This is a genomic window from Dietzia sp. NPDC055877 (genome assembly GCF_053615975.1).
On the sequence record NZ_JBSHCV010000007.1, the window covers coordinates 1 to 57,671 of the forward strand.

At 70.3% G+C, this 57,671-nt stretch carries 46 protein-coding genes (1 of these 46 running past the window's edge); 21 read left to right on the top strand and 25 right to left on the bottom strand.

Annotation, left to right across the window (positions count from 1 at the left end; genetic code table 11):
• Window positions 1-93: 93 nt before the first annotated feature.
• From ACWGLC_RS09750 to ACWGLC_RS09760, 3 genes are read right to left on the bottom strand one after another with little or no spacing between them, the layout of a single operon-like run.
• Entirely contained in the window at window positions 94-540 is a 447-nt protein-coding gene (locus ACWGLC_RS09750; RefSeq protein WP_452099719.1) for a molybdenum cofactor biosynthesis protein MoaE, read from the bottom strand.
• Complete coding sequence (gene moaCB / locus ACWGLC_RS09755) at window positions 540-1,556, bottom strand: bifunctional molybdenum cofactor biosynthesis protein MoaC/MoaB (RefSeq protein WP_452099720.1); 1,017 nt, start codon at window positions 1,554-1,556, stop codon at window positions 540-542. Before moaCB ends, ACWGLC_RS09750 begins: the two co-directional genes overlap by 1 nt.
• A gap of 46 nt (window positions 1,557-1,602) precedes the next feature.
• Window positions 1,603-2,988 carry an MFS transporter gene (locus tag ACWGLC_RS09760; RefSeq protein ID WP_452099722.1) on the bottom strand — a complete coding sequence of 462 codons (1,386 nt, stop codon included), beginning with the start codon at window positions 2,986-2,988 and terminating at the stop codon, window positions 1,603-1,605.
• Between the two features lie 93 nt (window positions 2,989-3,081).
• Here ACWGLC_RS09760 and ACWGLC_RS09765 point away from each other — a divergent pair, with 93 nt between their 5' ends.
• The gene (locus ACWGLC_RS09765) at window positions 3,082-4,170 is read left to right on the top strand and encodes an NADH:flavin oxidoreductase/NADH oxidase (RefSeq protein ID WP_452099723.1); all 1,089 of its coding nucleotides are present in this window, start codon (window positions 3,082-3,084) and stop codon (window positions 4,168-4,170) included.
• 1 nt (window position 4,171) lies between these two features.
• On the opposite strand, the gene ACWGLC_RS09770 is transcribed toward ACWGLC_RS09765, so the two are convergent.
• Window positions 4,172-6,448 (bottom strand): fatty acid desaturase, encoded by a 2,277-nt coding sequence (locus ACWGLC_RS09770; protein ID WP_452099725.1) that lies wholly within the window; start codon window positions 6,446-6,448, stop codon window positions 4,172-4,174.
• A gap of 118 nt (window positions 6,449-6,566) precedes the next feature.
• On the opposite strand from ACWGLC_RS09770, the gene ACWGLC_RS09775 reads away from it, so the two are divergent.
• The 3 genes from ACWGLC_RS09775 to ACWGLC_RS09785 are packed head-to-tail and all read left to right on the top strand — an operon-like array spanning window position 6,567 to window position 8,899.
• On the top strand, window positions 6,567-7,613 hold the full coding sequence (locus tag ACWGLC_RS09775; protein ID WP_452099726.1) for an AraC family transcriptional regulator ligand-binding domain-containing protein: 1,047 nt from the start codon (window positions 6,567-6,569) through the stop codon (window positions 7,611-7,613).
• The gene (locus ACWGLC_RS09780; protein WP_452099727.1) at window positions 7,610-8,215 is read left to right on the top strand and encodes a class I SAM-dependent methyltransferase; all 606 of its coding nucleotides are present in this window, start codon (window positions 7,610-7,612) and stop codon (window positions 8,213-8,215) included. The genes ACWGLC_RS09775 and ACWGLC_RS09780 overlap by 4 nt, the downstream gene beginning before the upstream one ends.
• Window positions 8,216-8,227: 12 nt before the next feature.
• Window positions 8,228-8,899 (top strand): TenA family protein, encoded by a 672-nt coding sequence (locus ACWGLC_RS09785; protein WP_452099729.1) that lies wholly within the window; start codon window positions 8,228-8,230, stop codon window positions 8,897-8,899.
• Window positions 8,900-9,002: 103 nt separating this feature from the next.
• Here the strand turns inward: ACWGLC_RS09785 and poxB are convergent, their stop codons facing one another.
• From poxB to ACWGLC_RS09805, 4 genes are all read right to left on the bottom strand, one after another.
• Window positions 9,003-10,721 (bottom strand): ubiquinone-dependent pyruvate dehydrogenase, encoded by a 1,719-nt coding sequence (poxB, locus tag ACWGLC_RS09790; RefSeq protein WP_452099730.1) that lies wholly within the window; start codon window positions 10,719-10,721, stop codon window positions 9,003-9,005.
• A 54-nt stretch (window positions 10,722-10,775) separates the two neighbouring features.
• Window positions 10,776-12,491 (bottom strand): MDR family MFS transporter, encoded by a 1,716-nt coding sequence (locus ACWGLC_RS09795; RefSeq protein ID WP_452099731.1) that lies wholly within the window; start codon window positions 12,489-12,491, stop codon window positions 10,776-10,778.
• On the bottom strand, window positions 12,488-13,144 hold the full coding sequence (locus ACWGLC_RS09800) for a TetR/AcrR family transcriptional regulator (RefSeq protein ID WP_452099732.1): 657 nt from the start codon (window positions 13,142-13,144) through the stop codon (window positions 12,488-12,490). The genes ACWGLC_RS09795 and ACWGLC_RS09800 overlap by 4 nt, the downstream gene beginning before the upstream one ends.
• Window positions 13,145-13,501: 357 nt before the next feature.
• A complete protein-coding gene (locus ACWGLC_RS09805) occupies window positions 13,502-14,755 on the bottom strand; it encodes a molybdopterin molybdotransferase MoeA (protein ID WP_452099734.1) in 1,254 nt (417 codons plus the stop codon).
• Window positions 14,756-14,961: 206 nt separating this feature from the next.
• Between ACWGLC_RS09805 and ACWGLC_RS09810 the strand changes: the two genes are divergently transcribed.
• The 7 genes from ACWGLC_RS09810 (at window position 14,962) to ACWGLC_RS09840 (ending at window position 23,219) form a co-directional block, all read left to right on the top strand.
• Entirely contained in the window at window positions 14,962-16,323 is a 1,362-nt protein-coding gene (locus ACWGLC_RS09810; RefSeq protein ID WP_452099824.1) for a uracil-xanthine permease family protein, read from the top strand.
• Between the two features lie 35 nt (window positions 16,324-16,358).
• Complete coding sequence (gene moaA / locus ACWGLC_RS09815; RefSeq protein WP_452099735.1) at window positions 16,359-17,405, top strand: GTP 3',8-cyclase MoaA; 1,047 nt, start codon at window positions 16,359-16,361, stop codon at window positions 17,403-17,405.
• Between the two features lie 31 nt (window positions 17,406-17,436).
• Window positions 17,437-17,700 carry a MoaD/ThiS family protein gene (locus ACWGLC_RS09820; protein WP_344992743.1) on the top strand — a complete coding sequence of 88 codons (264 nt, stop codon included), beginning with the start codon at window positions 17,437-17,439 and terminating at the stop codon, window positions 17,698-17,700.
• Window positions 17,701-17,703: 3 nt separating this feature from the next.
• Window positions 17,704-18,510, top strand: coding sequence for a molybdate ABC transporter substrate-binding protein (locus ACWGLC_RS09825; RefSeq protein ID WP_452099736.1), 807 nt, complete (start codon window positions 17,704-17,706; stop codon window positions 18,508-18,510).
• A 33-nt stretch (window positions 18,511-18,543) separates the two neighbouring features.
• The gene (locus ACWGLC_RS09830) at window positions 18,544-21,237 is read left to right on the top strand and encodes a multicopper oxidase domain-containing protein (RefSeq protein ID WP_452099737.1); all 2,694 of its coding nucleotides are present in this window, start codon (window positions 18,544-18,546) and stop codon (window positions 21,235-21,237) included.
• Window positions 21,238-21,445: 208 nt separating this feature from the next.
• On the top strand, window positions 21,446-22,351 hold the full coding sequence (locus ACWGLC_RS09835) for a VOC family protein (RefSeq protein ID WP_452099738.1): 906 nt from the start codon (window positions 21,446-21,448) through the stop codon (window positions 22,349-22,351).
• 127 nt (window positions 22,352-22,478) lie between these two features.
• Window positions 22,479-23,219, top strand: a complete 741-nt coding sequence (locus tag ACWGLC_RS09840) for a hypothetical protein (protein WP_452099739.1) — start codon at window positions 22,479-22,481, stop codon at window positions 23,217-23,219.
• Window positions 23,220-23,250: 31 nt separating this feature from the next.
• On the opposite strand, the gene ACWGLC_RS09845 is transcribed toward ACWGLC_RS09840, so the two are convergent.
• From ACWGLC_RS09845 to ACWGLC_RS09890, 10 genes are all read right to left on the bottom strand, one after another.
• Window positions 23,251-24,297, bottom strand: coding sequence for a tellurite resistance/C4-dicarboxylate transporter family protein (locus ACWGLC_RS09845; protein ID WP_452099740.1), 1,047 nt, complete (start codon window positions 24,295-24,297; stop codon window positions 23,251-23,253).
• Window positions 24,281-25,102 (bottom strand): respiratory nitrate reductase subunit gamma, encoded by an 822-nt coding sequence (gene narI / locus ACWGLC_RS09850; RefSeq protein WP_230930907.1) that lies wholly within the window; start codon window positions 25,100-25,102, stop codon window positions 24,281-24,283. The genes ACWGLC_RS09845 and narI overlap by 17 nt, the downstream gene beginning before the upstream one ends.
• Window positions 25,099-25,821: a nitrate reductase molybdenum cofactor assembly chaperone gene (gene narJ, locus ACWGLC_RS09855; RefSeq protein ID WP_452099741.1), complete on the bottom strand. Its 723-nt coding sequence runs from the start codon at window positions 25,819-25,821 to the stop codon at window positions 25,099-25,101. Before narJ ends, narI begins: the two co-directional genes overlap by 4 nt.
• A 3-nt stretch (window positions 25,822-25,824) precedes the next feature.
• Entirely contained in the window at window positions 25,825-27,480 is a 1,656-nt protein-coding gene (narH, locus tag ACWGLC_RS09860) for a nitrate reductase subunit beta (protein WP_452099742.1), read from the bottom strand.
• Window positions 27,480-31,223: a nitrate reductase subunit alpha gene (locus ACWGLC_RS09865; RefSeq protein WP_452099743.1), complete on the bottom strand. Its 3,744-nt coding sequence runs from the start codon at window positions 31,221-31,223 to the stop codon at window positions 27,480-27,482. Before ACWGLC_RS09865 ends, narH begins: the two co-directional genes overlap by 1 nt.
• Window positions 31,220-32,497 (bottom strand): MFS transporter, encoded by a 1,278-nt coding sequence (locus ACWGLC_RS09870; RefSeq protein WP_452099744.1) that lies wholly within the window; start codon window positions 32,495-32,497, stop codon window positions 31,220-31,222. The genes ACWGLC_RS09865 and ACWGLC_RS09870 overlap by 4 nt, the downstream gene beginning before the upstream one ends.
• Before the next feature lie 178 nt (window positions 32,498-32,675).
• Window positions 32,676-33,938, bottom strand: a complete 1,263-nt coding sequence (locus ACWGLC_RS09875; RefSeq protein WP_452099745.1) for a globin domain-containing protein — start codon at window positions 33,936-33,938, stop codon at window positions 32,676-32,678.
• Between the two features lie 156 nt (window positions 33,939-34,094).
• A complete protein-coding gene (locus ACWGLC_RS09880) occupies window positions 34,095-34,559 on the bottom strand; it encodes an RrF2 family transcriptional regulator (protein ID WP_452099746.1) in 465 nt (154 codons plus the stop codon).
• 48 nt (window positions 34,560-34,607) lie between these two features.
• Window positions 34,608-36,362: an NTP transferase domain-containing protein gene (locus ACWGLC_RS09885; RefSeq protein WP_452099747.1), complete on the bottom strand. Its 1,755-nt coding sequence runs from the start codon at window positions 36,360-36,362 to the stop codon at window positions 34,608-34,610.
• Window positions 36,359-36,970 (bottom strand): TetR/AcrR family transcriptional regulator, encoded by a 612-nt coding sequence (locus ACWGLC_RS09890; RefSeq protein WP_452099748.1) that lies wholly within the window; start codon window positions 36,968-36,970, stop codon window positions 36,359-36,361. The genes ACWGLC_RS09885 and ACWGLC_RS09890 overlap by 4 nt, the downstream gene beginning before the upstream one ends.
• Window positions 36,971-37,055: 85 nt before the next feature.
• Here ACWGLC_RS09890 and ACWGLC_RS09895 point away from each other — a divergent pair, with 85 nt between their 5' ends.
• Entirely contained in the window at window positions 37,056-38,633 is a 1,578-nt protein-coding gene (locus ACWGLC_RS09895; RefSeq protein WP_452099749.1) for an MFS transporter, read from the top strand.
• Here ACWGLC_RS09895 and ACWGLC_RS09900 read toward each other — a convergent pair.
• Window positions 38,624-39,847, bottom strand: a complete 1,224-nt coding sequence (locus ACWGLC_RS09900) for an oxygenase MpaB family protein (protein WP_452099750.1) — start codon at window positions 39,845-39,847, stop codon at window positions 38,624-38,626. The genes ACWGLC_RS09895 and ACWGLC_RS09900 overlap by 10 nt on opposite strands.
• A gap of 163 nt (window positions 39,848-40,010) precedes the next feature.
• On the opposite strand from ACWGLC_RS09900, the gene ACWGLC_RS09905 reads away from it, so the two are divergent.
• Window positions 40,011-40,616, top strand: a complete 606-nt coding sequence (locus ACWGLC_RS09905; protein ID WP_452099751.1) for a TetR/AcrR family transcriptional regulator — start codon at window positions 40,011-40,013, stop codon at window positions 40,614-40,616.
• On the opposite strand, the gene ACWGLC_RS09910 is transcribed toward ACWGLC_RS09905, so the two are convergent.
• The 5 genes from ACWGLC_RS09910 to cysK all read right to left on the bottom strand — a co-directional run bounded on the left by ACWGLC_RS09910 (window position 40,601) and on the right by cysK (window position 45,163).
• Complete coding sequence (locus tag ACWGLC_RS09910; protein WP_452099752.1) at window positions 40,601-41,266, bottom strand: nucleotidyltransferase domain-containing protein; 666 nt, start codon at window positions 41,264-41,266, stop codon at window positions 40,601-40,603. The genes ACWGLC_RS09905 and ACWGLC_RS09910 overlap by 16 nt on opposite strands.
• 82 nt (window positions 41,267-41,348) lie before the next feature.
• Window positions 41,349-42,170, bottom strand: a complete 822-nt coding sequence (gene fdhD / locus ACWGLC_RS09915) for a formate dehydrogenase accessory sulfurtransferase FdhD (protein WP_452099753.1) — start codon at window positions 42,168-42,170, stop codon at window positions 41,349-41,351.
• Entirely contained in the window at window positions 42,118-43,440 is a 1,323-nt protein-coding gene (locus tag ACWGLC_RS09920; protein WP_452099754.1) for a glycosyltransferase 87 family protein, read from the bottom strand. Before ACWGLC_RS09920 ends, fdhD begins: the two co-directional genes overlap by 53 nt.
• A 179-nt stretch (window positions 43,441-43,619) precedes the next feature.
• The gene (gene epsC / locus ACWGLC_RS09925) at window positions 43,620-44,228 is read right to left on the bottom strand and encodes a serine O-acetyltransferase EpsC (RefSeq protein WP_452099755.1); all 609 of its coding nucleotides are present in this window, start codon (window positions 44,226-44,228) and stop codon (window positions 43,620-43,622) included.
• The gene (gene cysK / locus ACWGLC_RS09930; protein ID WP_230930894.1) at window positions 44,228-45,163 is read right to left on the bottom strand and encodes a cysteine synthase A; all 936 of its coding nucleotides are present in this window, start codon (window positions 45,161-45,163) and stop codon (window positions 44,228-44,230) included. Before cysK ends, epsC begins: the two co-directional genes overlap by 1 nt.
• Window positions 45,164-45,337: 174 nt before the next feature.
• On the opposite strand from cysK, the gene ACWGLC_RS09935 reads away from it, so the two are divergent.
• Window positions 45,338-47,146, top strand: coding sequence for an AMP-dependent synthetase/ligase (locus ACWGLC_RS09935; RefSeq protein WP_452099756.1), 1,809 nt, complete (start codon window positions 45,338-45,340; stop codon window positions 47,144-47,146).
• 63 nt (window positions 47,147-47,209) lie between these two features.
• Here ACWGLC_RS09935 and ACWGLC_RS09940 read toward each other — a convergent pair whose 3' ends face one another.
• Window positions 47,210-48,997, bottom strand: coding sequence for an AMP-dependent synthetase/ligase (locus ACWGLC_RS09940; protein ID WP_452099757.1), 1,788 nt, complete (start codon window positions 48,995-48,997; stop codon window positions 47,210-47,212).
• 137 nt (window positions 48,998-49,134) lie between these two features.
• Between ACWGLC_RS09940 and ACWGLC_RS09945 the strand changes: the two genes are divergently transcribed.
• The 7 genes from ACWGLC_RS09945 to ACWGLC_RS09975 all read left to right on the top strand — a co-directional run.
• The gene (locus ACWGLC_RS09945) at window positions 49,135-50,316 is read left to right on the top strand and encodes a GAF domain-containing protein (protein WP_452099758.1); all 1,182 of its coding nucleotides are present in this window, start codon (window positions 49,135-49,137) and stop codon (window positions 50,314-50,316) included.
• 216 nt (window positions 50,317-50,532) lie between these two features.
• Window positions 50,533-51,804 (top strand): NDMA-dependent methanol dehydrogenase, encoded by a 1,272-nt coding sequence (gene mdo / locus ACWGLC_RS09950; RefSeq protein ID WP_452099759.1) that lies wholly within the window; start codon window positions 50,533-50,535, stop codon window positions 51,802-51,804.
• A gap of 127 nt (window positions 51,805-51,931) precedes the next feature.
• The gene (locus tag ACWGLC_RS09955; protein ID WP_452099760.1) at window positions 51,932-52,999 is read left to right on the top strand and encodes a MadB family AAA-type ATPase; all 1,068 of its coding nucleotides are present in this window, start codon (window positions 51,932-51,934) and stop codon (window positions 52,997-52,999) included.
• Window positions 52,999-54,519 (top strand): VWA domain-containing protein, encoded by a 1,521-nt coding sequence (locus ACWGLC_RS09960; RefSeq protein ID WP_452099825.1) that lies wholly within the window; start codon window positions 52,999-53,001, stop codon window positions 54,517-54,519. Before ACWGLC_RS09955 ends, ACWGLC_RS09960 begins: the two co-directional genes overlap by 1 nt.
• 26 nt (window positions 54,520-54,545) lie before the next feature.
• A complete protein-coding gene (locus ACWGLC_RS09965) occupies window positions 54,546-55,709 on the top strand; it encodes an iron-containing alcohol dehydrogenase (protein WP_452099761.1) in 1,164 nt (387 codons plus the stop codon).
• Complete coding sequence (locus ACWGLC_RS09970; protein ID WP_452099762.1) at window positions 55,706-57,130, top strand: sensor histidine kinase; 1,425 nt, start codon at window positions 55,706-55,708, stop codon at window positions 57,128-57,130. The genes ACWGLC_RS09965 and ACWGLC_RS09970 overlap by 4 nt, the downstream gene beginning before the upstream one ends.
• A protein-coding gene (locus tag ACWGLC_RS09975; protein ID WP_452099763.1) for a MadR family response regulator transcription factor crosses the window boundary here: on the top strand, window positions 57,127-57,671 show its 5' portion. It continues 100 nt past the right edge of the window; 545 of the gene's 645 nt are visible here — the first part of the coding sequence; it begins with the start codon at window positions 57,127-57,129; the stop codon falls past the right edge of the window. Before ACWGLC_RS09970 ends, ACWGLC_RS09975 begins: the two co-directional genes overlap by 4 nt.

The window sequence follows — 57,671 nt, forward strand, 5'->3', positions numbered from 1 at the left end:
TCGAGATCATCCTCAACGACAGACTCTTCTCACCCGACGGATACCTCACCAACCCGCCCGGAACCGACAGACGCGACCGGCCCGCCTGAGGCGTCAGCAGTCGCCGACGCCCACCCATTCCGACAGCCCGTCGGAGAACAACTGCCGCTTCCAGATCGGCACCCCGTGCTTCAGCTGTTCGATCAACTCGGAGCACGCGGCGAACGCCTCCGCCCGGTGTGGCGCGACCGCCACCACGACCACCGCGACCTCGCCGACCGGCAGGACTCCCACCCGGTGCACGGCGCCCACCCGCACCCGGCCGGCCGGCCCGCTCGTCTCGGTGGCGATCTCCTCGCACAGTCGGCCGAGGATCTTCGCGGCCGTCGGGTGCGCCGAATACTCGATGTGCTGGACGTCGGAACGCCCCCCGTCGTGATCGCGCACAATCCCGGAGAACGTCACCATCGCGCCGTCGGCAGTGGTCCAGACCTCCTGCTCGACTTCACGCGGATCGATCACGGCGTCGGTGATCCGGGCCAGTGGCACAGATGTGGTCATCAGTGCCCACCTCCATTCGCATGTACCTCGAGCAGGTGCTCGAGCAGGTCGTCGAGCACGGCGAGGCCGTCGCGCACGCCTCCGGTCGAGCCGGGCAGGTTCACCACGAGCGTACGGCCGGCGAAGCCCGCCACCCCGCGACTCATCGCGGCCGTCGGCGTGGCGGCGATGCCGCGTGCCCGCATCGCCTCGGCCACACCGGGCAGCTGCAGCGTGAGGTGTGGCGCCGTGGCCTCGGGGGTGCGGTCGTCCGGGGCCACGCCGGTGCCGCCGGTGGTCAGCAGCGCAGCCGGCGAGCGGCGGACCTGCTCGGTGACGGCCACCTCGATCTCCGCGTCGGCCACCACGTGCACCTCGACCGGGGCGAAATTGCGCTCGAGCAGCCAGGACTCGATGGCGGGGCCGGTGGAGTCCTCGCGCTCACCGCGCGAGGCGGCGGTGGAGGAGACGACGACGACGGCGCTCCGGCCCTCACCGATCGCGGCGGGTTCTGCCGGGTGGTCGTTCTGGTCGGTGGCGGCGTTGTCGTCGTCGGACTCCCGGGTCCAGTCGCCGCGCTTTCCACCTGATTTGGCTGCCAGTCGGACCCCGTCCATCGTGGCGAGGGGATCCACGGCCTTGACCATGTCGTGCAACGTCAGGCCCGCCACCGAGACGGCCGTGAGCGCCTCCATCTCGACGCCCGTCCGGCCGGTGGTCTTGGCGGTGGCGGAGACGCGGATCTCGCCCGCGTCGGCGTCGAGATCGAAATGCACCTTCACCGAGTTCAGCGGGATCTGGTGGCACAACGGGATCAGCTCGGAGGTCTTCTTGGCGGCGCCGATCCCGGCCAGGCGCGCGGTGGCCAGCACGTCGGCCTTGCCCAGCGCATCGCCGTCGACCATCGTCACCACCTCGGGGCGGGTGCGGAAGACGCCCTCGGCGGTGGCGGTGCGGGTGGTCACGGCCTTGTCGCCGACGTCGACCATGCGGACGCGGCCCTCGGCGTCGAGGTGGGTGAGCTGCGGGTCTGCCATGGCCTCCACGGTAGTCGTCGCGGTGCAGGTCGGGGCGGCGTGTCGGTCAGTGGGGTGAGTCGGGCTGGAAGCGGCGGACGGCGGTCGCACCCGCGAGGAGCAGGAGGGCGGGCAGGACCAGCGTGAGGCCCATCGCGGTGGAGAAATCGGTGTGGGCGATGCCGACCTGCATGACCGCGCCTAGAGCGGCGGCGCCCACCACGGCGCCGACCTGCCGCGACGTGTTGTAGACGCCGGAGCCGGCGCCCACCAGGTCGGACGGCAGGCTGCGCATCGACACCGCCGAGTTGGCCGCCCAGCACATCGCGTTGGCCGCGCCCATCAGCACCAGGGGGACGAGCAGCCACGGGACCGGCGCCTGCCAGGTCATCATGGCGGCGAACAGCAGCATCGCGGCGATCATCGACACGAAACCGGTGGTCGAGACGACGCCCGGGGCGGTGCGGTCGGTGAGGCGGCCGACGTACGGCGCGAGGACCAGCGAGACCACGGCGGTGGGGATCATCATCAGGCCCGCGACCTCGGCGGACAGGCCCTTCGACGTCTGCAGGAACAGCATGATCGGGATGTTCATCGAGTACACGGCGAAACCGAGCGTGAACACCGAGAACGAACCGAGCGCGAAGTTGCGGTGGCCGAACAGGGCCGGCGGCACGAGGGCGTCGAGGCCCCGGCGGCCGACGTGGAACTGCCGCCGGACGAACAGCGCGGCTGCGGCGATCCCCGCGGCGACGACCGCCCAGAGCCACAGTGGCCAACCGAGGTCGGGGCCCTGCTGGAGGGTGAGCGTCACGGCGAGCACGGCCACCACGGCAAGCGCCGCGCTGACCAGGTCGATCCGGCCGACGCCGGTCGGCAGCCGCGGGACCAGCAGGGCGACCAGGACGAACGCCAGGAACCCGAACGGGATGTAGAGGGCGAAGACCCAGCGCCACCCGGCGGAGCCCACGATCAGGCCACCGAGGATGGGGCCGAACAGGCCCGCCGAGCTGGCGACCGCGCTCCACATCCCCATCGCGGCGCCCCGTCGGTCGTAGGCGAAGACCCGGTGGATGATGCTCAGCGGCTGTGGGTTGAGCAGCGAGGCGCCCACGCCCTGGACGGCGCGGGCCGCGATGAGTAGCTCGATCGTGGGGGCGAAGGCCGCAGCGGTGGCGGCGACGGTGAAGACCGCCATCCCGGCCAGGTAGACGTTGCGTTGCCCGAACCGGTCACCGAGCCGGCCGCTGACCAGGAGCGGGGCGGCGAAGGCGAGCAGGTAGACGGCCACCACCCACACGGTCTGGTTGATGCTCGCGTCCAGATCCTCGCGGATGCTCGGCAACGCCACGGCCACGAGCGCCTGATCCATGAGCGTGATGAACAGGCCCGCGCACAGAGCGGTCAACGCGAGCCAGGCCTGCCGCTCGGGGACCGGCTGGGTGGAGGACATTCACGGCAACATATGTGCTGGTCACGGCGAAGTCAAAGGGTGTGCGGACACGAGTGGGGGTGCCGTCGGCGGCGTTCAGGCGGCCGAGCGGGCATGGCGCAGCTCTTCGACCCGATCCGTATCCGTGACCTCGAGATCCGCAACCGTGCCTGGCTCTCACCCATGTGTCAGTACTCGTGCGACGCCCGGGACGGCGTGCCCACCCCGTGGCACTTCGTGCACCTCGGGGCGCGGGCGCAGGGCGGGTTCGGGCTGCTGATCGCCGAGGCGTCCGCGGTGGTGCCGGAGGGGCGCATCAGCCCCGAGGACGCCGGACTGTGGAACGACCGGCAGCGGGATGCGTGGGCGCCCATCGTGGAGTTCGTCCACTCCCAGGGCGCGGCGATGGGGATCCAACTGGCGCACGCCGGGCGCAAGGCGTCGACCTACAAGGCGTTCCCCGGCCAGCCTTCAGGATCGATGCCCGTCTCCGAGGGCGGCTGGCCCACCGTCGCGCCCTCGGCGATCCCGTTCGGCGACATGGCGACCCCCGAGGCGCTGGATGCCGCCGGGATCCGTGAGGTGGTCACCGCGTTCGCCGACGCCGCCCGGCGCGCCGACGAGGCCGGGTTCGACGTGGTGGAGATCCACGCCGCCCACGGGTACCTCCTCCACGAGTTCCTCTCGCCGCTGTCCAACGAGCGGACCGACGCCTACGGCGGCTCGCGCGACAACCGGGCCCGACTGCTGCTGGAGATCTGCGACGCCGTCCGCGAGGTGTGGCCGGGCGGCAAGCCCCTGTTCGTCCGCATCTCGGCGACGGACTGGGTCGAGGGCGGCTGGACTCCGGAGGACTCGCGCTGGCTGGCGGGCCGACTGACCGATCACGGCGTGGACCTGATCGACGTCTCCTCCGCCGCCAACACTCCCGACCGGCCGCCAGTGCCGCTCGAGCAGGGCTATCAGGTGCCGCTGACCGAGGAGGTCCGGGCGTCCGGGGCGGCGCTGGCCGGGGCGGTCGGGCTGATCAGCGACCCGGAGTACGCCGAGAGCCTGCTGGTCGACGGCCGCGCCGACGTGGTGTTCCTCGGCCGCGTCGCCCTGCGTGAGCCGGCCTGGCCGCAGCGGGCCGCCGCCGAGCTGGGCCTGGACTGGCGCGACGCCCCGTACCCTCCGCAGTACACGCGGGGGAAGTGGGACTGACCTACAGATCCAGCTCGATGTCCGAGGAGGCCAGCGAGTTGCAGACCGTGATCCGCTCCTGCTGCACGCCGGGCTGCTCGGCGCTGGTGGTGCCGGCGAGCTTGGTGGTGACGCACGCCTTGCACAGGCCCCGCTCGCAGCCGGTGGGTACCGGGATCCCGGCGCGCCCGGCCGCCTCCAGCAGGGTGGTGCCGCCGTCGATCTCTACAGACGTCCCGGTGCGGGCGAAGCGGACGGTGTAGCGGCTGCCGTCGTCGGCGGGCCGATCCAGCTCGGGCGCGGTGAACGACTCGGCGTGGAAGCGATCGGCGGGCTGCTCCAGCTCGCGCAGCCATTCGCGGGCGAGGTCGATCACCGCCGCCGGGGCGCAGACGTAGGTCTCGCGTTCGGCCAGATCCGGCACCAGTTCGGCCAGCAGCTCCGGGCCGAGTCGACCGGTGCGCAGGTCGTCGCGTGCGGCTGGGGCGTCGGTGAACAGGTGCAGCGTGATCCCGGCGTCGCGGGCCAGCTCGCGAAGCTGCGGCTCGAAGATGATCGAGTGTTCGTCGCGGTTGAAGTAGAGCAGTGTCGCGTCCGGGCCGGCGCCAGCGGGGGAGTCTGCGGCGTCGCGGGCGAGGCGGCGCAGCAGCGCGATGATCGGGGTGATGCCCACGCCGCCCGCGATGTGCAGGGATTTCGGTGTGCCGACGCCGTTATCCGCGGTCGGCAAGGCGAAGTCGCCGGAGGACTGCGGCACGCCCACGAGCGTCACGTAGGCCCCCGGCGTCAGGGTGTCGTTCAGCCGGTTGGAGACGCGGCCGTCAGCCACGCGCTTGACGCAGAACTCCAGGTCAGCCGCCGCCTCGCCGGCGACGCCGTGCCCGACCGAGTCGTGGACCAGGCTGTACTGGCGGACCAGCTCGTCGTCGTCGACCATCTGGCGCACCGACACGTACGCGCCGGCGTCCCACCGCACGTCATCCCACCCGCGCGGGCGGGCCAGGCGCACCGACAGGGCCTGCCCGTCGGCGACCGGGGTGGCCGCCACGACCCGCGCCGGCACGTTGTGGAACTGCGGCTTGTCGAGGTAGGGCGACTCGGGCAGCCGCCGGTAGCGCAGCCCGGCCGCGACGCGGCGAACGAGCGAAGCCGGGTCGCGCAGCAGGTCGCGGGGGCGAGAGAACTCGCGCTCGCCGAACGGCACCGACAGTCCGGTTAGCGTTTTGGCGATGAGCGGCACGGTCTCCAGTAGCGGCGTCTCGTGGTACGGCAGCCCGTGCCGCGCGGCGATCTCCCGGACCTCCGGCGCGATCTTGCGCTGCATCGACGGCGGCAGGTCCGGGAACAGGTGGTGCTCGACGTGCGTGTCCAGCCCGCCGTAGAAGATGCGCAGGTCGGGCCGGTTCTCGAACGGCACCTCCTCCTCGAGCAGCCGCGCGAGTGCGTCGTCCATCTGCGCGCTGGGCAGGAAGTTGCGGGTCGCGCGGATCTGGCGCTCGTAGTACTGGTCGGCGGTCTCGTCGGGGCCGGGGTCGGTGAACAGCTCGAGCTCACCGGCGTGGTGCTCGATGAACACCAGGAACAGGACCGACATGTAGCCGGTCACCCCACCGAGGTAGTTCGCGGCGAGCGTCTGCAGCGGCTTCCAGCCCGAACGGAACGGCTCGTCAACGAACCGGCGCCGGGCGTCGCGGCCGGCGATCCGGGCGGGGGAGCGCAGCATGTACGAGCTGAAGAGCCCGTGTCCCTCGACCTTCCGTGCGATGTTCGCCAGGAAGAACGGCGCTGCGATCGGGGCCATCGCGGCCAGCGCAGAGATCATCGCGACCTGGCCGAGGTGGTGGCCGTACCAGTCCTGGCCCGCGCTGCCGCGGAACAGGCTGTACCCCAGGTCGTGGTCCTTGCCGACGATGTTGGTGTTGGGGTGGTGGCCCACGTGGTGCATGGTCTTCCACTGGTCGGTGTCGACGTTGAAGTCCCAGTGGTAGCGGTCGGAGTGGTACTCGCCGCAGTCCGGCAGGTGGTCGTAGCTGCCGTGGATGATGTTGTGGCCGAGCTCGGAGAACTGCATGAGCCGGTACGCCATCTCCAGTGCGGTGGCGCGGCGGATCGCGCGGGGGCCGCCCTCGCGCAGCAGTTCGCGGCGGCGGGCGTCGATCGCCTCGCCGTAGGCGGTGACGTTGCGGATGTGCGCCAGGTCCTCGGCGCCCACGGCGGCCTTGGCGCGGATGTAGAGGGCGCCGAGCTCGGCCGCGAGCCCGGTGTCGGTGGCGGTGTCAGGGGAGCCGGCGAGAGTCATGACTGTGACCGTAGCCACGCATCCGCGTCGGCGGAATGGCGCTTCCGGTCGATAAGTTGGCACTTTCGGACACACGCACAGTCGGACAACCGGGTGGGCGGGTTGGTAGGTTCGGGCGATGACTGTGTGGCCGTCGTTGTCGTCGTCGGGGTCGCCCGTGTGGGCCGTGCCGCGCGGCACGGAGGGCGTGCGGATCATGGTGGAAGGCGCCGTGGCGCAGGGGATGACGACGACGACGTGTCTCGCCGGCACCGGAATTCAGCCGCCTGATCTCGCGGATGAGAACGCGCAGATCTGGGCACATCAGGAGTTCGCGGTGATCCGCAATCTGTTGGCCGAGCTCGGGGACCTGCCCGGGCTGGGGGCCGGCATCGGGGCGTATTCGACGATCGGACGGACCGGCGTGATCGGGTTCATGATGCTCGCCGGACCCACCGTGCGCGCGGCGCTCGAGCGGGCGATCCCCTACCTCGCGCTGTCGCCGACGCACCTGCGGTTCGCGCTGGAGGAGGGCGACGAGGTCGTGTACGCGGTCGCCGCCGACGACGAGATCCCGCCCGACGTGCGCGCCTTCGTGGTGGAACGTGACCTGGCCGGGTTGGCGGCGGCGTTTCGTGGCGCGCAGATCGACCTGCAGCTGGCCTGGATCGAGACCACGCTCGGGCCCGCGAGCGCGGCGCTGCTGGCGGAGGCGTGGCGGCTCGAGCCGGCGGCCGTGGTTCCCGGGTGTGCGACCAACCGGCTGGTGATCCCGCGCGAGCGCCTGGACGAGCGGCTGCCGCAGGCGGACGAGAACACCGCGCGGCTGTTCGAGCAGCAGTGTCGAGAGGTGCTGGACGCACGGCTGGCGCGCGTCGGGGTGGCCGGGCAGGTGCGCAGCCGGCTGCGGCACGAGCGGGGCGACTGGCCGTCCATGGCGGACGTGGCCGCCGACCTGCACGTCGACGAGCGCACGCTCCGGCGGAGGCTGACCGCGGAGGGCACGTCGTTCCGGCGGCTGGTCGACGAGGTGCGGCACGGCAGGGCGCTCGAACTGCTCGGCCAGGGCGCGGCGGTGTCCGAGGTGGCGAGCGAGCTCGGATACTCGGAGACCGCGACATTCACCAGGTCGTTCACCCGCTGGGAGGGCGTGTCTCCGAGCCGGCTCCGGGAGCGGGGCCTGTGACGAGGGAGGCGCGGGAGGCCTACGCGCGGCGGGCGGGGGAGTACATCGAACACCTCGGGGCGATCTCGACCGTCCACCCGGCCGACCTCGAGCTGGTGACCCGCTGGGCGCGTCAGGTGGGCGGCCCGGTCCTCGACGCCGGGTGCGGGCCCGGGCACTGGACGGCGCACCTGGCGGGAGCGGGAGTGGACGTCCGCGGCGTCGACGGCGTCAGCGAGTTCGTGGATCATGCCCGCGCCGCCCATCTCGGGTGTCGTTTCGAGCAGGCCGACCTGGACGCGCTGCCGCTCGGGGATGCGAGCGCATCCGGAGTCCTCGCCTGGTACTCGATCATCCACCACCAACCGGAGGGGATCGGCGTACCGCTCGCGGAATTCGCCCGGGTCCTGCGTCCGGGCGGTCAGATGCTGCTCGGGTTCTTCCACGGCGAGCTCGTCGAGCGCTTCGACCACGCGGTGGCCCCTGCATACCGCTGGTCGATCGGAGCGCTGGCCGAGCGGCTGCGGGTGGCACACTTCGAGGTGATCGAGACCTACACCAGGACAGGGCCCGGGCACCGGCCACACGGCGCGATCGTCGCCCGCCTGTCGACCGAGCACTGAAGGAGGCCCGAGTTGAGACTGTTCGAGACCCTGAAGACCCGCTGCCGCGACGAATGGGACGCCTACACCCGGCACGACTTCGTGGAGCGGCTCGGCGCCGGCACCCTGCCGCTGCCGGTCTTCCAGGACTACCTGGTCCAGGACTTCCACTTCCTCGTCCAGTTCACCCGCGCCAACGCCCTGGCCACGTACAAGAGCCGCACACTGGCCGACCTCAAGGCCGCCCACGCCGCGACCGGGGCGATCCTTGCCGAGACCGAGCTGCACCTGACGCTCACGGAGCGATGGGGCATCCCGCGCGCCGAGCTCGAGGCCGCTCCCGAGAAGCAGGCCACCGTCGCCTACACCCGCTACGTCCTGGACTCGGGGATGGCCGGGGACCTGCTCGACCTGAGCGTTGCGCTGGCCCCGTGCACGATCGGCTACGCCGAGATCGGCGCCAGGCTGCAGCCGCGGCTGGCCGAGCACGGCGGACAGGGTGGCGAGCACCCGTACCGCGAGTGGATCAGCGAGTACTCCGGCGAGGAGTTCACCGCCGCCTCCCGCGCCGCGACCGCCCAGCTCGACGCCCTGGCGGCGGGCGGACTGTCCGACCGTCGGCTGGACGAGCTCACCGAGGTGTTCCGCACGGCCACGCGCCTGGAGGCCGACTTCTGGCAGCAGGCTCTCGACAGCGCGGGGTAAGCTCCGACGCCGCGTGGTCGCAAATCACCGTGGCAGAAGGAGTCGTCCTGGGGATGTGTGAAGCGGTGAGACCACTCGGCGGCGAGGAGCCAGAGGCAAGGGCTCAGAACAGCTGCCGCAGGTTCGCCCTGGCCAGGTCCACCAGCTCGTCGCCGCGGCCGGACAGCACGGTGCGCAGCGAGTAGAGCGTGAATCCCTTGGCCTGGGCGGCGCTGATGGACGGCGGGATCGTGAGCTCCTGGCGTTCCACCTCCACGTCGAGCAGGGCGGGCCCGTCATGGGCGAGGAACTGCTTGACGGTCTTCGGTAGGTCCTTGGACTTGTCCGCCCGGAACCCCGCGAGCCCGCAGGCCTCGGCCACCTTCGAGAAGTCGGGGTTGGACAGGTCGGTACCGAAGTTCACGAAGCCGTCGGCCTTCATCTCCACCTCCACGAAGTTGTACGAGGAGTTGTTGAACACCACCACCTTGACCGGCAGGTCGTGCTCGACCAGCGTGAGCAGCTCGCCCATCAGCATCGACAGCCCACCGTCGCCCGCGAGCGCGATCACCTGTCGGCCGGGTGAGGCGGCCTGGGCGCCGATCGCCTGCGACAGCGCGTTGGCCATGGACCCGTGGGTGAACGACCCGACGATCCGTCGGCGCCCGTTCATCGTCAGATAGCGGGCCGCCCAGATGACGGGGCTGCCGACGTCGGGCAGGAACACCGCGTCGTCGTCTGCCGCCTCGTCGATCAACCGCGTCAGGTACTGCGGGTGGATGGTCCGCTTCGACTGCGTGGCGAGGTCGTCCAGCGTGCGCCGCGTCTTGGCGTAGTGCTTTGTGGCGTCGTCGAGGTGCTTGCGGCCCGAGTGCGTGCGCACTTTGGGGAGCAGCGCCCGTATCGTCTCCCCGACACCGCCGACGAGCGGTACCTCGACAGGCGTGCGTCGCCCGATCCGCTCGCCCCGGATGTCGACCTGGATGACCGTGGCGTCCGGGTAGAACTGCTGATACGGCAGGTCGGACCCCAGGACCAGCAGGGTCTCTGCGGCCATCATGGCGCGGTAGCCCGATGAGAACCCGAGCAGGCCGGTCATCCCCACGTCGTAGGGATTGTCGTGTTCCACCCATTCCTTGCCGCGCATCGCGTGGACGATCGGCGCCTTGAGCGTCTCCGCGATCTGCAGCAGTTCGTCATGGGCGCCCGCGCAGCCGGCGCCGGCGAGGATCGTCACGTCCTCGCAGCCGTCGAGGACACGGGCGGCGCGAGCGAGATCCTCCTCGGCCGGGACCACCGCACTGGTGGTGGGGCGGATGGCGGCCACCTCGGCGGTGATCTCCTCGAGCGCCACGTCACCGGGCAGGACGAGCACGGCCACCCCGCGCCTCTCGATGGCCGCACGCATCGCGATCCGCAGCAGCCGCGGCGCCTGCTCGGCCGACGAGACATGCTCCACGTAGACGCTGCACTCGCGGAACAGTTCCTGCGGATGGGTCTCCTGGAAGTAGCCCGTCCCGATCTCCTCCGACGGGATGTGCGCGGCCAGCGCGAGGACCGGGACCCCGGAGCGCTGGGCGTCGAACAGGCCGTTGATCAGGTGCAGGTTGCCCGGGCCACAGGAGCCGGCGCAGACGGTGAGGTTCCCCGTCAGCGCGGCCTCCGAGGAGGCGGCGAACGCGGCCGCCTCCTCGTGCCGGGTGATCATCCAGTCCACGCCGTCGACCTCGCGGATGGCGTCAGTGACGCCGTTGAGCGAGTCGCCGGGTAGTCCGTAGACCCGCCGGACCCCCGAGGCGCTGAGCGTGTCGATGATGTGTCGAGCGACCGTGGTACGTGCCATGCTGCCGACCCTACGACCTCTGCCCGCCTGCGGACACCGATCGAGGAACGCGCGTCACGAGCCGGGCGGGCCCGTCGGAGTGGGTGCGGTCGCGGTGGTGGCGTCGTCGTCGACCTCGGCGCCGGGTGCCGCGCCCTCCGTTTGTCCCTCCTCCACGAGGGAGCCGTCGTCCCACACGGCCTCGCCGCGCGCGATCATGCCGGCCTCGGTGCTGAGGGTGACCTGGGGGAGGAAGAACGCGAACAGAAGGGCGACGGCGAGGACCGGCACCACGAACCAGAGCGCGGGAGCCAACGCATTCGCGTAGGAGTCCACGATTCCCTGGTGCAGCGGCTCGGGGAGGTTCGCCACGAACGCCGGCGTGACGGCGCCCGGGTTCAACCCCGAGGCGATCGCCTGCTCCGGGTTGGCGGCCACCGTGTCAGTGAGATTGTCGATCAGCCGGCCCGTGAACAGCGAGCCGAACCAGGCGGTGCCGATCGCCGCGCCGATCTCACGAAAGTAGTTGTTCGAGCTCGTGGCCACGCCGACCTCGCGCGGATCGACCGCGTTCTGGACCGCCAGCACGATCACCTGCATCACGAGGCCCAGGCCGGCGCCGAAGAACAGCAGCATCGCCATGATCTGCCAGATCGGGGTGGAGCCGGTCATCTGGGTCATCACCGCGACCGTGGCCGTGGTCAGCGCCATGCCGACGATCGGGTAGACGCGGTAGCGGCCCGTTTTGGTGATGGCGATACCGGAGCCGATCGAGGTGGCCATGAGGCCGACCATCATGGGGATCATGAGCAGGCCCGAGCCGGCGGCCGAGGTTCCGGTGGCCATCTGCAGGAAGGTCGGGATGAAGCCGATCGCCGCGAACATCGCCACGCCGAGCACGAACGCGATAGCGGTGGCCACCACGAACACACGACCGGTGAACAGGTGCAGCGGCAGGATCGGCTCCTCGGCGCGGCGCTCGACCAGCACGAGGGCGACGATGCTGGCGATGGTTCCGGCGATCATCGCGATCATGCCCGGCGAGTCCCAGGCCAGCTGGTCGCCGCCGAGGTCGGTGACCAGGACCAGGCCCGCGGTGCCCAGGACCATGAACAGGATGCCGAGGTAGTCCACCTTGGCCGTGCTGCGCTTGGTCGGCAGCTTCATGTACTTCCACGCCAGGACGAACGCGATGATGCCGACCGGCACGTTGATCCAGAAGCACCAGCGCCAGTGGGCGGTGTCCGTGAAGAACCCGCCGAGCAGCGGGCCGGCGACCGCCGAGATGCCGAAGACGGCGCCCATCGGGCCCATGTACTTGCCGCGCTCGGAGGCGGGCACGATGTCGGCGATGATCGCCTGCGACAGGATCATCAGGCCGCCGCCGCCCAGACCCTGGACGCCGCGCCAGGCGACGAGCTCCCAGAAGCCCGCTTCGGTGGCCGGGTCGGTGAAGAAGCCGGCCGAACCGGATCCGATCGACCCGAGGGTGAAGATCGCGATCGCCAGCAGGAAGAGGTTGCGACGGCCGATGAGGTCACCGAACTTGCCGTACAGCGGCATGGTGATGGCCACGGCGAGGATGTAGATCGTGATGATCCATGCCTGGTGCTGGACGCCGTTGAGCTCGCCGACGATGGTCGGCAGGGCCGGGCCCAGGATCGACTGGTCGAGGGAGGCGAGGAACATGCCCGCCATGAGGGCGCCGAAGATGATCCAGACCGAACGCGGGGTGAGCGTGATCGGGTCGTCCCCGACAGGCGCGGGTGGCGCCGTGGAGGTGCTGGTCAAGGAAGTGGCCTTTCATCGGTGAATGCGGTGTGGAGGAGGCCGAAGTAGTGGGCGACCAGCTCCGTGAGGGGGACGTCGGTGAGCCCGGCGCGGGCACTCTGCATGGCCGTCTGGGTGAGGCCGAGCGCGACGCTCAGGCCCACACGGGCCAGATCGCGGTCGGCGACTGATGTGTAGTGCTTGGTGACTGCGGCCTCGAACTCGGCGCCGACCGCCGCCATCGACGTGTGCAGCGCCCCGAACAGGGAGGGATCGCGCTCGAGCGCTTCCCGGACGAGGTCGTCGTCGGCGGAGGCGTCCGGGTCGGTCTCGGACTCGCGGAGGAAGTCCAACATGACGTCGCGAATCCGCAGGACCGGATTGGCGGCGGGCGCGGTGGCCTCGGTTGTGTCGGCGAAGAGTCGGAGCATCAATCGGCGGAAGCGGTCGGCACCGAGGTGGACGACCGCCTCGTCTTTGGAGTCGAAGTAGTTGAAGAACGTCCGGGGCGAGACGTCGGCGCGGGCGGCGATCGCCTCGACGGTCGTGGCGTGGAGGCCTTCCTCGGCGACCAACTGCAGCGCGGCGCGGGCCAGACCGGCACGGGTGCGGGCTTTCTTCGCCTCACGCAGGCCGGTGGGCGTCGGCTCGGCGGAGGGGTCTTTGGTGGTCACCAGACGATGATGCGCCACAAGTTGCAGTCTGTGCAAGTTTGCAGACAGTGCAAAAGCGTGTGCTTCGTCACGCGCCTTCTGGCTGTACCGGAGTTCTGCTCCCGCCAGCCGCATGAGGCCCGCATACCGATCGCATTCCTGCAGGTATCGGCCGAGAAGAGGCCTGCAGGAATGCGACCGGGTTTCACGAAACGCGACGTGGTCTCACGGATCGCGACCTCTTGGTCGAGCGGGATAGGCAGGGCCGGAAGTGGACTGGAGCTTCGCGCCCTGAATGTCGCAATATGGGTGCGCAGGTGCCGCGGAACTGCGCAAAGAGGGTGCGCGAGTCCCCGGGGAGGTCGGACAGGGCGGACCCTACAGAGGAATCGCCTCGACCTCGGTCCCGGCGGCCAGCGAGGTCACGTCGGCCGGGATCTCGACCAGCACGTCAGCGCGGGCCATCGAGGCCACCAGGTGCGAGCCGGGGCCCGAAACGGGCTCGGCGACGGGGATGCCGGCGCCGGAGTCAGGGCCGAGCGCCGCCCGCAGGAACTGGACCTTCCCGGCGGGGGAGGTGACATCGCGCGAGAGCCGGGCCCGCACTGGCTGGACCGGCGACCGGCCCACCGCCTCGAGGATGACCGGCCGCAGCAACACCACGAACGACACCAGCGCGCTCACGGGATTGCCCGGCAGGCACACCACGGGCGTGTCCCGCCACGTCGACATCCCCTGCGGGCCACCGGGCTGCATGGCGATCGGCGCGAACCGGGCTCCGTCGCGTCCCTCGAGCACCTGCCGCACCACCTCGGCGTCGCCCATCGACACCGCGCCCACGGTCACCACCAGGTCCGCGTCGGAGACCGCGGAATCGAGGGCCGCGGTGAACTCGTCGCGGTCGTCGCCGCTGGTCAACGTCGCGGTCACCTCGCAGCCACAGGCCTTGAGCGCGGCCGTCAGGGTCAGCGAGTTGGACTCCCAGATCTGCCCCGGCCCCAGCGGCCGCCCGGGCGCGACCAGTTCCGAACCGGTGGCCACCACACCGACCCGGGGTCGCGGCCGCACGTCCAGCGCCGACTCGCCCAGCGAGGCCGCCGCCGCCAGGTGCCGCGCCCGGAGCTGCACGCCCGCCGGGATCACCACGTCACCGGTGCGGACGTCGTCGCCGGGACTCCGGACGAACTCGCCCCGCGCGCGAGGTGCCCGCACCAGCACCGCCGAGTCGTCGTCCGGGTCCGGCGAGGTGTCCTCCACGGGAACGACACAGTCCGCGCCCTCGGGGACGGGCGCCCCGGTCATGATCTTGCAGGCCTCGTTGTCGTCGACCCCCGGCCCCGGCCCCTGGCCGGCGTGCACCGCCCCCACCACCCGCAACCGCGCGGGCGCGTCGGGGCTCGCCGCGGCCACATCCGCCGACCGCACCGCGTACCCGTCCATCTGCGAGTTCACGAACAACGGCAGGTCCACCGCGGCGCGCAGGTCGCGGGCCAGCACCGAGTCGGGGCACGCCACCAACGGCAGTCGGGTGGACTGCGCGGCGCGGGCCAACATCGGCGCCAGGTGCGTGCGCACGAGGTCGCGGTAGCCGTCGGGGGACGGGCGCGCGGTGTCGCTGTGGGAGGAAGCCATGCCTCCACGGTAACCGCGTTGTACTGTGCCTACGGCCCGCGCGCGGCGGTCCGCGGACGGTGAAGGGTGACAGGTGAGACGTGGCGGAGAAGAAGAACGACGGTAGGACGACGACGACAACGCCAGATACGACGTCCGCCCGCACCGGCCTGTGGTCGGTCCACGGGGACGGCAAGAACATCCGGCCCGGCGAGGTCGTGGCCCCGATGGAGCGGCTGAGCTGGCCGCGCACGATCGGCATCGGCGCGCAGCACGTCGTCTCGATGTTCGGCGCGACGTTCGTGTTCCCCATCATCATGGGGCTCAACCCGCAGCTGGCGATCCTGTTCTCCGGCGTCTGTACGCTGCTGTTCCTCGCGGTGGTCAAGGGGCAGGTGCCCAGCTACCTCGGCACGTCCGTGGCGTTCGTCGGCGCGGTCGCCGCGATCCGGGCGCAGGGCGGCACGAGCGCCGAGGTGACCGGCGCAATGCTCGTGGCCGGCGCGGCGCTGCTGGTGGTGGGCCTGGTGGTGCACTTCGTCGGCGGCCGTGTGGTGACGGCCGTGCTGCCGCCGGTCGTCACAGGCGCCGTGGTGATGCTGCTCGGCTTCAACCTCGCGCCCGTCGTGGCGGAGACGTACTGGCCGCAGGACCAGTGGGTCGCGTTGGCGGTGATGATCGTGCTGATCGGGATGACCGTCGGGCTCAAGGGCTTCGCGGGGCGGATCGCGATCTTCCTCGCGCTGATCTTCGGCTACGTCCTGTCCTGGGTGCTGGACGTACTCACCGGGCCCATCACGTCGTTCAGCGCCACCGCCGGCGAGGTGACCGAGCACCTGCGCGTCGACTGGTCCGGGGTGGCCGACGCGGCCTGGATCGGGCTGCCGCCCATGACCGACGAGGCCGCCGGCGTGGTGGGTATCCACGCGCCCGACTTCTCGCTGGCGTTCGTGCTGCTGGTGGTGCCCGGGGTGATCGCGCTGATCGCCGAGAACGCGGGGCACGTCAAGGCGATCGGCGAGATCACGCGCACCGAGACCGACGGGCTCATGGGGCGCGCGCTGGCCGCTGACGGTGCCGGCACCGTGCTGGCCACCTCGTTCGGCGGGTCGGCCACCACGACGTACGCCGAGAACATCGGCGTGATGGCCGCGACCAAGGTGTACTCCACCGCCGCCTACGTGGTGGCCGCGCTGACCGCGATCGTGCTGGGATGTTCCCCCAAGCTCGGTGCCGTGATCTCCGCGACCCCCGGCGGCGTGCTCGGCGGGATCACGGTGGTGCTCTACGGCATGATCGGCCTGCTCGGCGCCAAGATCTGGAAGGAGAACCGGGTCGACTTCGGCAATCCCCTCAACCTGGTGCCGGTCGCGGCGGGCGTGGTGATCGCAGTGGGTGACACCACGCTGCACATCACGGACTCGTTCCAGCTCGGCGGCATCGCCCTGGGCACTCTCGTCGTGGTGCTGGGTTACCACCTCGGCCGGGTGATCGCGCCGACGCTCCGCGCGCAGGCCGAGCGGGACGAGATCCACGAGATGACCCTGCTCGGGCCCAACCCGGAGGTCGAGGATCCGGGTCCGGCCTAGACTGGCCGCAGCGACCGAAGATTGGAGGTGTCGCCGTGGCAGATTCCGAGATCGGAACGCGCTCACCGCGCCCCGCCACGCCGCTGCTCGTCGACTCGTTCGGACGAGTGGCCCGGGACCTCCGGGTCTCCCTCACCGAGAAGTGTTCGCTCCGTTGCACCTATTGCATGCCGGAGGAGGGGCTGCCGCCGATCCCCGATGAGGCGAGGATGACCACCGAGGAGGTCATCCGGTTGGTGGCCCTGGCGCACCGCGAGCTGGGCGTCCACGAGGTGCGGTTCACCGGCGGCGAGCCGCTCATGCGGCAGGACCTCGAGCGGATCATCGCCGGCACGCGCGCCGAGTGCCCGGACCTGCCGATCGCCATGACCAGCAACGGGGTGGGTCTCGAACACCGCATCGACGGGCTCGTCGACGCCGGGCTGGACCGCATCAACATCTCGCTGGACACCGTCAACCGGGCCGAGTTCGCCGCGCTGACCCGGCGCGACAGGCTGCCGTCGGTGTTGCGCGGCGTGCGCGCGGCGGTGGCCGCGGGCCTCGACCCGGTCAAGGTCAACGCCGTGCCCATGCGGGCCACGCTGCACGGGGCGCCCGACCTGCTGGAGTGGGCGCTCGCCGAGGGTGTCCAACTGCGCTTCATCGAGGAGATGCCGCTCGACGCGGACAACACCTGGTCGCGGGTGGAGATGGTCACCGCTCAGGAGGTGCTCGACTCGCTGTCGACCCGGTACGAGCTGATCCCCGCGGGTCGCGACGACCCGTCGGCGCCGGCCGAACTGTGGGAGGTGGCCGGGCACACTGCGGGTGGGCGGCCCGCGACGGTCGGTGTGATCGCCACGGTCACCCGGAACTTCTGCGCCGCCTGCGACCGCACCCGCCTCACCGCCGAGGGCACGGTCCGGTCGTGCCTGTTCAGCGACGACGAGACGGACGTGCTCGGGGTCCTGCGCTCCGGGGCGCCGGACCGCGAGGTCGCCGACGCATGGCGCGGTGCGATGTGGGGCAAGCAGGCCGGTCACGGGATCGGCGGCACGGCGTTCCACCGGCCGCGGCGGTCGATGGGAGCCATCGGTGGGTGACGTGTCAGAGTCAGGCGATAACATCGGCGATGTGAGCAGTAATCCGAGAGTGATCACCGTGGGTTATTACGCCGCGGCGGAAGACGCGGCAGGCACGGCCCGCGAACGGCTGCACACGCACGCCGCCACCGTCGGCGAGCTGGCCCGCGAGGTCTGCGAGCGCCACGGCGAGCCGTTGGCGAGCATCGTCACCGTGTCCTCCTTCCTGGTCGGCGAGGAGACCACCCGGGACCCGCACGCCTCGATCGCCGGTGTCTCGGAGGTCGACGTACTGCCGCCGTTCGCCGGGGGCTGACTCGTGCGCCAGCGCCCGGTCCTCGCCGTCCTGACCGCAGTTCTCGCCTGCTCGGGGGCCGCGGCCTGTGCGAGTGAGGAAGTCGAGGAGGAGGCCGTCACCATAGGCGTGGCGGCCGCACCGTCGCTGTCGGCGGCGTTCACGGAGATCATCAGCGTCTTCGAGGCCGACAATCCCGGGGTGCGGGTCAGCATCGAGCTGGGCAAGTCAGGCGAGATCGCGAAGAGCCTCGGCTCGCGGTCGGACATCAACGTGTTCGCCTCCGCGAGCGAGGAGGCGATGCAGAGGGTCGTGGCGGAGGGGGCGGCGGTGGACCCGCGCGTCTTCGCACGCAATCACGTGGTGTTGGCGGTGCCGTCGGGCAACCCCAAGGACGTCTCCGGCCTGGAGGATCTCGACCGGGAGGGCCTGCGGGTGGGGCTCTGCGATGTGGAGGTGCCCTGTGGCCAGGCCGCCGACACCCTATTGACGGCGGCGGGGGAGGACCCGGTCGACGTCGAACGGATCGCCGGGTCCCGGGCGCTCGCCGCCCAGCTCGCGGACAACGACGCCGACGTGGGGATCATCTACCGGACCGACGTGGCCAGCTCGCACGGTTGGGTCGAGGAGGTGGACGTCGACCCGCGGGACCGCGAACTCCAGCAGGCCTCCGGCACGACCAGCTATGTTCTGGCCCGGGTGCCCGGCGGCGAGGACGGCCCGTCCTCCGAGGCGAAGGCGGCCGCGTCGGACAGATTCGTCGAGTTGGTGCTCTCCAGCCGCGGACGCAGCGCGCTCCTCAACTCGGGGCTTGAGGCGGTCTCCGGCTGAGCCGGTATCAACGAGAACTTAGACTGGGGGCCCATGAGCACCGCTGAACCGCAGGCCGGGTCTCGGCGTAGGGGATCGTGGCACCGGCGGGCGACCCGGCCGGTCCAGTTGTGGATGATCGCCCTGGTGATCCTGGGCGTGGTCCACCGCTGGGTTCCGGCCTCCACATGGGTGCTCGTCCACATGTTCACGCTGGGGCTGATCACCAACTCGATCCTCGTGTGGGGGCAACACTTCACCGAGACACTGCTGCACCGGCGATCCCCGGAGAGTGCCCGAGGTGTGCAGGTGCGCCGGATCATGGTGCTCAACGCCGGTGTCGTGGTGCTGGTGGTGGGCATGATCGCCGCGTTCCCGGTGGCGATCATCGCGGGCGCGGCTGTCGTCGGCGGGGCGGTGTGCTGGTACATCGTGGACCTGGTCCGGCAGATCCGGGCCGCCGCCCCGTCCCGCTTCCGGCCCATCGTGAAGTACTACGCCATCGCGGCGGCGTTCCTTCCCGCGGGAGCGGTGGCCGGCGCGTTCATGGGGGTCGGCGTCCCCGCGGAGTGGTCCGTCCGGCTGCACGCGTTCCACCTCGCGGTCAATGTGCTGGGCTTCGTCGGCATCACCGTGCTCACCACCCTGGTGACCTTCTGGGCGACCGTCCTGCGGGCGCCGATGGCGGAGGGGCAGGACACGGCGGCCACGCAGTCGCTCGTCGTGCTGTCGGTCTCCGTCGTCGCGGTGGCCGCGGCCTCGTTGGCCGGCGCGTGGATCGTCACGGCCGCGGCGATGGTCGTGTACCTGGGGGCCGTCCTCTGGCACCTCTACTATCTCGCCCGCATGGCGCGCCGGACGCCGCCGCGGGAGTTCGCGTCGATGAGCATCGGCTGCGGCCTGATCTGGTTCCCGGTCGCGGTGGGCTGGGCGGCCCTACTGGTCGCGGCGGACCGTGTCGAGGACCTCGGCGCCGTGACCGTGCCACTCCTGGCCGGGGCGGCCGCCCAGATCCTGTTCGGGGCGATGAGCTTCCTCATGCCCACCGTGATGCGAGGCGGTCCCGCCGCGGTGCGGGCCGGCATGATCGAGATGAACCGCCTGGCCGTGTTCCGGCTGGTGCTGGTCAACGCCGGCCTGCTCGTGTTCCTCGCCCCCGGCGGAACGAGCTGGACCCGGGTCGTGGGCTCGTCCCTGACGTTCCTGGGCTTCGTCCTGTTCCTCCCGGTGATGATCCGCGCGGTCCGCGCCCAGTTGCGGGTCATCCGCGAGACCGCGGCGGCGCGCGAGGCGGGGGAGAAGCCCGCCCGGGTCAGCGCGGACACGCCCCGGCCGCCGATCGCGCCGGGGAAGCAGCGCAATTTGACCGGCGCGTTGGCCGCGGTCCTGGTCGTGGTGCTCGCCACGGGGGCCGCCCTCGCCGTCGACCCCTCCTCGCCGCTGCGCCGCGGCGGCGAGGCCGTCGCCGTGACCCCCACCGGCAACACCACGTCCGTCGAGGTCGCCGCGGACGGCATGCGGTTCTTCCCCGACACCGTGACGATCCCCGCCGGGGACCGGCTGGAGATCACCCTCACCAACCGCGACGAGACCAACATCCACGACCTGTACCTGACCAACGGCGCCGACTCGGGCCGGGTCGGCCCGGGCGAGACCGTCACGTTCGACGCCGGGGTGATCGGCCGCTCGCTCGAGGGCTGGTGCACGATCGCCGGGCACAAGGCGATGGGTATGACCTTCAGCGTGCTGGTCGAAGGCGGCTCTGGCGCTGGCTCCGGCACCCTCGAAGATTTCGGCGCCCCCTCGTGGCCCGGCTCCGTCCCCGGTGACCGCACCACGCACGGCGGCGCCCCGACCTCGGCGATCGACGTGATGGCGCCGCCGTCGGACGACTTCGCGACCCGCGACCCCGTGCTGGCCGCCGCGCCGCCCGGGCGCGTCCACCGCGTCACGCTCACCGTCGAGGAGACGACCGACGAGCTCGCCCCCGGGGTGGTGCGTCCCGTGTGGACCTACAACGGCGGGCTACCGGCGCCGACGCTGCGGGGCAGGGTCGGCGACGAGTTCGTGGTGACGCTGCGCAACGAGGGCACGATGGGGCACTCGATCGACTTCCACGCCGGCGACGTGAGTCCCGACGAGGTGATGCGCACGATCCCGCCCGGGGAGGAACTCGAGTACCGGTTCACCGTCAACCGCGCCGGTGCCTGGCTCTACCACTGCGCCAGCATGCCGATGACCGGACACGTCGCCGCGGGGCTGTTCGGCGCGCTCATCGTGGACCCGCCGGATCTGCCGCCGGTCGACCGTGAGTACGTGCTGGTGCAGTCCGAGTCGTACCTCGGCGGGCCGGACGAGCCGTTCGACATGGACAAGATCGCCGCCCGGCAACCGGATCTGGTGATGTTCAACGGGCACGCAACCCAGTACCGCCGTGACCCGCTCACCGCGCGCGTCGGCGAGACGGTGCGGATCTGGGTGGTGGTGGCCGGGCCGAGCGACGGTACGAGCTTCCACGTGGTGGGCTCGCAGTTCGACACCGTCTACAAAGAGGGCGGTTACCTGCTGCGTGAGGGCCGCGACGCGTTCGGCGGCGGCAGCGGCGGGGCGCAGGCGCTGGACCTCTCGCCCGCGCAGGGCGGGTTCGTGGAGATGACCTTCGTCGAGCCGGGCCGGTACACGTTCGTCGACCATTCGTTCGCCGACGCCGAGAAGGGTGCGACGGGCTTCATCGACGTCACCGGCTGACCCGACAGCGGCATCCGCGCTCGCGACTGCGCGGCGGCAGCATCGATAAGTGGGTTTCGCACGTCGGCACTCGGGCAATGCGTGCGGAAGTCTCTGCGCGATGGGTGACCCGGGAGTCTCGTGCGCGGGGAATAAGCGGGCAGACCCATCGGTTAATGTAGGTGATACATCATCAAAAATCGCAGTCGTCCGTAACGCAGGAGTTGTCATGCCCGTCTTCGTCCAGAACCCCGATCCGCGCAGCCTCGTCGAACGCCCCGCCGACCGACTGTTGCCCGCCGATGCCCGCATGGGCGCCGTGGAACTCCTGGTCCGCGACCTCGACGCGATGATCGCCTTCTACTCCCGCGGCGTGACCCTGGACGTGCTCGAGCAGTCGGGTGAGACCGCGGAGCTCGGCCGGGGCGGACAGCCGCTCGTGCGCCTACGCCGCGTCCGCGATCTGCCGCCGCGGCGACCCGGGGAGGCGGGGCTGTTCCACACCGCCGTGCTCTTCGAGGACCGTCAGTCGCTCGCGTTCGCCGCGGCGTCGGTGGCACGACTCGCACCGCAGTCGTTCACCGGTAGTTCCGACCATCTCTACAGTGAGGCCTTCTACTTCGACGACCCCGAGGGCAACGGCGTCGAGCTGTACGTGGACCGCCCCCGGGAGACCTGGCAGCGCGACGGCAACGGCCTGCTCCAGACCGCGACCAACGCCCTGGACCCCAACGCGTTTCTGCGCGCCCATCTCCCGCAACGGCCGGTCGCGCCGCCGCCGGCCACGCTCGGGCACGTCCACCTGCAGGTCGGTGACATCGGCGTGGCCCGCGACTTCTACGTGGACGCCCTCGGGTTCGAGGTCATGAGTGACCTCGGGACTGCGCTGTTCATCGCGGCCGGCGGGTACCACCACCATGTTGCCGTCAATACCTGGGGCACCGCGGGAGCCGGGCCCCGCGCCGCCGCCCTGGGTCTGGGGCAGGTGAACATCGACCTGCCCGATGACGACGACGTCGCCGCGCTGCAGCAGCGACTGGTCGATCATCGAATCGAGGTGCGGCACGACGGTCGCACACTGCGTTTCGACGACCCGTGGGGCACCCTCATCCAGGTCGCCCCCGCGGGTGCCTGATCTCGAACCGGCCCCGGGGCGGGCGTTCTGACCTAGCTTCAGGGAGGACTGACCCGGCGCCCGGCCGGTCGGCGGCGCAGAGAGGTGATGTCGGGTGAACAGCCAGCGACGTGGTGTCAGGGAAATCGTGAGTGGCAGAACACGGGTGACGGTGGTACTCGCGGCGATCGTGAGCACCCTCGCGCTCGCGCTGTCCATGCTGCTGTCCGGGGCGGGGACCGCCTCGGCGCAGGAGACGGGGGAGCCGGCTCCCACACCGGGCATATTCGAGTTCTCCGCCGACGGGATCACGTGGTCTGAGGATCCGAGCGCCGTGCTGCCGCCGTTCAGCGGGGGGAACCTCTCCCCGGGCGCGGTGGTTGAACGCCACTACTACGTCCGCAACGCCGACTCGGTGCCCGGGACGTTCGAGACATTCATCGGTGACTGGTCCTCGTCCGCCAACTCGCTGTTCACCGTCCAGTCGGACTTCGGGGACGATGTCGGCGTGCGCTACACGTACTACGGGGAGGACTTCCTCGAGCACACCTACGGCCCGGCGGTCGAGGTGGGCACCGTGCTGAACTCGGTGGAACTGGCACCGCGGGAGCAGGTGCGGATCGTCGACAGCGTGGGGCTGCATCCCGATGCGGGCAGGGAGACCCAGGGGGCGCGTGTCCAGACGGCCATCGAGTGGCGGCTCACCGTGCCGGAGCCGCAGCCCGAGCCGGAGCCGGAGCCCGGCGAGTGCGAAGGCGGGATCCCCGTGAGCGGCCTGTTCAGTGCCGCGGGCAGTACGGGCGGCGAGTCGACCGGCAGCATGGCCGGCAGCGCGGCCGGGTCCACCGGCTCGGCCTCGCTGGACGGCGGGTGCACGGCCGAGTCGTGACCGCGGGGTGGTGACCGGGCGTGGCCGACGGTCAGCGGCGCAGGCGCGACGCCACTGACCGGATCATCCAGGCGAACGTGCCGGTCCACGCCGTGACCGCGACCCACATCCAGGCCTGACCGATCCAGGCGACGATGGGCAGCTGATCGGCGCGACCGAGGTACATTCCCGCCACTGCGTACATGCCCAGCGGGAAGACGATCGACCACCAGGTGGGCTCGAAGCGAAATGGCACGCCGCGCACGCGGTGCCGCCAGTAGCCGACCGCCACGAGGACGGGGATGAGCCAGGTGGCGAAGCACCAGAAGACCACCACGAGGCCGGCGACCAGGCCGCGTACGGCGTCGACCATCGGCGCGCTGGACATCTCCACGATGCGTGCCCCCGCGACCACGGTGATGGCCACCGCGCCCATCGACACCCAGTACGGCGGGTCGAGTTCCCGCGGGTCGAACGGGTAGACCATGAGCCGCAGCGACACGTAGACAGCGCAGGCCACGTAGAGGACGACGCCGACCGACCACGCGGCTACCGCGAGGATCGCGAGCGCGTCGCGGCCGGCCTCGAAGTGGGGTTCCAGGGTGGCCGCGCCGACCGCCACGGACTGGGCGGCCACCACCCAGATGAACCAGGTGCCGTTCGCCTCCGTCAGCACGGACCGCTCCGTGCGGGCCAGGACGGCGACCCAGGGGACGGAGTAGCCGAGGATCAGCCAGGCGAGGGTGGCGACGACCAGCAGGACCGCCGCCACGCCGAAGAGACCGTGGCCGGCGAGCCCGGCCGCGAGGACGTTGGTCCCGGCCACGAAGGTGAAGAACAGGAAGGCCTGGCGGGAGTCGTGGAGGTCGGCCGCGACCTCGGTGCGATAGGCGAGCAACCGCCACAGATTGAGTACGACGAGGACGACGTACTCGACCGCCGTGAGGACGAGCAGGATCAGGGACAGGGTGTGCCACCCGCGCAGATCCGCCCCGATCGCGACGATGCCCGTCGCCATGACCAGCGCGAAGTAGCCGGGGGACAGCCGCTCGGGGGTCGGGAGGCGGCGGCCGGGCGATGTCCTAGTGGCGTGCGGCACGGCTCGAACCCGACCGGGCACGGCCCTCGCCGACCTGTCGGCTCACGTCGCCGACGTCCTCGCGCATCCAGCCGCGGCGGTAGGGGCGGTTGCCGAACTGGCCCGACGGACGCGAGCGGTACACGACATAGGGCCGCCACAGGTACCCGACGGGCGCGGAGAACACGTGCACCAGACGGGTGAACGGCCAGATCGCGAACAGTAGGAACGCCAGGATCGCGTGGGCCTTGAACGTGAAGGGCGCGTCGGTCATGAGTACGGGGTCCGGGTGCAGCCAGAAGATGCCGCGGAACCAGACGGCCAGGTCGGCGCGGTAGTTGTAGCTGCTGAGAATGTTGCCGACGACCGTGTTGGCCAGTCCGAAGAGGATCGTCACGGTGAGGAAGAAGTACATCAGCTTGTCGTTGGCGGTGGTCGCGGAGAAGACGGGCCCCACCGTGCGACGACGGTAGATGAGGATCGCCAGTCCGACGAGCGTGCAGAACCCGGCGACGACCCCCAGCGACACCGCCATCCAGTGGTAGCCGGTCTCGGTGATGCCGATCGCGTGCGTCCACGATTCCGGGATCACCAGCCCGATGAAGTGGCCCGCGACCACGGCCAGGATGCCGAAGTGGAACAGGGGGCTCCCCCACCGCAACAGGCGGGACTCATAGAGCTGGCTCGAGCGGGTTGTCCACCCGAACTTGTCGTAGCGGTACCGCCACCAGTGGCCGACCACGAAGATCGCCAGGCACACGTACGGCAGGACCACCCACAGGACGATGTCCAGGATCGTCGCGTCGACTGTGGTCGTCTCGGTCATGGCCGGGCCCCGCTTTCCAGGTAGGACGAGGAGGTGAACGCTTCGAGCCCGACCTCTTCGTCGGGCGGCCCCTGGGCGACGAGTCGGCGGACGGCATCGCGGTCGTCGCCGCCGATCGGCGGGAGCGTGCCCGAGACCGCCTCGAGGGCGCCGGCCCAGGCGGACCCCCGGTCGGTCAGGGAGATCCGGAGCAACTCCAGACCGGGGCGGTGCTGGACGAGCAGAGCCCGGCACCGGTCGAGATCGTGCTGGGCCCCGAACTCGAGGAGCACGCCCAGGTGGTCGGGCAGTTCCGCGGCGTCCAACCGGGCGCCGGCCGACTTGTAGGCCTCGACGAACTCCACCAGCGCCGTGCCGCGCTTGCGGGTGTCGCCGTAGCGGAAGTAGGTCAGGTACAGGCAGCAGCGACGACGCAGGTCGAACGTCTCGACGTACTCCTCCTGCGTCTCACCCAGCGGCGTCGACTCGAGGTGGTCGACCAGGCCGAGCAGCGGCCGTGCGACGTCCCCCCGGTCGTCGACCAGTTCGCGGATGAGCGGCAGCCGCTCGAGGAGCTCGGGGGTCGGGTAGTCCAACAGGAGCGAGACAGCCTGATAGAGCGAGCGGTCCTCCGGCGCCCCGCGGCCGACGGCCGGGGAGGAGCCGGGCATCACCGCCCTGCGGACCCGGGAGAACAGATCGGTACCGAAGCCGGTACCGGCGAGGAACTGCGACGCCACGGCTCAGCCCTTCCTTCCCGGGAAGAGGCCGCCGGTACCGAGGCCGTCCCAGTTGAGCAGGTTGACCCGCCGACCCTTGTCCGCGGGGGAGGCGATGGTGTCCGAGGTCTGGCGTTGCTTCAACGCGTGGAAACTCTCCACCGCGATGGGTAGCGCCTGGTCGCCCGAGCCCTCACCGAACGGGCCGGAATCGCCCATCATCCCGGGGCCGCCGTCGTAGTCGAGGCTGCAGTCGGTGACCAGCTCCTCGAGGGAATGCGCCTGCTCCTGGTGGGCGGTGGGGATGACGTACCGCTCGTCGTAGTGGGCCAGGGCCAGGAGGCGGTACATGTCGTACACGTCCTCCTCGCTCATGCCCACGGCCTCACAGATCTCGCCCCGCGGCTCGCGGCCGAGGTTGATGTCGCGCATGTAGGTGCGCATCGCGGCGAGTCGGTTGAGCACCGTCTGGATGGTGTCGACGTCCCCGGCGGTGAACAGCTCGGCGAGGTACTCCATGGGAATTCGCATCGTGTCGATCGCGCCGAACAGCGTGTCGGAGTCCTCCCCGTCGCCGCCGTCCGCGGCGACGCGGTCGACGATGGGCGACAGCGGCGGGACGTACCAGACCATCGGCATGGTCCGGTACTCCGGATGCAGCGGCAGGGCCACCTCGAACCGCGAGATGAGCTGCCAGATCGGTGAGCGCTGCGCGCCCTCGATCCAGTCCTCCGGGATGCCCGCCTCGCGGGCGGCCTCGATGACCTCGGGGTCGTTCGGGTCGAGGAAGCACTCGCGCTGGGCGGCCAGCAGGTCGTGCTCGTCCGGCACCGACGCCGCCGCGAGCACCCTGTCCGCGTCGTAGAGAACCAGGCCGATGTAGCGCAGCCGGCCGACGCAGGTCTCCGAGCACACGGTGGGGATGCCCACCTCGACGCGCGGGAAGCAGAACGTACATTTCTCGGCCTTGCCCGTGCGGTGGTTGAAGTACACCTTCTTGTACGGGCAGCCGGTCACGCACTGGCGCCAGCCGCGGCAGCGGTCCTGGTCCACCAGCACGATGCCGTCCTCGACGCGCTTGTACATCGCGCCGGACGGGCAGGAGGACACGCACGACGGGTTGAGGCAGTGCTCGCAGATCCGCGGCAGGTAGAACATGAAGGTCTCTTCGAACTCGGCCTTGATGTCCTCGCCCACCTTGGCCAGGATCGGGTCGTCCTTCATGTGGGTCGGCGACCCGCCCAGGTCGTCGTCCCAGTTGGCCGACCACGAGATCTTCATCGGCTCGCCGCTGATGAGCGAGTAGGGTCGCGCGACCGGGGTGTGCTCCTGGAGCGGGGACGAGACCAGCATGTCGTAGTCGTAGGTCCACGGCTCGTAGTAGTCGTCCAGCGACGGCATGGTGGGGCTCGAGAAGATCTCCAGCAGCTTCTTCATCCGCCCGCCGGCCTTGAGGCGCAGCCTGCCGCCCCGGCCCAGCTCCCAGCCGCCCTTCCACCGCTCCTGGTCCTCGTACGTCCGCGGATAGCCGAGACCGGGGCGGGTCTCGACGTTGTTCCACCACACGTACTCGGTGCCGGACCGGTTAGTCCAGGCCTGCTTACAGGTCACCGAACACGTGTGGCACCCGATGCATTTGTCCAGGTTCATCACCATGGACATCTGGGCCATGACGCGCATCAGTACTGCACCTCCTGCGAGCGACGGCGGATGACCGTCACCTCGTCGCGCTGGTTTCCGGTGGGGCCGATGTAGTTCCACGCGTAGTTGAAGTGGGCGTACCCGCCGATGAGATGGCTGGGTTTGATGAGGATCCGCGTGGCCGAGTTGTGGATGCCGCCGCGCTTACCGGAGGCCTCCGCGATCGGCACGTCGACCGTGCGGTCCTGGGCGTGGTGCATGTAGACGGTGCCGGACGGCATCCGGTGGGAGACGACGGCGCGGGCGACGACGACGCCGTTACGGTTGACCGCCTCCACCCAGTCGTTGTCGACCACCCCTATCAGCTCGGCGTCCTCCCTGCTCATCCAGATGGTCGGCCCACCGCGGGACAGGCTGAGCATGAGGAGGTTGTCCTGGTACTCCGAGTGGATGGACCACTTGTTGTGCGGGGTGAGGTAGCGGACCGTCAGTGCGGCGCCGGCGCCACCGGATCCGTCGGTGCTGCCGAGCACCGGCTCGCCGTACAGCTCGTGCATGTTGAGCGGCGGGCGGTAGACGGGGAGCTGCTCGCCCACCTCGGCCATCCAGTCGTGGTCCATGAAGAACTGCATGCGGCCGGTGAGCGTGTGCCACGGCTTGAGCCGCTCGACGTTGATGACGAACGCGCTGTATCGGCGGCCGCCGTGCTCCGAGCCGGACCACTCCGGGGAGGTGATGACCGGCTGCGGTCGGGACTGGGTGTCGGCGAAGGTGATGCGCTTGCCGGACTCACCGCGGGACAGATCGGCGAGCTCCCGGCCGGTGCGTGCCTCGAGCTGCTCGAAACCCTGGGTCGCGAGTCGCCCGTTGGTGGTACCGGACAGGGTGAGGATGGCCTCGCACATGCGGATGTCGGTGTCCAGGCGCGGGCGGCCCCGGCCGGCGCCCGTGCGGGTCTCGCCGTTGGCCTTGAGCAGGACGCCGATCTCCTCGTCCGGCTTGAGCAGCAATCCCTTGACCGGCATCCCCGCCTTCTCGGCGAGCGGCCCGAGGGAGCCGAACTTCTCGCCGATCAGCCGGTAGTCGCGTTCGACAGTGACGATCTTGGGGAAGTTCCGCCCCGGCACCGGCTCACACGAGCCGTCCTTCCAGTCGGACACCGTGCCGCCCGGGTTGGCCAGGGCGTCCGGGGTGTCGTGTGCCAACGGGACCGCCACGACGTCGGTGCGGGTGTCGAGGTGCCCGTGGCTCAACTCCGACACCTTCTCGGCGAGCAGCCGGAAGGTGTCGAAGTCCGTCCGGGTCTCCCACGGCGGGTCGATGGCGGCGTTGAACGAGTGCACGAACGGGTGCATGTCAGTCGAGGACAGGTCGTGCTTCTCATACCAGGTGGCCGCCGGGAACACGAGGTCTGAGAAAAGCGTGGTGGAGGTCATCCGGAAGTCGAGCGTGGCGAGCAGGTCGAGCTTGCCGTCCTCCGCGTCCTCGCGCCACACCATGTCCCGACCCCGGTGCCCCTCCGGGGCCTGGTCGGCGCGCAGTGACGAGTCGGTGCCCAGCAGGTGCTGGAGGAAGTACTCGTCACCCTTGGCCGACGAACCGAGCAGGTTCGAGCGCCACACGGTGAGGACCTTGGGGGAGTTGCCGGGGCCGTCCGGGTCCTCGGCGGCGAAGCGCATCGACCCGTCCTTGATCCGGCCCACCACGTGCTCGGCCGCGGACACGCCCGCCTCGGCGACCTCGTCCCCCAGGTCGAGCGGGTTGGCCGAGAAGGTCGGGAAGGAGGGCATCCAGCCCAGTCGCGCCGACATCGCCACCAGATCCGGGGTGCTCATCCCGGCGAAGCGGTTCTCGCCGGTCGGGGAGGCGAGGGTGTCCGCGCCGTACGCGTCGTACTTCCACTGCCCGGTGTGCAGGTAGAAGAACGCGGTGGCGATCATCTGCCGCGGTGGCCGGGACCAGTCCAGACCCATCGCCACCTGCTGGAACCCGGTCAGCGGGCGGACCTTCTCCTGGCCCACGTAGTGCGCCCAGCCGCCGCCGTTGACGCCCTGCGTGCCCGTGAGGATCGTCAGCGCGAGGAACGCCCGGTAGATGAGGTCGGAGTGGAACCAGTGGTTGGTACCCGCCCCCATGAGGATCATCGAGCGCCCACCGGACTCCAGCGCGTTGCGGGCGAACTCCCGCCCGATCCGCTCGGCCTGCGCGGCCGGGACGCCGGTGTGCTCCTCCTGCCAGGCCGGTGTGTACGGCTGCGGGTCGTCGTACCCGGTCGGCCAATCGCCCGGCAGCCCCTCCCGGCCCACGCCGAACTGCGCCATCATCAGATCGAGGACGGTCGTGACGCGAAGTTCCGTGGGGTTGTCGTCGTCGTCGCGGCCCCTGATGGTCCGGTAGGGCACCCCACGGGTGATGGTGCCGGCGTCGCCGCGCGTGGTGTCGAAGCGCGGCAACGTGACCTCGGCGGTTCCCTCGAGCGTGTCCAGCAGGGACAGTGCCGGGTCGACCTCGCCGAGATCCAGGTTCCAGTCGCCCGCGCCCTGCTCGCCGAACCGGTGGCCCAGCGTGCCGTTCGGGACGACCGGCCGACCCGTGACCGCGTCGAGCAGGACGGTCTTGTTGGCCGCGTTCTCGCCCGGATCCTCCGCGAGCACGCCCGCACCGACCATGTCCGCGGTGACGAACTTGTGCGGCAGAACCGACCCGTCGGAGCGCGTGCGCAGCGTGACCAGGAACGGCAGGTCCGTGTACTGCTTGGCGTAGCGCTCGAACTCGGGCGTGCCCCGGCGGGCGTAGAACTCGGTGAGCACCACGTGGACCATCGCCATGGCCAGCGCGCCGTCGGTGCCCGGGTGCGGGTGCAGCCACTCGTCGGCGAACTTGGTGTTGTCCGCGTAGTCGGGCGAGACCACCACGACCTTCTGGCCCTTGTACCGGGCCTCGGTCATGAAGTGGGCGTCCGGGGTGCGGGTGACCGGGACGTTGGAACCCCACATCACGAGGTAGGAGGAGTTGAACCAGTCGGCGGACTCGGGGACGTCGGTCTGGTCGCCGAACACCTGCGGTGAGGCCACCGGCAGGTCGGCGTACCAGTCGTAGAACGAGAGCATGGAGCCGCCGAACAACTCGATGAACCGCGAGCCCGCCCCGAACGAGGCCATGGACATCGCCGGGATCGGGGAGAAGCCCGCGACCCGGTCCGGGCCGGCGGTCTTCGCGGTGTACACGTGGGCGGCGGCTGCGATCTCGACGGCGTCCTCCCAGCGGCAGCGGACCAGGCCGCCCTTGCCGCGGGCACGCTTGTACCAGGCGGTCTTGGCGGTGTCGGAGACGATCGACCCCCAGGCGTCCACCGGGTCGGCGTGCTCGGCGCGCGCCGCCCGCCACAGCTCGAGCAGGCGACCGCGGATGTACGGGTAGCGCACCCGCGTGGGCGAGTAGGTGTACCAGGAGAAGGCGGCACCGCGCGGGCAGCCGCGGGGCTCGTATCCCGGCATGTCGTCACCGATGTCCGGGTAGTCGGTCTGCTGCGCCTCCCAGGTGATGATCCCCTCCTTGACGTACACCTTCCACGAGCACGAGCCCGTGCAGTTGACGCCGTGCGTGGAGCGGACCACCTTGTCGTGGCTCCAGCGGTCGCGGTAGAACACGTCCGCTTCGCGGCCGCCCTCGATCGTCACGGTGCGCAGATCGTCGGAGGCCGTGCCGCGGCGGAAGAACCGGCCGGCCTTGAGGATGGCCTCGGAGGCGGGGCCGTCCAGGCGGGGGTCTGTGCTGGTCATGCCGGAGTCCTTTCCGTGGCGGTGGACGCGCTGCGACTGTTGCGGAGGAACCACAGCCAGGTGAGCGCCGCGGTGATGACCGAGAGGGCGAACAGCAGCAGCAGGCCGGTGCGGTAGTTGCTGTCGGCGGTCCAGAAGTAGCCGAGCAGGAGCGGCGGGACGAACCCGCCGAGCCCGCCAACGGCGCCGACGATGCCCGTGACCGACCCGACCGAGGACGGCTCGACCAGTTCGGCGACCAGGGCGAACACCGCGCCGGAGGCGACGCCCAGCGAGGCGGCCATGACGAGGAACACGGCCGTGCCCACCGGGTAGAAGCTGCCGTCGTCGATCCCGATCAGGGGCATGCGCTCGGACGCGGCCGCGGCCATGAGGCCGGTGACGACGTAGCTGATGACCAGGACCCACCCGCCGTCGAACCGGTCCGCCAGCGCACCGCCGAGGGGGCGGCACGCCACGGCGACCACCACGAAGATCGCGGTGCGCAGCGCGGCGTCCTCGATGTCCAGTTCGTAGAAGTTGTGCAGGTAGGTCGGCAGGTACACCGAGAACGCCACGAACCCGCCGAAGCCCATCGCGTACATCCACGACAGTTTGAGCGTGACGGGCCGGGCGAGCGTCCTGGCGGCCTTGACCACCCAGTTGCCCTGGGCCGGTGCCCAGGCCGGTGAGTTCTGCAGCAGCATCCGGGCTGTCACGGCGTAGATCGCCAGCAGGACCGCCACCAGGATGAACGGGGCCTGGTCGCCGAAGGCGTCGCGGAGCCGCAGGGTGGTGAACGCCGCGACGGCGGTGCCGCCCATGCCGGCGCCGAAGATGCCGATCGCCGTGCCGCGCCGGTTCGGCGGGAACCACGAGTTGACGGTGGGGACGCCCACCGCGAAGGAGGTGCCGCCGATGCCGAGGAAGAAGCCGCCGATGAGTAGGACGATCAGGCTGTTGTCGACGAAGCCGACGAAGAGCGTGGGGATGATCGTCAACGCCGCGATGAGCGGGAACATCGTGCGGCCGCCGAGCCGGTCGGTCAGCGCGCCCACCGGGATCCGGCCGAGCGATCCCACCACCACGGGCAGCGCCACCACCAGGGACTGCTGGAACGAGGAGAGCCCCAGGTCTTCTTTGTAGGTGGCGCCGAGGGGGCCCATGAGCGCCCACGCCCAGAAGGTGAGCAGGAACCCGGCGAAGCACAGGGCCAGGGCGAGGTTGGCCTTCTTGGGATCGATGGCGGGCGCGGCGGAGGGGTCGGTGGTCACGGGGTCGGAGCCTGAGGACACGGGTGGTCCTTTCACGTCAGAGTCTCGAGGGTCGGGCACGGACGACAGGCGAACGGGCCCGAATCCCGAGTGTGCGACAGCCCGTCACCGCGCCGTGGGCGGTTCGACGAATGTGGCGGGCTTCGTTACCGGACAAATATTCGCCGCAGCAATGTTTTCAGCGTCAACAGGGACTGGCTCAGACGAGCCAGTCGTTGGGGGCGAACAGCTCGGCGTGGAGCCGCTCCTTCGGGACGCCGGCCGCGAGGAAGGCCGGCCGTACCGCCTGCAGGAACCCGGCGGAGCCGCACAGGAACACGTGCGCGTCGGCGGGCAGCGGCACCGCGGACAGGTCCATGAGCCCGTGGTGGACGGTGCCCGGGCCGGACGCGGTGTCGGCGCCGTCCTCGTACCACGAGTGCACCTCCGCGTCTGCGAGCAGGGAGGCCTCGCCGGCGACCTCGCCCGCCAGGACGTGCTGGTCGGGGGAGCGGTCCGCGTGCAGGACGAGCACGCGGCGTGAGGTCTCCTCCGCGGCGAGCTGGGCGAGCATGCCGAGCATCGGCGTGATGCCGATGCCGGCCGAGCACAGCACCACCGGGGCGGAGGTGGCCTCGGCGTCGGCCTGGTCCAGGACGAGATCGCCGAACGGGAGCGTGACCTGCAGGGTGGTGCCGACCTCGGCCGTCGCGTGCAGCCAGCCGGAGACCTCGCCGGCGGGGCAGCCGCCGGCGGTGGGGTCCACGCGGCGCACGCCGATACGCCAGGTGCCGTCTCCGGAGGCGGTCGAGAGTGAGTACTGGCGCAGCTGGCGGGCGCCGTCGGGCAGCACCACGCCGACCGAGGTGTACTGGCCGGGGCGGAAGTCGGGGAGGCGCTCGCCGTCGGGACCGGCGAGGGTGAAGACGGCGACCGAGTCCGTGACGTCCTCGCGGGCGACGACAGTGGCGGTCCGGAACACGTCACCCGGCTCGACCTGCGTCTCGGCGTACAGTCCCTTCTCGAAGTCGATGAGGACGGAGGCCATGATCCAGTAGACCTCGTCCCATGCCTCGGCGACCTCGGGGGTGACGGCGTCGCCGAGCACGCGGGCGATCGCGGCGAACAGGTTGTCGTGAACGATCTGGTACTGGTCCGGGGTGATACCCAGGCTCGCGTGCTTGTGTCCGATACGCGAGAGCAGGTCGACCGGGCTCTTGCCGTCCACGAGCATGGTGGCGAACGTGGCGATCGAGGCGGCCAGGGCGCGCTGCTGGGCGCCCAGTTTCTGATTGCCGCGGTTGAAGGTGTCGCGGATCAGTTCGGGGTGGTTGTCGAACATCGTCGTGTAGAACAGCGGCGTGATCTCGTCGATGTGGGCACCGATGACCGGCAGTGTCTCGCGGATGACCGGGACATTGTGCGGGGACAGCTCCCGGGGGTGGGCGAGGATCGACTCGAGGGAGATCAGTGACGTGGTCATGGCAGCCTTTCCGGACCGGCCCCTACGGGTGTGGAGGCGTTGAGTCCGAGCCTGCCAGAATCCGACTTCGATATGCGCATTCACGCTGTGTGAGTTCGAATACCCACCTGAACTGGATATTTGCGCTCTACGTACGTAGTGCAGAGGAACTGCACGTCAGGGCCGCTCCGCGACCGTCGGAGTGAATCTCGGCTCCAGGGTGAGCAGGATCTGCCGCGTGGGGGAGTGGACGATGTCGTTGACGGTGAGCGGATCGAGGGTGGCGAAGAAGGCCTCGCGGGCCTCGGCGAAGGCCCGGCGCAGTCGGCAGTTCCCGGCGAGCGGGCAGGGCTGCTCACCCTCGCAGTCGACCGCCTCGCCGGGGCCCTCGAGGATGCGGAGCAGGGCGCCCACGGAGTGGTTCCGCCCGACGTCGGTTATCCGTAGCCCTCCGCCGCGGCCGCGGCGCGAGGCGATGACCTCGAGATCCACCAGGCGCGAGACGATCTTGGCGACATGGCTGGGGGAGGCGTTGACCGAACCGGCGATGGCGCCCGCGGTCATCCGTTCGCCGTCCCGGTCGCCCACCGCGAGCAGCATGAGGGTGCGAAGCGCGAGGTCGGAGTGACGGGAGATGTTCACCCGTCCATGATCCCATAATGCGAATTTGCACAACGCATTTCGGGGGCGTCAGATCCAGTCGATCAGCTCGACCAGCTCGGAACCGGCCGCGGCCTCGGGGATCAGGGCCAGTGACGGCGCCCCCGCGAGGTCGGCGAGGTGCGCGGTACGGACCCGCTCGTCCACGGACCAGCCGCCGGAGCCGTCGGGTCGCGCGGGCAGGATCCGGGATCGGGTCGGGGCGGCCAGTTCCGCCAGCTCGGGGACGGGCGCGAGCACAGGCGTCCGCCGTCGATCCGTGAGGGCGTCGACCAGCGCGCGGCCGGTGGTGGCGGCAGCGCACACCGCCGCCAGCGGGTTGCCCGGCAGTCCCAGGAGCACGCCCCCACCGGGCAGGGCCGCCACGATCTGCGAGCCGCCGGGCCGCACCCGCACCCTGTCGAGCACGATCCGGGCGCCCGCCCGCTCGAGTGCCGGGCGCAGGTGGTCGGCCACCCCGCGGCCGGTGGCCCCGACGAGCACCAGCACCTCCCCGGCCGCGCGCGGCCGTTGCAGCAGCGCCTCGAATTCGGCCTCGGTGTCCGGACAGTGTTCCACCGCGGCGGTGGCGGGCCCGAAGCCGGCGCGCGCGAGCACCGCGCCGAGCAGCGGCCCGACGGTGTCGCGGATCCGCCCGTCGGGCAGCGGGGGCGGGGTGGTGGCGGGCAGCACCTCATCGCCGGTGGTCACGACCGTCGCCCGAACCGGCCCCCGCACCACGACCCCGGTCAGTCCCGACGACAGCGCCGCCGAGGCCAGCGCGGCGTCGAGCGTGGCGCCCTCCGGCGCGAGGGCGTGCCCGACCGGCCAGTCCTCGCCGACCGGCCGCAGGTCGTTGATCCCGTCGGCCGCGCCCAGGGCGGTGACCAGTGCCGGCCCGGCGCCCGGCGGCGAGACCTCGACCAACTCGTGGCGCAGCACCCGGTCGGTCCCGGCGGGGGCGAGCGCGCCGGTCGCGATCGGCGCCGCGCATCCGGGCTCCAGGGTCGCCGCGGAACCGTCGCCGGCCCGCCGCGCGGCCCCGGTCAGCCGCCAGGCGCCGGGCCCGGCCAGCGCGTACCCGTCCATCGCCGACACCCGCCCGCGCGGCATCGGATCGGCCGCGACCAGCGGCGCCGCCAGCACCGCGCCCACGGCGTCGAGCAGCGCCAGCCGGGCCGCCGGCACGGCATCCAGGCCCGCGGCCAGGACCGGGCCGACGTGCGCGAGCGCCACCGGCCCACGCCCGGCGAGGTCGGCCCACGTGTCGACGTCGAGTGCCTGGGCGCCGACGGGCACGTGGACGAACCCCGTGGCGACGGTATCGTCGTCGTCATACAGGGCGCGCACCGCTCGTCCGGCCGTGCCGCCCGTGGCCTCGAGTCGCGCCAGGCGCGCGGCGAGCGCGCGGCGGTCCCACGCGGCCAGGAGGTACTGCTCGTGACCGGCGGCGTCCACGCCGAGCGCGGCCGCCGCGCCCGACGTGCGCACGGCGTCGACGAGCGCGCGGAGGGTGCCGGCGTCGAGTTCGGGAAGGTCACAGGCCACGACGACGACGACGTCGACACCGTCCGGAAGGCACGCCAGTCCCGCGGCGATTCCCGCGACCGGTCCGGAATGGGGCGGGTCCTCGCGGGCGTCACCACCCGGTCCCACCGTGATGGCCGGCCCCGCGACGGCCCGGGCGGCGCCGAGCACGGTCTCGACCATCGGCCGACCGGCCACCGGGAGCCGGGCCTTGTCCACCCCGCCGAGCCGGCTGCCCCGGCCGCCGGTGAGGATGATCGCGCCGACGGTGCCCCTCACTGCAGGCTCTCCTGTCGCCGTTCTTCCGGGGTGGCCAGGCGATCGCGCAGAAAGTCGTCGACGAGTCGCTCGACATCCGTCTCGGTGAACGGGCGCAGGCCGATGATGCGGGCCAGCACCACGGGGCCGGCGAGTTGAGCCACGGCGAGGTCGCGGTCGCCGGGGGTGAGCGTGCCGTCGGCCTCCGCGGCGGAGAGGACCTCGTGGAGGGGCGCGGCGTAGGACTCGACCACGCTGCGGCGCAGCTCGCCCACCTCGTCGTCGTCGGAGGCACCGCGCCCCATGGCGAGCCAGCCGAGCATCGACTGCTGCATGGGCACGGTCTGGATGAGCCGGGTCAGGGCGGCGCACAGGTGGACCAGCTGCCCGCGCACCGGCAGGTCCGCCGGCGGCGGCTCCGGGGTGGGTAGCAGGCGCCGGAACGCCGCGGCGATGAGCGAGTCCGTCGAGGGGAAGTTGCGGTACAGCGTGGTCCGCGCCACGCCCGACAGGCGCGTGACCGCCTCCACCGTCACCGCCGCCGCGCCCCCGGAGACGAGGAGGTCCGCGGCGGCGTCCAGTAACTTGCCGCGCGAGCGGGCGCGGCGAGGATCGATGGGCGAGGGCATGGTGTCCATTGTGGCCCGCCGCGTCGGTCGGCTCGTGCGTTACGGTGTCCGGAAGGAAGCGATACCGTTGGTAGCGTTTCTCGCGATGACCCCGGGAGGGCCCGTGCTCGAACTGTCCGCAGGACGGCGGCGTTGGCTGCTGTTCGTCAGCCTGGTCGCGGTCTCGATCGTCGTGGCCACGATGTCCGCGCTCTACACCTCGCTGCCCGACATCGCGGTGGCGATCGGCGCCACCCAGGCCGAGCTCACCTGGATCGTCGACTCCTACACGCTCGCCCTGGCCGCACTCGTTCTCACCGCCGGCGCCCTCGGCGACCGATTCGGGCGCCGCGCCACCCTCATCGCGGGGCTCGCCCTGTTCACGGTCTCCTCCGCGCTGCCACTCCTGCTCGACTCGCCCACCTGGCTCATCGTCCTGCGCGGCGTCGCCGGGCTGGGCGCCGCGTTCGTCATGCCGTCCACGTTGTCGCTGCTCACGGCCAGTTTCCCGCCCGAGCAGCGCGGGATGGCCGTCGGCATGTGGGCGGGCTTCGCCGGGATCGGCGGCATCGTGGGTCTCGTCGGCTCCGGGCTGATGCTGCAGGTGTGGTCCTGGAAGTCGATCTTCCTCGTCTATTCCGTGATCGGCCTCCTGGTGTTGCTCGCCGCGTTCACGATCGGGGAGTCCGTCGCGGCCAGGCACGGTCGGCCCGACGTCGCGGGCGCGATCTTCTCGGCCCTGGCCGTGGGCGGTGTGGTCTTCTGGCTCATCGAGGGCGCGCAGACCGGCTTCGGCGAGCCCTTCGTCGTGGTGGCCCTCGTCGTGGCCGTGGTGAGCCTCGTCGCGTTCATCGGCGTCGAGCTGCGCGCCTCGGACCCGCTCCTCGACGTGCGCTATTTCCGGCGCCGCGGCTTCTCCACCGGGTCGGTCTCGGTGGCGCTGCAGTTCCTGGTGATCTTCGGGTTCTTCCTGCTCATCGTTCAGTTCCTCCAGCTGGTACAGGGCTACGACGCGCTCGGCGCCTCGATGGCCCTGGCGCCCATGGTGGTGCCCGTGATGGTGCTGTCGGTCATCGCGCCCAGGATCACCGACGTCGTGGGTTTGCGCGTGGTGTCCGTGGTGGGTGTCGGCGGGATCGCCGTGGGCATGCTCCTGCTCTCGAGGCTCACCGTGGACTCCGGGTACTGGGATGTCCTGTGGCCGCTGTGCATCGCCGCAGCCGGGCTCGGGCTGTCCACCGCGCCCGCGACCTCGGCCATCGTCTCGGACATCCCCGCTGACGAGCAGGGTGTCGCGGCGGCCGTGAACGACGCGATGCGGGAGATCGGCGCGGCGATCGGCATCGCGATCGGCGGCAGCATTCTCGCCGGGCGGTATGCCTCCGACATCGTGGAGGTGCTGCCCGGCGTGCCCGAGGCGGGCCGGCCGGCGGTGGAGGGCTCGTTCGCCGGGGCCATCGAGTTCGGCAACGCAGCCGGGCCCGCCGCCCGGCCGATCGTGGACGCCGCCGCGGAGATCTTCGCCGCCGGCATCTCCGATTCGCTGGTCGCGCTGGGGCTGGTCGCGGCGGGGGCGGCGGTCCTGCTGCTGTTCGTGGCCCCGGGCCGCGGTTACGTGCCGCAGGGTGACGTGCGGCGGGCCGGTGTCGACGCGGCGGCTGGTTCCGCGTCGGATCAGTTGTAGTTCGGGTTGTTGAACGTCGGGATCTCGATCGTGATCGGCATCCTGAGTTCGGCCATGTAGTACAGGACGAACTGACGCAGGAGTTCGTCGAACATCCAGTACGTCTCGCGCGGCACGCCGGCCGTCAGCAGCCCCTCGCGGACAGCGATGAACGGGCCCCACGCCGTCTCGAGAAGCGGGCTCCAGACGGGCTCGCGCGGGATGCGCAGCCAGTCGGCGACCTGATCGCCGAGGATGAAGCGGGTCAGGGAGCCCAGCACCCCGCGGGTGAGCAGCGTGAGGTCGATGTTGTAGCCCAGGTCCAGCAGCATGTCGGCGAGCTTGATGCCCTCCGGCGTCGGGGCGAGGATCGGATCCAGCACCTGCTGTGCCTGCAGGTCCGCTGTCTCCCAGGTGGCCGGGATGTACTGGTCCTCGACGCCGAGCATGTAGGTCGTGACCTGCCAGGAGTGCAGGAAGCCCTCCGACTCGGCCGGGTCGAGCGGCACGCCCCATCGGCGCATGTTGCGCATGACCGTGGTGGGCAGGCTGTGCCAGGTGACCATGATGTCGGCCTGGCTGATGGGCCGGGGCTCGTCCGCGGAGTTCCGCCAGTGCGGGGACTGCGGCAGCAGGTGCCGAACCGCCGCGTGGGACAGACGAGTCTTGACGGCGGTCACGGCCATCCCGCCGTCGGGCTGATTGGCGTTGAGTGAGCCGACGTCGTACCCGAGCTTGGCGGTCTTACTGATGCGCGACTTCATGTCGGAGCCGCCCTTGGAGTAGTAGACGGCCCGGGCCTCGCGGGGGATGACGGTGCTCATCATGCCGCTGGCGAAGCCGTGCAGCACGCCGAGGTAGGTGCCGCGCTTCTCGTTGAACCGAACGGCGTCGGCGAGCTTGCGGTGGTCGGTCCAGTCGGGCAGCTGGACCGCGTGGTGAAGAAAGTCGCGCAGCTCATCCGGCAGGCCTGCGGGGATCGGCTGGGCGTTCGTGGTCCAGCCGCGGAGGATCTGGTTGACCCTCGGGATCTCCCCACGATCGATGAGTCGCGCGATCAGATCGTCCGCCTCCGGGTCGTACACGAAGTGTGGGTCGGCGCCGCTGCCGACGCCGGGCCGCGACCACGCCGGTGCCCACGTCCACGGCACCGCCTGGGTTGCCGCCGCCAGTGCGCCCGCCGCCCCCAGTGTTCCGCCGGCTCGCAGCAGCGACCGTCTGCTCAGGTCTTCCATGTCCGTGCTCCCCTCTCGTCGACGTCGGCGACCAATGGTGCAATGAAACAATCACCGTTTCGTAGTACCATTGGTAGCAGTGTGTGACGCAGGGCACAAGAGGAAGGTCAGAATGGTTGTAGAACTGACGGTGACGCACCGGACCGGATCGGAAGGGGAACGCATGGGGTCAGCCGCGAGCGGGCCTGTCGACGAGACCCGGGAACGGATCCTCGACGCCGCGTACGGCCTGTTCTGCACCCGCGGCATCCGCCACTCGTCGATGGATCAGGTCGCGCGCCGGGCCAAGGCCGCGCGGATCACCGTCTACCGGAAGTTCGAGACCAAGGACGCACTGGTCGACGAGGTGATGCTGCGGGAGTTCCGGCGCTACTTCGCCGGGTTCGCCGCCGAGGTCCGGGGGTGCGAGACCGTCGCGGAGCGCGTCGAGATGGCGTTCGTCAGCTCGCTGCGAGCCTTCGGGGAGAACCCGCTGTTGGCGAACCTCCTGGAGAACGAACGCGATTCGGTGGTCGGCTCGCTCATCGGTCAGGACGGGCAGATGATCGCGACAGTGCGTCGATTCGTGGCCGGGCGTCTCGCTGCCGAGCAGCGGGCCGGCCAACTCCATGCGGACCTGGACGTCGACCTCCTGGCGGAGATGTTCGTTCGGATCTGCGCCTCGTACCTGACCATCCCCACCGACCTGGTGGACCTGACCGACGATGCCGCGCTGCGGGGGATCGCCCGCCAGTTCCTGGTTCCGATGCTCGACTACCAGGCGCCCTGAGCCCCGCGATCGGCCCAGGGGTGCGAGGGATCCATCCGGCTGACGGACTCGCGCAGCCAGTCGCGACGGGACGCGTCCAGTAGCGGTAGATACGTGTGCGCATCCGAAACGTCCTTGTCCCGGACCTGGGCCGCCTTCATGAACAAGACGATCTCAGGCTGGAGATAGCGCAACCCGTCGTCGTCGACCCAGGTCGCCCGCTCCAACGGCATCGCCTGCTCCGGCAACTTCTTGTTGACCCACAATCCGTCGCGGAACGGAGTCAACGGCACATCCAGGACCCACGGGGAGCGGGCGTCCGCACGAACCCAGATCCCGCTCGTCGGTCGGATGTCGCGAAAGCGATGGTCAAACGGCCGCAACCAGCCCGAATCCGCGTTCCATGTCGTCCACCCCCGGTTGGCGAGGAACACTCTGAGGTGCTCAGCATCGCCAGCATCGATCGAGATGTCCATGTCCTCGTGCTCGCGGGAGACTCCGGTGAACTTCTCGAGCGCCCACCCACCGACGATCCACCACGGACGGTCGAATCCGTCGAGGAAGTCCGCGGTCGTCGAGGGATCGAGCGGATCCCAACCGCCGTACCAGCGTCGAAACTCGTCGGGCGGTAGCGGCCCGGCGTCCGAGGGCTGCGGCAGAGGAGGCGGCATTCGACGATGGTACGGCCGGCCCCACAACTGCGCCGTGTGCTCGCCGTTACACTCCGGGCCAGGGACCGGTCCCGCTGCGGTGTCAGTCGTGGATGCGCTCGGGGTGGGCGTAGACGGTCGCCCGGTCGTCGCGGCTGAAGCCGGCGAGCGTCACGCGCGCGTCGACCGCGAGATCCACCGCGAGCGACGAGGGCGCGCTGACCGCGGACAGTACGGGAATCCCCGCCATCGACGCCTTCTGTACGAGTTCGAACGACGCCCGGCCGGACACCTGGAGGACGGTGTCGCCGAGCGGGAGTCGATCCTCTCGGAGGGCCCAGCCGACCACCTTGTCGACCGCGTTGTGTCGACCCACATCCTCGCGTAGGCAGAGCAGCTCCCCGTCCGGGGTGAACAGTCCGGCCGCGTGTACCCCGCCGGTCCTGTCGAAGACACGCTGGTGCTCGCGGAGCCGCCGGGGCAGGGACAACAGAACCTCGGCCGCGACGAGCGGCTCGACCGGGCCGAGAGGAAAGTGCGTGGTGCGGCGGACCTCGTCGATCGAGTCCACGCCGCAGACCCCGCACGCGCTGGTCATGGTGGTGGTTCGCGCCGACCTGGGCTCGGGGACGTCGGGCGAGACGGTCAGCGAGAGCGTGTTGTAGTCCTGCTCGGAGCGCCCGCTGACGGTGGTGCAGTACTGGATCGTGGGCAGGTGCTCGCGATCCCAGATGGCGCCCTCGGAGACCAGGAGGCCGGCGGCCAGATCCATGTCGTCGCCCGGGGTCCGCATCGTGACGACGAAGGGCGCACCGCCGACACGGATCTCGAGCGGCTCCTCGACAGCGAGGGTCGCCACCTCTCGCCTGGTGTCAGCCCCGGCGATGATCCTCAGCGCGGGGTGACGAGTCGTCCGCCGTCCCATAGTCGGCCAGCCTAGCCGTCACCGCCGACCCCTTTCCCAGGTATAGCGCCGTGAGGGCCACCGCGACCAGCCAGATCAGCGGATACACGTTGGTGATCGTGGAGAAGACCACCGACGGGATATCGCCGCCGAGCATGAACAGGCCCATCCCCACCCAGCGGTCGTCGGGGAAGTTGGTGTCCGGGAAACTCTGGACCCAGTTGGCTCCCGCCGCCCACACCAGCGGCGGCAGGAGCCACACGTACCAGCGACCGGCCGAGATCGCGTAGTGCAGCGTCAAGACGAGCAGCGGGACAAGCCAGACCCAGTGGTGACCCCAGGTGAAGGGCGAGACCATGGTCATGGTCATCCCCGCCAGCGTCAGCCCGAGGAGTTGATGCCCGGCGCGGTGCGCCAACGCCGCGACTGTCAGACCGACGACCGCCACGAGAACGGCGCCGATCAACCAGACCCAGGTGGGGGCCATCTCCAGCCCGGCGAGACGGGCGATGGCCCCGCGCACAGACTGGTTGGCGACCAGGGAGTCCTGCCCTATCCGTTGCGAATCGAGCAGGGTCCCCGACCAGTATCGGATGGCATCACGGGGGATGACCAGAAAGCCGAGCGCCACGGTGCCGAGGAACGTGAGCCCGGAGACCGCGGCCATCCGCCACCGGCCGGTGAGCACCCAGTGAGCCCAGAAGAACGCCGGGGTGAGCTTGATGCCGGCGGCGATCCCCGAGCCGATGCCCGCCCAGCGGCGACCGGACCGCGAGGCGAGCTGGTCCGCCAGCACCAGCACCAGGAGCAGGACGTTGATCTGGCCGAGCCACACGGTGGTGCGCACCGGCTCCAGCGAGAGCGAGATCAGGGTCAGGCACACCGCGACCTGCACGGTCACGCGGTCGGACCGGTAGCCCAGGGTGCGCAGGCACATGCGGATCGCGAGATAGAGGAGCCCCACCGTCAATGCGGTCCAGCCGGCTTCCATCAGGCCGGGCGTGACCTGGGTCAGCGGGGTGAACAGCAGGGCCGAGAACGGCGGATACGTGAACGGCATCGGGGCGTAGAACCGCCCCGAGTCGGCGCCGGTCAGCAGCCCCTCGTACAGCGGGATCGCCCCGAGGACCGCCTGCCCGCCCCACCGGTAGACGTTGACATCGAGCAGGTTGCCGTAGATGCCCCACCACGGCGTCCGTTCATCCGGGAAGCGAAGCACCATGAAGACCGAGGACAGCGCCAGGATCGCCAGCGGCCCCCGGAGCCACACGGTGGTGGGTAACGAGCGCATCGGGGCTGAGCTTAGACCCGGACGGGCAGCGGTTCGCGAGAATGCGGAGAGAATAATGAGGCCGTCACCGCCGGGGCGCCCGCGCTGATGCGCGTGGCGGCGGCGTGACGGCGGCGTGACGGCCTCATCGGGGCCAGACGGTGTAGGTCCGGCCCCCCTCCCGGGCCGGGGCCCGAGACTCAGATATAGATGGCCGGGTCGATATAGAACTGCGCCTCGCGCAGCTCCTCCTTGGTCGACCTGGCGGGCTTGGCGACGCCCGGGATGCCCACGACGATCGAGTCGGCGGGGGCGTCCTTGACCACCACGGCGTTGGCTCCGACCGACGAGTCCGCGCCGATCTCGACCGGCCCCAGGATCTTGGCCCCGGCGCCGACGGTCACGCGGTCCCCCAGCGTGGGATGCCGCTTGACCTGCTTGAGCGAGACGCCTCCGAGGGTGACCCCGTGGTAGATCATGCAGTCGTCGCCGATCTCCGCGGTCTCACCGATCACGACGCCCATGCCGTGGTCGATGAAGAACCGCCGGCCGATCACCGCGCCGGGATGGATCTCGATCCCGGTGAGGAAGCGGGCGAACTGCGACAGGACACGCGCGGCGGTGCGGCCGGCCCCGCCGGAGTGCCACATGCGGTGGGACAGGCGGTGGATCCAGATGGCGTGCAGGCCGGAGTAGACGACGGCGTTCTCGACGTCACCCCGGGCTGCCGGGTCGTGTGCACGCGCCGCGGTGAGGTCCTCACGCAGAGTGCGCAAGAGCCCCACCGGGCGATCGGAGGAACCTGACATCAGTCGCGGTAGTCCTCGAAGAGCATCGTCGAGACATAGCGCTCGCCGTAGTCACACACGATCACGACGATGGTCTTGCCCGCGTTCTCGGGGCGCTTGGCCACCTCGAGCGCGGCCCACACGTTGGCACCCGACGAGATGCCGGCAAGGATGCCCTCCTCCTTGCCGAGGCGCCTGGCAACCTCCAACGAGTCCTCGAGAGTGGCGTCGATGACCTCGTCGTATACCTCGCGGTCGAGGATCTCCGGCACGAAGTTGGCGCCCAGTCCCTGGATCTTGTGTGGGCCGGCCTTGCCCTCGGTGAGCAGCGGAGAGTCCTTGGGCTCCACGGCGACGATCTGGATGTCCGACTTCTGAGACTTCAGGTAGTTGCCGGCGCCCGAGATGGTGCCGCCGGTGCCGATACCCGCGACGAACAGGTCGATCTCACCGGCGGTGTCCTCCCAGATCTCCGGGCCCGTGGTGCGACGGTGCACGTCGACGTTGGCCGGGTTGGCGAACTGGCGGGCGAGGACGGCGTTCTCGCGGCTGTCGGCGACTTCTTGGGCCTTGGCGACGGCGCCCTTCATGCCTTCGGAACCCGGGGTGAGGATGAGCTCGGCACCGTACGCGCGCATGATGGCGCGGCGCTCGACGGACATGGTGTCCGGCATGACGATGACGGCCTTGTAGCCGCGGGCGGCCGCGACCATGGACAGGGCGATACCGGTGTTGCCGGAGGTGCCCTCGACGATCGTGCCGCCGGGCTTGAGGCCGCCGGAGGCGACCGCGTCGTCGATGATGGCCGCGCCGATGCGGTCCTTGACGCTGCTGGCGGGGTTCGCGGACTCGAGCTTGGCCAGCACCGTGGCCTGGATGCCCTCGGTCAGGGAGTTGAGACGGACCAGCGGGGTACGGCCGATGGTCTCGGTGATGTCGGAGTAGATCTGCGCCATGATGTGTTCCGTTCTGCAGAGAATGAACCGATCTGTCTATTGCGTAGTCTACGTGATGCGACGACAAGGCACGAGGGTGCGATCGGGAAAACCCGACAGATTGCCACAGGTGCGGTGTCCGGTCGATAATCGACTGCGCTCCATTTCGACGTCGTCCGAAAGGCCGCAACCGGCATGCGCGAGATCACCGTCCCCACCCAGCGAACCTTCACCGGTTCCGACCTTATCCCGGTGGTGGCGCGCGGACGCGCCGCCACGGACCCACGGGCTGTCCCGTTCGAGTATCACGACGGCGACCAGTGGCGATCCGTTTCCAACGCGGAGCTCGTCGCCCGTGTGGACCGCATCGCGGCCGGACTCGTCGCCTCCGGTGTCGAACCCGGTGACCGGGTCGCGCTCATGGCCGGGACCCGCCTCGAATGGGTGCTCGTCGACCTGGCTGTCTGGACCGCCGGCGCCATCACCGTGCCGATCTACCCCTCGTCCTCGGCCGGGCAGCTCGAGTGGATCCTCACCGATTCCGAGGCGAAGGTGCTCGTGGCCGAAACCGACGCCCACGTCGTCGTCGTCGGCGATTCCGACGTCCCTGCCACCTGCACCCGTGTCCTCTACCTCGACGACGGCGGGCTCGAGGCCCTCGAGGCCGACGGCTATTCGATCGCACCCGAGACCCTCGAGGCCTCGTTGGCCACCCTAGACCCCGACGCCCCCGCGTCGATCATCTACACCTCCGGCACCACAGGACGCCCCAAGGGCTGCGTGATCACCCACCGCAACCTCCTGTCGGAGTGCCACGCGTTGCTCGACCACCCCATCGGCTCGATGGCGCAGCACGGCAAGAAGACGCTCATGTTCCTGCCGCTCGCCCACGTGCTCGCCCGCGCCGTGACCTACACCGTGTTCCTGGGCGAGGCCACCGTCGGGTTCTGGGATGACACCTCGACCATCCTGCCGCGCTTCGCCGACTTCCGGCCGCACATGATTCTCGGTGTCCCGCGCGTATTCGAGAAAGTTCGCGACGGGATCGCCGCCAAGGCCGGTTCAAAGGGCCGACTGCAGGAGGAGATCTTCGGTCGCGCGGAGGCGATCGCCATCGAGGCCAGCGAGCTGCGCGGCGGCGACGGTCTGGGCGACGCCCGCCGACCCTCGCTTGTGCACACCATTCAGTACAAGGCTCTCGACGTGGCGGTCTACAAGGCCGTCCGTGAGGCGCTCGGGGGCCGGTGCGAGTACGCCATCTCCGGAGGCGGCGCCCTGCCGGACCGGATCTCGCACTTCTTCCGCGGACTCGGCGTCCCGATCTACGAGGGCTACGGCCTCACCGAGAGCACCGCCGCCGCCACCGTGAACGGGCCCGGCTGCCAGCGCATCGGCACCGTCGGTCGGCCGGTCGCCGGCACCAGCGTCCGGATCACCGACAGCGGACAGGTGGAACTGGCCGGGCCGCTGATCTTCGACCACTACTGGAACAACCAGAAGGCCACCGAGGAAGCCCTCCGTGACGGCTGGTTCGGCACCGGGGACCTCGGATCGCTCGACGAGGACGGCTACCTGACGATCACCGGCCGCGCCAAGGAGATCATCGTCACCGCGGGCGGGAAGAACGTCGCACCGGGCCCGATCGAGGACGGGATCCGGGCGCACCGCCTGGTCGGTCACGCCGTCGTGATCGGCGAGGCCCGTAAGTTCGTGTCCGCACTGATCACGGTTGACGAGGACGAGCTCGAGGCCTGGGCCGCGGAGAACGGACACGTCGGCAAGCCGGCCGAGGACCTGGTGGCCGACCCTGCACTGCAGGCCGAGATCCAGTTCGCCGTGGACGACGCCAACCGGCAGGTCTCGCAGGCCGAGGGCGTCAAGAAGTTCACCGTCCTGCACCGGGACTTCACCGAGGAGTCGGGGGAGCTGACCGCGACCCTGAAGGTCAAGCGGCACGTGGTGGCCGAGCGCTACGCCGAGCAGATCGAGGGCATGTACGCCTGATCGGACCAAAGCGAGAGCGCCCGGGCCCTGGGAAGGGTCCGGGCGCTCCGGCGTTCGGGGTTCCTACGTGGTGTAGAGGTTCTCGATGTCGCCCGCGAACCGCTCGTGCACGACGTTGCGCTTGAGCTTCAGCGTCGGGGTGAGCTCGCCGCTCTCGACCGAGAACTCGGCAGCGAGGATCTTGAACTTGCGGATGGACTCGGCGCGGGAGACGGACTTGTTGGCCCTGTCCACGGCGTCCTGCACGGCGCCCACGAGGTCGCCGTCCTGGATCAGATCGGACACCGAGCCGGTCTTGCCGTGCTTCTCGGCCCAGCCCGGGAAGGTCTCCGGGTCGATGGTGACGAGGGCCGCGATGTAGCTGCGGTTGTCGCCCACGACGACGGCCTGGCTGATCAGCGGATCGGAGGAGAGCAGATCCTCGAGTTGCGACGGCGAGACGTTCTTGCCGCCGGCGGTGACGATCAGGTCCTTCTTCCGACCGGTGATGGACAGGTAGCCGTCCGGGTCGAGCTCGCCGATGTCGCCGGTGTGGTACCAGTCTCCGGTCCACGCGTCCTCGTTGGCCTGCGGGTTCTGCCAGTAGCCCTTGAACAGGGTCTTGGCCTTGGCCAGGACTTCGCCGTCCTCGGCGATCTGGATGGTCACGCCCGGGATCGGCTTGCCGACGGTGCCGATCTTGGCCGCGTTGATCGGGTTGACGGTGAGCACGCCCGAGGACTCGGTGAGGCCGTAGCCCTCGAGAAGGTCGAAGCCCGCACCGCGGTAGAAGTGGCCGAGGCGGGCGCCCAGGGGACCGCCGCCGGAGATGATGCGGTTGCACTCGCCGCCGAGGGCCTCGTGCAGCTTCGAGTACACGAGCTTGGCGAACAGCTTCTGCTTGAGCGCCAGGCCGGTCGACGGCTTGCCGCCGTTCTCGAGGGCCATGGAGTAGTCGATCGCGGTCTGGACAGCAGCCTTGAAGATCTTGGCCTTGGCGCCGCCCGCGGTCTCGGCCTTGGCGGCGGCGGAGTTGTAGACCTTCTCGAGCACGCGCGGGACCGAGACCAGAAACGTCGGGTGGATCTCGGCCAGGCGCTCGACGACCTTGGTCGTGTCGGGCTCGTGGGCCACGGCGACGCGCTTGTAGAAGCAGGCCACCTCGAGGATGCGGGCCAGCACGTGGGCGAGCGGGAGGAAGATCAGGGTGCGGCTGTTGGGGACGAACGCGTCCTGCAGGCGCTCCTCGACGGAGACGACGACGCCACCGAACCCGCCGTGCACGATCTCGCAGCCCTTGGGGTTGCCGGTGGTGCCGGAGGTGTAGATGATCGCGCAGGTGTCCTCGTGGCCCGTGGACAACGAGGCCGTTTCGAGCTCCTCGTCCGAGACGCCGGCCCCGGCCTCGCTGAGCTGGGCGATCAGGTCGTTCTCGATGACGAGGATGTCGCCCTTCCAGTCAGTCTCCGCGGTGAGCACCTCGCGAAGTTCGAGGTCCTCGACCACGGCGAGCGAGACGCCGGCGTCGGTGAGGATCCAGTTGCACTGGGCGGACGAGGAGGTCTCGTAGATCGGGACGGTGACGGCACCGACGGCCCACGCGGCCCAGGCGATGAGCGACCACTCGTAGCGGGTGTGGCTCATGATGGCGAGGCGATCACCGGTCTTGACGCCCTTGGCGATGAGGCCCTTGGCGACGCCCTTGACCTCCTCCAGGTACTGGGCGCAGGTGACCTCCTTCCAGTCACTGCCGACCAGCCGCAGCACGGCGACGTCGTTCGGTGCCTCCGCGGCGTTCGTGAACACGATTCGGCCGAGGTTCTGATCGGGGAAGGGCTTGGCGGGGGGCGGGCTGGCGAACTCGGTCGTCATCGCGATCCTTTAGGTCTTTGTGGCCTGTGTCACTGGCAAGTGTAGAGGTCCGCTCACGATCTGTGTCGAGCACGGTCTATCGGAAACCTTTTATGAGGCGCGCATCATGTTGTTGTGACGACGGTTACACTGGCGACATGTCCGCAGGTGCACGGCCCGCGGCCGCCACGATGGTGGCCCGGTCATGGGAGCGAAGCAGGCGACTGGGGATCGATCCGGAGCGCTCGGACCCGGTGGTCGACCTCCAGGGCGCCGCGCTGTCCGCGCATCGGGACGGCAACCGGATGTCGGCGGTGCTCCCGATCGTCGAGAAGGTCCTGGTCTCGGGGGTCGTGGACAGCGGCCATCTCGTGGCCGTGGCGGACGCCGACGGGCGCCTGCTGTGGCTGTACGGCAATCGGGGCGTCCGGACGAGAGCCGAACGCATGGCCTTCGTGCCCGGGGCCCTGTGGAGCGACGAGGTCGTGGGTGCGAACGCGCCCGGCCTGGCGCTTCGTCACGATGTCCCGGTGCGGGTCCGGGGTGAGGAGCACTACCTGGCACCCGCCCATTCGTGGAGTTGTTCGGCGGCGCCGGTGCACGACCCGATCACCGGCCGGGTGATCGGCGGCATCGATGTCACGGGCCGGGATTCCGCGGCGTCGGACGAGATGTTGGCCCTCGTCAGGGCGACCGTGCTGCTCGTCGAGTCGGAGCTGCGGGCCGCGATGTCGGGATCGTCGACGTGGACTGGGCGTACGTCCGGATCGTCGCGTCGCCTGTCCGTGCTGGGCACCCACCGGCCCGCGCTGGAGGGCCACGGGCCCGTCACCGGCCGCCACGCCGAGATCCTGCTGCTGCTGGCCGCATACCCCGAGGGATTGTCCGGTGGGGCGCTCGCGGAACTGCTCGCGGAGGGCAGGTTGGACGAGGTGAGTGTCCGCGCGGAACTGTCCCGGCTGCGTCGCGTGCTGGGTCCGGCGTCGATCGACTCGCGGCCGTACCGGCTCGACCCGGGGCTGCTCGGAACCGATGCCCATGAGGTCGAGGACCTGCTGGGGCGCGACGTCTCGGCCGCGGTGGCCGCCTACCGCGGACCCCTGCTCCCGGCCTCGGATGCGCCCGGGGTGGTGGAGCTGCGCGAGGGGCTGCACGCCCGGGTGCGGGCGGCGGTGCTCGCGGCCGGGTCGACGGAGGATCTGAGGGACTGGGTGGCCGGGCCGGGTCGCGACGATCCGGAGGCGTGGCGGGCCCTCTCCGTCGCGCCGGGGACGCCCCCGGCGAGCAGGTCGGCGGCGGCGTCGATGACCCGCGTTCTGGACGGGCGTCTGGGAGCGTGATGCGCGGGCGGCCCACGGGGCCTTGCTCGGCGCGATCCGGCGCCGGACCCGTCCGACCGGGCAGGTGCGACGGCGCCGCTCGGACGGTTGGGGCGCTCTGACCAGACGGGAGTCGTCGTAGGCCCGTTCCCGCACCTCGTTCGGCTGCGCATAGTGAGCCATGTCACACACACTGCCGCCGTCGCTCGACGGGGGCCCGCCGAGCAGGAGGCGCACATGGCGATCGAACTGAATCAGATCTGGGACATGCCGATCAAGGAGTTCCACCCCCTCCCCAAAGCACTGCTGGGCGTCGGGGCGCATGACATCCTCGGCGTGGAGGCCAAGAAGCTGGGCATGACCCGCGTGCTCATCATGACCACGGGCCTTCGCGGCTCGGGGATCATCGAGGAGCTCAAGGGAAAGATCGAGTACCAGGGCCTCGACGTGGTGGTCTTCGACAAGGTGGAGTCCAACCCGAAGGACTACAACGTCATGGACGCCGCCGCGCTGTACAACTCGGAGAAGTGCGACGGCATCATCTCGGTCGGTGGCGGCTCCAGCCACGACGCCGCCAAGGGCGCTCGAGTGGTGATCGCACACGACGGTCGCAACATCAACGAGTTCCAGGGCTTCTCGAAGTCGACCAACTTCGAGAACCCACCGCATATCGCGGTGTCCACCACGGCCGGCACCGGGGCCGAGACCTCGTGGGCGTACGTGATCACGGACACCTCGGACATGGACAACCCGCACAAGTGGGTCGCGTTCGATGACGCGAGCCTCGTCTCACTGGCCATGGACGACCCGCTCCTCTACTACTCCTGCCCCCAGCACTTCACCGCCTACTGCGGGTTCGACGTCCTCGCGCACTGCTCGGAGCCGTACGTGTCCCGGCTCGACTTCGCCCCGTCGCTGGGCAACGCGCTCTACGCGACCAAGCTCGTCGCGGACAACCTCGCGACGGCGGTTTACGATCCCCGTAACCTCGAGGCGCGGACCGGGATGATGAACGCCCAGTACATCGCGACGCAGGCGTTCAACTCGGGCGGGCTGGGGATGGTCCATTCTCTGTCCCACGCGATCAGCGCGTTCTACGACACGCACCACGGACTGAACAACGCGATCGCCCTGCCGCGGGTATGGGAGTACAACCTGCCGGCGCGCTACAAGCGCTACGCCGAGCTCGCGCCGCAGATGGGCGTGGACACGCGGAACATGAGCACCGTCCAGGCCGCCGACGCGGCGGTCGAGGCCGCGATCCGGCTCGCCAAGGACGTCGGCATCCCCGACAACTTCAGCCAGATCACCCCGGGTCTGTACGCGAAGAACCAGATGGGCACCGGCAAGTACGAGAACAAGGGCACGGTGATCGACACCTCGGCCGAGAGCGTCCGCAGGATCGCCGAGCACATGATGGAAGACGCGTGCACGCCCGGCAACCCGCGCGAGTCCACGGTCGAGTCGCTGATCCCGATGGTCGAGCACGCGATGACCGGCTCGTACTGACGCGGCCGGTACTCACGCGACCGGCACGGACGCACGAACCTCCCGGGGCGGGCGAGCGCAGACCCCCGCCCGCCCCGGTGAGCCCACACCCCACCAAGGCCGCACGGCCACCTGAAAGGACCCGTCAATGGACGTCACGAAGGTTCCCGAGGTCGACGAGGCGGGCCCCTCGGAGACCGTGATCGAGGTCGAGGCGCTGGAGGCGGCCCTCCGCGAGACCGGGTACATCATCGATCGCGAACTCGCGACGGTCGTGCACCTGGCGACCGTACTGGACCGGCCGCTGCTGCTGGAGGGTCCTGCCGGCGTGGGCAAGACCGAACTGGCCAAGTCACTGGCCGCCGCGTTCGGTCGCAGACTGGTCCGATTGCAGTGCTACGAGGGGCTCGACGACTCCCGCGCCCTGTACGAGTGGGACTACGCCAAGCAGCTGCTCCACGTCCAGATGCTGCGGGACCGGATCACCGGTGAGCTCGAGGGGTACGAGGACCTCGCGGCCGCGTCCGCCGCACTGGCGGGCATGGACGTGGGGATCCACGGCGAGGACTTCCTGGTCTCCCGGCCGCTGTTGGAGGCGATCACCTCCGAGGACCCGGTGGTCCTGCTCATCGACGAGATCGACCGGACCGAGGAGTCGCTCGAGGCGATGCTCCTCGAGGTGCTGGCGGAGAAGCAGGTGACGATCCCCGAACTCGGCACCTTCCGCGCGCGGACCATGCCCTGGGTGATCCTCACCTCGAACGACACACGCGAGCTCTCCGGCGCTCTGAAGCGTCGCTGCCTCCACTTCCACGTGGACTTCCCGGACACCGCGCGCGAGACGGAGATCGTCCGGTCCAGGGCCCCGGAGGTCCCCGCGTCCGTGGCGGCCGCGGTCGTGGAGAAGGCACGCCGACTGCGCGGCCTGCCGCTGCGCAAGGCGCCGTCGATCTCCGAGGTGGTGGACGCGGCCCGGGTGGCGTCGATACTCGGTGAGGACCGTCCGGAGCTGGGCGGTGCCCTCGTCGCGGCACTGCTGAAGTACCGATCCGACGCCGACCTCGCGCGTGAGGACCTCGGTATCGGGGATGACCGCCCGGCAGAGCACCGACGCGACATGCGGGCCGCCGCCGACACGACCGGGGCGTCGACCTCCGCCGTGTTCGGCGCCGGGCGCGCCCACAGTGCGTCCGGCCGGTCAGCCGGGCCCCGGTGATGTCCACCCCGGTCTCGCCCTCCTACGTCCTCGACATCGTCGCGGTGACGTTCGGTCGACTCCTGCGGGAGCGCCGGGTGGAGATCTCGCCCGCCGAGGTGCTGGAGGTGCGGGCGGTCCTCGACGTGGTCGGGACCACCGACCGCGGCGTCCTGCGGTCGGCGCTGCGGTCCGTGGCGGTCAAGTACCAGCGGGAGAACCCGGGCTTCGACCGGGCGTTCGACCACTTCTTCGCCGGGGTCGACGCGGCCCGGACCGACGACGACGGCGAAGGACCCGGCGCCGCCGGACAGGTGGGGCGGCTGCCCGACGAGCTCGAACTGTCCGCGGACGACCCCTCGTCGTTCGCCCCCTCGGATCTGGACCCCGCGGAGATCGGCGACCTGGTCGAGGGGGAGGAGACGGCGAGGCGGGACGAGAGCATGCACTACGACGACTCGGATTTCTCCACCGCGACGGGCCAGGAGGAGTTCGCCGTCCAGGAGGGTGCCGACCGCTGGGAGTCCTCGGTCACGTACGAGATCGAGGTCGACCGTGCCTCGTCCGATCGGGCCGGCGAGATGGGGTCCTCGGCGATCTCGGTGTCGGGCGACGGAGCGCTGGAGTGGTCGGACGCGCTCGACATCCTCCGAACTCTCGACGGCTACGACGCGCGCCGGGTGTACTCGGAGCACGGTGCGGACGCCGGGGAGCTGACCACCGAACAGATGGGCATGTTCGTCGACGCGGTCGTCGCGTTCCTGGAGAGCGTCTCGGACGCCTCCGGCGACGGGCGCCCGGACGATCCGGAGGCCTCGCGCGCGCAGGACCGGGCGGGCCTCGGCGATCTGGAGCGGGCGAGTCACGAGGTGATGCGTCGGATCCGCGGTGCCCCCCGGCGGCGGTCGCGGGCGTTCGCCCACGGGGGGTTGGACTCCCGTGCGACGTTGCGCAGGGCGTGGGCGACGGACGGCGAGGCGTTCACGATCATGAACCGGTCACGGGTGCCCGGGCCGCTGAAGCTGGTCATCCTCGTCGACGTGTCGCTGTCCGTCCGACCCGTCACCGGCTTCGTGCTGCGTCTGGCGCAGAGTCTGCACCGGAAGGTGAACCGGTGCTCGGTCGTCGCCTTTGTCGACCGGCCCGTGGACGTCACCGATCGACTGCTGTCCTCGTCCGGCGACGACGCGCTGACCACCGTGCTGGCCGCGCCGGGGCTGGATCTCGAGGCGAGCAGCGACTACGGGCGGATGTTCACCGAGCTGCTCGATCGCCACGGCCATCTGGTGGACAAGCGAACCTCGGTGCTGGTCGTGGGGGACGGTCGCAGCAACGGACTCGACCCACGGACGGACCAGATGGCCGTTATCAGCCGGCGATCACATCGAGTCGCCTGGATAACCCCGGAGGCCAGGCGGTACTGGAACCAAGCCACCTGTGGCCTCGGATCATACGAACAGCACCTCGACGGGATCGTGACAGCCCGGGATCCCGCGGAACTGTCCGAACGGGCAGGTCTGTTGGGAAGTGCGCTCGGCTGAGTACCCGCCGGGCCTATCGTTGGCCCATGACCTCGGAGGCCCGCGTGGCGAAGTTCCACACGCCGGAGATCCTCTTCGGCTTCGGAGCTCTGCCCGAGGCGGCGACGGTCGCACTGGGCCTGGGGGCACGTCGTCCACTTGTGGTGACCGATCCGGGACTGCAACGCACGCCGTGGCCTGACGTGGTGCTCGACGGGCTGCGGAGCCAAGGGGCGCGTCCGGTGGTGTGGTCGGACGTGTGCCCCAACCCCCGGGCGACGCAGGTGCTCAGCGGTGCCGAGACGTACCGCACCGCTGGGTGCGACGTGATCGTGGCGGTGGGCGGCGGCTCCGTCATCGACGCCGCCAAGGGGGTGGCGCTGGTCGTCTCCAACGGCGGGCACGTCCTCGAGTACGAGGGCGTCGACCGGGTCCGTCTGCCGCTGCCGCCGATAGTTGCCGTCTCGACGACCGCGGGCAGCGGCGCCGACGTCTCCCAGTTCTGCGTCATCAACGACGCGGACCGGGGGACCAAGGTGACCATCGCGAGCCGGTCCCTGGTCCCGGATGTCGCGGTCATCGACCCGGCCACCCACGCGACCGTTCCCGCCGACGCCAATGCGGCGGCCGCGATAGACGTGCTCTCGCACGGGGTGGAGGCTTATTTTTCGCGTGCCGCGGGCCCGCTGACCGATTCGCATGCCCTCCGTTCCGTCGCGTTGTGCGTGCACGCCCTCGACCGTCTGGCAGGAGGGGACGCACACAGTCGTGAGCAGCTGGAACAGATGGCGCTGGCCTCGCTCGAGGCTGGGATGGCGTTCAGCAACGCAGTGCTGGGCGCGGTCCATGCCATGAGTCACCCCGTTGGGGGACGGTACGACTCCACCCACGGACGGATCAACGGTGTGCTGCTGCCCCACGTGGTCCGGCACAACGGTGAGACGCTCACCCCGGGACGGGTCGAGGATCTCGTCCGGGCGGTCGGCATTCCCGCCAGCGCGCGGCCCACGATATCGGTGGACAGAATCGCGAACCGATTCCGGGACCTCGCCGACGGCATCGGTCTGCCGGGGGGCCTGGCCGATCTCGGGGTGCGGGCGGACGACATCCCGATCCTCACCGAGCACGCGATAGCTGACCTCTGTATGGCCACCAACCCGAGACCGGCCACCAGCGAGGACATCGACGGTCTCTACAGGGAGGCGTCATGACAGCCCCGGGGCCCGGTGCCGCGCCGAGGGACGAGGGGCCCACCGATCTGGACACCCTGCTGGGCCTGCGGTCGGTCAAGCGCAGCTTCTTCGACCAGTACCGCGAGGCCGAATCACGCCTTCGCAGGTCCATGCACGCGCTCGACCGGGTCTCCGGGGCGCTGGTGCGGACCGCTGAGGGGCCGGAGGCACTGGTGCGTTCGGTCCTGGGGGTCGCCTACGACCAGCTCGACTCGCACTGGGCACTCATGGCGATTCGAGACGGGCAGCTGCCCTCGGTCGAACCCCGTCATCTCATCATGGATCCAGGGGGACGGTTCGTGGCGTTCGAGGGCGGGGAGTTGTCTCCGGTGCCGGACGATGTTCCCAGCGACGTCGTCAACGCCCTCAATGCGGTACTGCGCGGGGGCGGTTCGGTGGAGCTCGCGGAGGTCAGCGGGCCGGACGCGGTGACGGTGCCGTTGGTACTCCACGGCGGCGTGATCGGGGGACTGGCGTCCTGGGGTCGAGCGGGCCGGCAGGCCGACGACATCGACTCCGTGGTCCTGAGGATCCTCGCCGCGCAGGCGGCGGTGGCGCTACAGAATTCCGTGCTGTTCCGGGACAAGGAGATGCTGCTCGCCCGGGCCGAGGAGGCATACGAGCAGGCCCGTGGTCACGTCGTGGAGCTTTCCCGCCGCAACTCCGAACTCGAGCTGGCGCAGCGGGAGCTCGACGCCGCGCACCGACAACGGATCCTCGATGTCGAGCGTTCGAGGATGGCGCGGGAACTGCATGACAGCGTGTCCCAGCTCGTACTGGGGGCGGGCATGCATCTCCAGCTGGGGCTCGACGTCACCCCGCCCGACGAGGCACCCCGTCCGTTCCTCGACCAGGCGGCGCGGTTGACGGCCCAGGCCGTCGAGCAGTTGCGGTCGGTCATCTACGCACTGCGCACCATCGATGACGAGGACGGCCGACTGAGTCGCCTTATCGACGATCTGTGCAGGTTGCATGTGCCGTCGCACGTCGAGGCCGAGGTCGTCGTCGTTGGGGAGGAGGTCCCCACACCTCCCGAGGTCGAGCACGAGATAGTCCGTATCGCGGGGGAGGCCCTGTCCAACGCGGCGAGGCACGCCGATGCGAGCCGGATGATCGTGACCGTGGAGTTCGGGGACGGGACTGTCGGTCTGACGGTGGAAGACGACGGAAAGGGACGCCCTGACGAGATGCGTCGCCTGCTCGAGCGGCCCCGGGTCGAGTCGCTGCACGGACACCACGGACTGGTGAACATGGCGGAGCGGACGGCGATGGTGGGCGGCCGGATCCGGATCACCGCGTCGGCCCTCGGCGGCGTGGCGATCGCGGTTGTCGTGCCCCACGTGCGTACCGAACCGGGGTCGACGGGAGCCGGGTCCCCGAGGCGGGGGGTGACGGGATGAGCACCGGGCCGATCAGTACCGTCCTCGTCGATGATCACGCCGTCTTGCGCGAGGGCGTCAGATTGATGCTCGAACGGGAGGCCGACATCACGGTGGTCGGCGAGGCGGCGACCGCGGATGACGCGCTGGGGGTGCTCCGCCGCACCCGGCCGGACGTCGCGGTGATCGACCTCAAGCTGGGCGCCGGGTCGGAACTCGACGGGCTCCGGCTGTGCGCGGCGGTCCGAGATCTGCTTCCCGACGTCGCGCCGCTGGTCCTCACCACGTTCCTCGACGAGGCGATCGTGGTACGCGCTGTCCGGGCCGGTGCCCGTGGGTACGTGGTGAAGAATGTGGACGTCACCGAGCTGGTCACCGCGATCCGGTCGGTGTCCGGGGGCCAGAGCGCCTTCGACCCCCGGACGGCCGCGATGGTCGTCGACACCCTCCGCGGCGGGGCTTCCACGCCCGAGATCCTGTCGGGTCGCGAGGTCGAGGTGCTCCGGCTCCTGGCCGAGGGTAAATCGAACAAGGAGATCGGAGTCGAGCTGTTCATCTCGGC

Coding starts and splice junctions, on each gene's coding strand:
- ACWGLC_RS09775 (WP_452099726.1), top strand. CDS start 6,567: ATGACTGTGTGGCCGTCGTTGTCGTCGTCGGGGTCGCCCGTGTGGGCC.
- ACWGLC_RS09920 (WP_452099754.1), bottom strand. CDS start 43,440: ATGCGCTCGTTACCCACCACCGTGTGGCTCCGGGGGCCGCTGGCGATC.
- ACWGLC_RS09875 (WP_452099745.1), bottom strand. CDS start 33,938: ATGACCACGTCACTGATCTCCCTCGAGTCGATCCTCGCCCACCCCCGG.
- ACWGLC_RS09805 (WP_452099734.1), bottom strand. CDS start 14,755: ATGGCTTCCTCCCACAGCGACACCGCGCGCCCGTCCCCCGACGGCTAC.
- ACWGLC_RS09830 (WP_452099737.1), top strand. CDS start 18,544: ATGAGCACCGCTGAACCGCAGGCCGGGTCTCGGCGTAGGGGATCGTGG.
- ACWGLC_RS09935 (WP_452099756.1), top strand. CDS start 45,338: ATGCGCGAGATCACCGTCCCCACCCAGCGAACCTTCACCGGTTCCGAC.
- fdhD (WP_452099753.1), bottom strand. CDS start 42,170: ATGGGACGGCGGACGACTCGTCACCCCGCGCTGAGGATCATCGCCGGG.
- ACWGLC_RS09960 (WP_452099825.1), top strand. CDS start 52,999: ATGTCCACCCCGGTCTCGCCCTCCTACGTCCTCGACATCGTCGCGGTG.
- narI (WP_230930907.1), bottom strand. CDS start 25,102: ATGACCGAGACGACCACAGTCGACGCGACGATCCTGGACATCGTCCTG.
- narH (WP_452099742.1), bottom strand. CDS start 27,480: ATGCGCGTCATGGCCCAGATGTCCATGGTGATGAACCTGGACAAATGC.
- moaCB (WP_452099720.1), bottom strand. CDS start 1,556: ATGGCAGACCCGCAGCTCACCCACCTCGACGCCGAGGGCCGCGTCCGC.
- ACWGLC_RS09750 (WP_452099719.1), bottom strand. CDS start 540: ATGACCACATCTGTGCCACTGGCCCGGATCACCGACGCCGTGATCGAT.
- epsC (WP_452099755.1), bottom strand. CDS start 44,228: ATGTCAGGTTCCTCCGATCGCCCGGTGGGGCTCTTGCGCACTCTGCGT.
- ACWGLC_RS09900 (WP_452099750.1), bottom strand. CDS start 39,847: ATGGAAGACCTGAGCAGACGGTCGCTGCTGCGAGCCGGCGGAACACTG.
- ACWGLC_RS09905 (WP_452099751.1), top strand. CDS start 40,011: ATGGGGTCAGCCGCGAGCGGGCCTGTCGACGAGACCCGGGAACGGATC.
- ACWGLC_RS09965 (WP_452099761.1), top strand. CDS start 54,546: ATGACCTCGGAGGCCCGCGTGGCGAAGTTCCACACGCCGGAGATCCTC.
- ACWGLC_RS09760 (WP_452099722.1), bottom strand. CDS start 2,988: ATGTCCTCCACCCAGCCGGTCCCCGAGCGGCAGGCCTGGCTCGCGTTG.
- ACWGLC_RS09835 (WP_452099738.1), top strand. CDS start 21,446: ATGCCCGTCTTCGTCCAGAACCCCGATCCGCGCAGCCTCGTCGAACGC.
- ACWGLC_RS09765 (WP_452099723.1), top strand. CDS start 3,082: ATGGCGCAGCTCTTCGACCCGATCCGTATCCGTGACCTCGAGATCCGC.
- ACWGLC_RS09940 (WP_452099757.1), bottom strand. CDS start 48,997: ATGACGACCGAGTTCGCCAGCCCGCCCCCCGCCAAGCCCTTCCCCGAT.
- ACWGLC_RS09895 (WP_452099749.1), top strand. CDS start 37,056: ATGACCCCGGGAGGGCCCGTGCTCGAACTGTCCGCAGGACGGCGGCGT.
- ACWGLC_RS09945 (WP_452099758.1), top strand. CDS start 49,135: ATGTCCGCAGGTGCACGGCCCGCGGCCGCCACGATGGTGGCCCGGTCA.
- ACWGLC_RS09955 (WP_452099760.1), top strand. CDS start 51,932: ATGGACGTCACGAAGGTTCCCGAGGTCGACGAGGCGGGCCCCTCGGAG.
- ACWGLC_RS09810 (WP_452099824.1), top strand. CDS start 14,962: ATGGAGCGGCTGAGCTGGCCGCGCACGATCGGCATCGGCGCGCAGCAC.
- mdo (WP_452099759.1), top strand. CDS start 50,533: ATGGCGATCGAACTGAATCAGATCTGGGACATGCCGATCAAGGAGTTC.
- ACWGLC_RS09970 (WP_452099762.1), top strand. CDS start 55,706: ATGACAGCCCCGGGGCCCGGTGCCGCGCCGAGGGACGAGGGGCCCACC.
- ACWGLC_RS09865 (WP_452099743.1), bottom strand. CDS start 31,223: ATGACCAGCACAGACCCCCGCCTGGACGGCCCCGCCTCCGAGGCCATC.
- poxB (WP_452099730.1), bottom strand. CDS start 10,721: ATGGCACGTACCACGGTCGCTCGACACATCATCGACACGCTCAGCGCC.
- ACWGLC_RS09910 (WP_452099752.1), bottom strand. CDS start 41,266: ATGCCGCCTCCTCTGCCGCAGCCCTCGGACGCCGGGCCGCTACCGCCC.
- ACWGLC_RS09770 (WP_452099725.1), bottom strand. CDS start 6,448: ATGACTCTCGCCGGCTCCCCTGACACCGCCACCGACACCGGGCTCGCG.
- ACWGLC_RS09890 (WP_452099748.1), bottom strand. CDS start 36,970: ATGCCCTCGCCCATCGATCCTCGCCGCGCCCGCTCGCGCGGCAAGTTA.
- cysK (WP_230930894.1), bottom strand. CDS start 45,163: ATGGCGCAGATCTACTCCGACATCACCGAGACCATCGGCCGTACCCCG.